Below are 57,671 nucleotides of genomic sequence, written 5' to 3' on the forward strand. Positions count from 1 at the left end.
ACCGACGATCATCCACGCCATGCCGAACGTGATGAAGAACGAACGCTGCTTCGTGGGGGTGAACTCCGTGAACAGCGTGGTGACGATAGGCGTGCACACACCCAGGAACAGGCCGGCGAGCACGCGGAAGACCGCGAAGACCTCGTAGTTCGGGGCGAAGATGCACGGGATGGTAAGCAGGCCGTACATGAACGTGCCGATGGTGAGGATCTTCTTGCGGCCGAACTTGTCGGACAGCGGGCCGGCTGCGAACGAGCCCACCACGATGCCGATCGTCGACCAGGACGACAGGGCGCCCTTGAGGGCGTCGTTGCCTGCAGGACCGAAGAACTCCTGCATGATCTGGGTGTTGGTATAGGAGATGATCATGTAGTCGTAACCATCGAACATCATCGCTATGCCAACGAGGAAGAAAATGGAAATGGTAAACTTGCTGACTCCGAGGGAGTCGATCGCCTGGGAAATAGTGAACTTCCCTGGCGACTTTGCAGCTGCACTCATAATCCGCTCCTTGGAACGTTCCCCGGCCCTTATGAGCTGTTTTAAGCCGGAGAATCTGATAGGCGGCCGTCGGACAGTGCGGATCCCGCGCAAAAGAAGGCGTTCCTGCTTTCATGCGCTAGCCTTGGATGGTGACTCGGATCGAGGCTTCGTCTTCTTTTGCTCTTTCAGCATTTCCCCATGAAAACGTTTCGACCCTGCCTGGCGGCCATGGAAAGAACGAGGGGACCCCAATCTCAAGAAAGAGATCCCCTCGCCGTTGGAACTAACTACTCCTCGCCGAGAATCTTCTCGACGGCCTTCTTGTCCTGGTTCAGGCGCTCGGAGTCATCGATAGGCTTGAACGTAGCGCTCTCGATGGACTTGTCGGCAACCTTCTCCTTCTCGGCGCCGCACTTCTTGCACGCCGTGGCATCGGCCGCGTTAAAGGTACCGCACTCGGTGCACTTCCACAGAATTTTCCCCAGCGGAGGCGGACGGAATCCGCCTTTCTCCTGACGAGCCATAGCTCTACCTCCTTCGTTCCAACATTACTTTGCGAAAAGCACCTGATTGGGCTTCTCAGCCAACTTAGCGGACAGCTCCTCGAGCGTGCCGTAGTACATGATGCCAGCCTGGCAGTGATGCACGCAGCTCGGAAGCCTGCCCTCGGCCACACGGTCGGCGCAGAGGTCGCACAGATCCGTGGGCAGGGGAAGATAGGTCCACTCCCACTTGCCGTTGATGTTCTTCACGGGGCCGTACTCGAGCGTCTTGATGCCGTACTGGCCGATCGGAAGATCATGCACTTTCTTGCAAGCAACTTCGCACGTATGGCAGTTGGTGCAGAATTCGTAGTCGATCAGCAGACCGTTAGTCGCCTTCGAACCGGGTGTAGTCATAGCCACCGAAGCCACCTCCCTTGGTCACAATCTCGCTAGGCGAGCAATCATTTTCAGGCGTCACCTTGTAGCACTTGCAGAGCGTGCTCTTGTACGGGGCGCCGTAGTGCGTCGGGCCGTACACGCCCATCGTGGTCAGGTTGTTGCCGTTGCAGTCGAACACGCCGTACAGGTTCGGCTCTGCAGCCTCCTGCTCGGGGAACCACCAGCCGTGGCGGGCACGGACGAGGTTCGGCATGAGGCCCGGAGCGATGTGCGCCTGCTGCTTGCACTTGCCGCGACGGTTCTCGAACCACACCCAGTCGCCTTCCTTGACGCCGATCTCCTCGGCGATCTCGGGCGAGATGTCGGCGATAGCCGTGGGGTGCACTTCGCGCATGGTCGGCAGCTGGCGATGCTCGGAGTGGAACAGGCCGATGTGACGGTGGCCGGACGTGTAGATGTACGGGTACTCCTTGTACAGCTCGGGCGTACGGTACGGGCTCTCGAACGGCTCCATGTGGTGCGGCAGAGGATCGAAGCCCCACACGTCGAACAGCGGAGAGGAGATCTCGTACATACCGGTAGCCGTAACGAAGCCGGGCTGACCGTCCTCGCGGAGCAGGCCCTTCTCGTACTTGTGGTACGTCTCGTTCCAATCCCAGTAGTCGTACACCGTGTGCGTGAGGTCCTCGAACGTGTAGGGAACGCCGTTGCCGTCGTCCTGGATCATCCACGTCAGGAAGTCGCGCACGGTCTCGAACTGGTTGAAGAAGTCCGGGTTGAAGCGCTTGCCCAGATAGAACACCAGCTCTTCGTCCATCATGCACTCGTAGTAACGGCCGGCTGCGGCGGTCATCGTGCGCAGCGGCTGCCACCAGGAGCGGAAGGAGTCGCGCTCGACGGACATGGCCACGGGGAGCACCAGGTCGGCGAAGGCGACGGCGGTCGGGGTCAGGTAGTAGTCGACGACGACCGTGTAGGGCACGTTCTGCCACGCGCGGTAGATGCGCGGGGCGTCGCCGCCCATGTTGGCGATCGGGTTCGTGCCATGGACCCACATCATCTGAGGCGGATACGGCACGCCCGTCTCCATGGCCTCGAGCAGGAGGTCAGGCGGGATGAACGGCGTGTAACCGGCCTTGTGGATCGGGGACTGGTCGGTGCCGATACGGCGGTCAAGCATCTCCTGGGAGATGAACTCGAGGCCGCAGCCGTACTTCTTGGAGCTGTTGTAGGCGTAGCGCACGAGCACGTTGCCGCCGGGGACGTCGAGGTTGCCGCACAGCGCCGTGATGTCGGAGATGGCGAACGAAGCCTCCATGGCAGCGATCTGCATGTCGATGGCGAGGCCCCACTGGATGGCGCCGGGCTTGGCAGCAGCGAACATGCGGGCAGCATCGTAGATCTGCTGCTCGGGGATCCAGCAGATCTCCGCGACCTTGTCGGTCGGGTAGTCCTGCAGGCGCTCGACGAGCTCGTCGAAGCCGTAGCACCAGTTGTCAACGAAGTCGTGATCGTACAGGTCCTCGTCGACGATGACGCGCAGCATGCCCATGGCGAGCGCGCAGTCGGTGCCGGGGCGAACCTGGATCCAGATGTCGGCCTTCGAGGCGAGCCACGTGAGGGCCGGATCCATGACGATGAACTTCGTGCCCATGCGCATGAGGTCGATCAGCCAGTGGCCGACGAAGCCGTCGGGGTTGGACGCGAGAGGCTCGTTGCCCCACACGATAACAACCTCGGGCTGCTTCCACTCCGGGTTGTCGTAGCGATCCGGGTGCAGCTGCGAGGCGTCCAGGATCCAGCAGTCGCCGTCCTTCATGAGGTTGGCGGTCATGCGGGGCTGGTAGCAGGAGTCGGCAGAGAGGAAGCCGAACGACATGTTCGGGCTGCCGAAGACTGCACGGAGGCACATAGCGCCATGCCACATGGCGTTACGGCCGGTACCGGACAGGGCGACGATGCCCTCGGGCCCGATTCCGTTGTAGTCGTCGTGAATGGTCTTGCAGATCTTCGCGTAGGTGTCCTCGAGCCAGTCGAAGGCCTCTTCCCACGTGATGCGCTTCCACTTGTTCTCGCCCTTTTCGCCGTCGCGGAGGAGAGGCCACTTGAGGCGGTCGTTGTTGTAGATGTTCTCGACCATGTTCAGGCAGCGCAGGCACAGACGTCCCTGGTTGTACCCGAAGTTGGGGTCGCCCTCGATCTTCTCGAGCTTGCCGTCTTTGACGTACGTGAGCACGCCGCAGCCGTTGTGACACCCAGGTCCGGTCCAGACCGAGGTGCGGGTCACTTCATAACCATCCTCGTACCAACGCCAGTCTGTTTTGTACAGATCATGGTTGTATTCGTTGATCATGAAAAGCCCCCCTTTCATAAAAGAGATACCGATAAGATGAACTCTTATTCTTCAGAAACCCCGAAGCACGCTTATCTCGGGTCGCGCGGCCTCCTCAAACCTCGCTTCCCGCCTTCCCCGTGTCCGTCGGTCTCCTCTTCCGAGCGGAGTATCGGGGTTTCTTAAAGACCTGCATGATCCTTGTCTCGGCGCGCATGCGGCCTCTCTCAAGCCGCGGCGCCGGAGGGATCGGTCCGCTCCTGCTTACGCAGTCGGCGGCTTCGGCGCGCCAGGAGCCTTGGGGGCGCTCGGCGCAGCGCCGGGAGCCTTGGGGGCGCCGGGAGCGCTCGGGGCAGGGGCGTTCGCGCCCGTGCCGGCAGCATCCGCAGCGGGAAGCTCGGTGCCGCACTTCTTGCACTTGTCGTTCTCGGGCGGGTTGAAAGAGCCGCAAGACGGGCACTTCTTCATCATTTCGTCGAACGACGGCGGTCTGAAGCACATATCGTGGTTCCTCCTCTTCCTCATTGAATCTCGGTGGACAAGGTCTGTTCGCAAATACATTGGGGTGCATTCACAGCGCATAAGCTACCATGCGGCAAATCGGCGAAAGTACCTTCGCGGGTATGAAAAAGGACGATCTAGTACTGGCAGTCATACTCACTACTACGCACGTATCGAGGCTTTTACCTGGGGAAACGTAAATCGGTCATGCAAAGGGGACGATACGGGGTATGAGCTCCCGAGCAAGCAAAAGGGCCCGCGATGCGGGCCCTTCCGAAGCGGCCGGTGCCGGGGGCACGAGCCGCAGCGCCGGATGGCGCATAGAAGCCGGGGCTAGGCGGCGGAGGCGTCGCCTTCCGTCTCGACGACGGCCGCGTCCACCACGCTGCGCATGACCTTGACGCGGGCGGCGGCACGCTGGGCGTCCGCCATGCGGCCGTTCGCCTCGATCTCCGCGAGGAACGCATCGGGATCGTCCGTGGACAGGTACTCGGTGAGCTCGGAGGGCGCGACTTCGGTTCCCGTGGCCTCGATCATCTTGTCGAGCGCCGCGTTGAGCTTCAGCTGGAACACCACGTCGTCGCGCAGCTTCTCCTCGAACTGCTCGGGCGTGAGGTGCTCCTCGCGCAGATAGCGCTCCTTCGTGGAGCCGAACGACTTGAGGCGCTGCTCGTACTGCGCGTGCGAAGCCTCGATGTTCGCGGCGACGACATCTGCGGGAAGCTCGCCCTCCAGGCGCGCCACGAGGGCGTCAGAGCACTTCTGAAACTTCGTGTTGTTCCAGGCCACCATGCCCTGGCGCTCGAGGTCCTGCTTTATGCCCGCGCGCAGCTCGGCCATGGTGCTGATGCCGTCGAACTGGCCCTTCACCCATTCGTCGGTCAAATCGCCGATGGAGCGGATGGGCGAATGGTTCGTGGCCGAGGCCACGTACACGAACAGCTGCGCGTCGATGTCGTCGTCGGTCGCGACGGGCTGCGGCGGCATGACGATATGCACGCTGTCGTGCGAAGAGAGCGCAAACGCGCTCAAGTCGAGCTGGGGTGCGGTTTCTTGCATAGGGTACTCCTTACGGTTGGCGGGGCGCATCGCCCCAGATGGACAGCAAAACGGCGCGCCGCGGCGCGCCGAGATGGGCTTGTCAGTCCTGCTCTTGCGATTTGATGTCTTCCTCTCGGAACGTCTCTATAAGGCTTAGCATCTCCTGCGACGAATGCACCCCGAGTTTGTGGTAGATGTTCGCTATGTGGGTCTTGGCCGTGTGCATGGAGATGACCAGCTTCTGCTGGACGTACTCGGCGTTACGGCCCTTGGCTATGAGGAAGAATATCTCCGTCTCGCGCGGGGAGAGCTTGTAGAGCTCGGCGATGCCGCGGCACGTGCGCCGCCAAGGCGTGTCGGCACGCTTGGGCTCGCCGGAGGGTTTCGACGACAGCGCGGGCTTGGACGGCGCGTCCTCGTCGCGCGAGGCGGAAGCCGGAGCGTCGGGCGCCGGCTCGGCTGCGGCTTTCTTGGAGGTGCCGGCCCCGGCGCCGGAGGGCGCGGGCGCGCCGACGGCCGAGGCGGATGCGACGTCGGCTTTCTTTGCGGCTGCAGCACCTTCGGGGGCAGCGGCGCCGGAGTCGGACGTCATGCGGGCAAGCTGCGCCTCGAAGGGCTCCTGCTCGCGGAACGGCGTGAGCACCGTTGCCACGAGCATGGTAATGGCAGCCCCGCACAGCGAGTAGAGCACGAGCGAGGGGTCGGCCACGCCGAGGCCCGTGACCACGGTCTTGCCCACCACGAGGCCCACGGCCAAGCTCATGTAGACGAGCACGCGGCCGCCGTCGACCAGCAGCAGCGATCCGGGCTTAAGCCGCCGCGCCAGCCCGACGCCGAGTATCAGGCCGCCGAAGTCGAACAGGTTGAATCCTGCCAGGATAACCGTTTCTGATGCGAGGAGCACCCCCCCCCCCGCCCAAGAAGGAAAGTCCCACGATGCCGAGGACGAAGAAGAGCAGCGAGAAGCGGTGTATCGTGTCGATATCGGCGTCCGTCTCGGGCGCCTCGGGTATGAAGAAGATGACGATGCCCGCCACCACGATGCCCACGAGCACCACGGCGTTGCCCGCCATGAGCAGCGCGACGCCGCTGTTGATGAACCCGCCCTGCAGCAGGCCGAACACGAACGCGTACACCGTGGTGGGCAGCAGCGTTTTCAGCGAATGGCGCAGGACGCTCTTGCGGGGCGGCACGACGGCCGGAGTCCGAGCGGCCACATCGACCGGCTCGATGGTGCGCCAGTTCGCGATGAGCGACACGGTGGCCACCGCCGGCATGCACAGCGTCACAAGGTAGCTGAGCGGCGGCACGAAGCTGCACGTGAGGAATGCGAGGATGCCGCCGGCCATCATATCGACCGCGAACGAGCGGAACAGATGCCCTGCCGCCGCCTCCATATAATAGTGGAGCCACAGGAACATGAGGAACGCCTCGGAAAAGCCCAGCAGCACCACCGAAGCGATGCGCCACGGCATGTCGGCCGAGAGCGTAACCAGCGAAAGCGCCGAGGCGACCGTGGCAAGCACGCCCGCCGCGCCCAGCAGCAGCGTGGACGGAGCCGTCTTGTTGCGGTTCAGGAAGAAGCGGCCTACGCCGACAAGCGCCCCAAAGGACAAGGCAAGCGTCAGATACAGCGTGAACTGGCGCTCGAGGAAGAAGGAAAAAGACGGGTTGTTGGTCGCACCGATAAATATGGGAGAGAACAGTACCAGATAATGCCAGCTCAAGAGAACCTTGAATCCGATCATAGTCAACGTCTTCACATGGGAAGTCTTATCCTCTGATCGTTCCGGCATTGATTGCGTCATCCGGCACGCCCCTTTCCCCCTGATGAAAAGAAACGAGCAGCGCTTCACTCGTCCTTCTCAAACCTTACTCGTTTTACTCGGAAGGGCCTATAGCCCACGGTACCAGAGCCGCTCATTTTCATACTGCGATAGGTACAAAGCCCACCAGGCCCCGTGCTAGGTTGATAGTTGCATATGCGCGATTCCAGGTAATTTCCGTGCGCGCCACCTGCACGATCTCTCCCCCGCTTCGGCGCGCTCGTCTTCGCCCGAACCGGTCATAACCCTAGTATAGAGCATAACGTAATCGATTGGATTATATTATAGCCCAACGACAGAAAGGAAGGCCACTATGCCGGGAGGCTGCTGGATATGCAACCCGCTGTGCGGGAAATGCCAGCCCGCGCCCAAGAAGTCGGGGAAGTGTCCCTCTTGCGGCACGTGCACCATCTTCGACCGCACGGAAGTGACGGCCGGGGCGGCGCTCTTGTGCAAGAAATGCGGCGAGGACCTGACAGCGCTCGTGCGCCCCGAGCCCCTGCGCTGCAACTACAGCGGCCTCGTGTGCGCCTACCCCTGCGGCAAGGGCACGAGCGCGCATCCCGAGCATGGGTACCAGGTATGCCGCCGAAACACCCCTCCGAGCGAAGAATGGCTAGCAGCGCATCCGGGAGTGTAGGAGGAAGCGGAGGGAGGCAGGGGGACGGGGGAAACGCCTCGCCCCCCCCCCGATAGCTCTCGTTTGCCGCAAGCGTGCGAGAACGAGACGCCATCCGCCCCCCCGTCCCACGTTAAAAAGGCGCCACCCACTCGGGGCGGCGCCTTTTGCATGCCAGATACCGGGCCGGAGAAGCTAGTTGCCGGCAGCTCGGGCGGCTTGGTAGGCCTCCACGAGCCTCTTCGTCACGTCGGCCGGAGCGGGGTCGTAGCCCTCGAGCTCCAAGGTGTACGAGCCGGAGCCGCGCGTGAGGGAGCGCAGGTCCTTCGTGTACGTGACCACCTCGGCGTAGGGCACGCGCATCATGATGACCGTCTCGCCCGCATCGTTGGAGTCGGTGCCCACGATGCGACCGCGCCGCGTGGAGATATCGCCCATGACGGCGCCGGCGTACTCCTCGCCCACCGTCACGTTCAGGTTGGCCATGGGTTCCAGCAGGATGGGGTCGGCCTTCTCGCACGCAGCGCGGAAACCGATGCGCGCAGCCGTCTTGAACGCCATCTCGTTGGAGTCGACCGAGTGGTACGAGCCGTCGTACACGGCGCACTTCACGTCCACCATGGGATAGCCCGCCAGGAAGCCCTCGGCCATGGCGTCCTGCACGCCCTTGTCCACAGCGGGGATGAAGCCGCGCGGGATCTTGCCGCCCACGATCTCGTCCAGGAACTCGTAGCCGCCGCCGGGGTTCGGCTCCAGGCGCAGCCAGCAGTCGCCGAACTGGCCCGAGCCGCCCGTCTGCTTCTTGTGGCGTCCCTGCGCCTCGGCCTTCTTGCGGATGGTCTCGCGGTACGGGATGCGCACGTCCACGAGCCTCGCCTCGACGCCGGTCTGCTCCTTCAGGCGTGCGAGCAGCGTGTCAACCTGGGCGTCGCCCATGGCGGTGACCACAGTCTGGTGCGTCTCCTCGCTGCGGCTGACGCGGATGGTGGGGTCGGTCTCCACCGCGCGGGCCAGGAACGTGCCCAGCTTGTCCTCGTCCTTCTTGTTCACGGCCTCGATGGCCACGGGGTACTGCGGCTCGGGCAAGGGCAGCGGGTCGATGGCCACGGTGCCCGACTTCGACAGCGTGTCGCCCGTGCGCGTCTCGGTGAGCTTGGGGACGACGATGATGTCGCCGGCCTTCGCGCTCTTCACGTCGTTGGTCTCCTTGCCCATCATGACGTACAGGTGGCCCAGGCGGTCTTTCTTGCCGGTGCGGGCATTCACCAGCTCCATGCCCGGCTCCAGCACGCCGGAGATGACCTTCATGAAGCTCAAGCGTCCCACGAACGGGTCGGACACGGTCTTGAACACGAAGCCCGCCGGCTCGCCCGTCTCGTCCACGAGCGTCTCTTCGCCGTTGGCCAGGCGGAAGCGGCCGTGGTGGCGCGGGTGCGGGAAATAGGTGGCGATGTCCTCCATGACGCCCTGGATGCCCTGCTCGATGATCGTGGAGCCCACGAACACGGGAATGAACAGCTCCTGCGCGATGGCCTTGTCCAGCAGCTGTTCCAACTCCTGCTGCGTGAGCTGCTCCTCGCCGTCCAGGTACTTCATCATGAGCTCGTCGTCGGCCTCGGCCACGAGGTCGCAGAGCTTGTCGCGCGCGGCCTGGGCCGTCTCCAGGTAGTCGGCCGGGATGTCCTCGATGCGCTCGGCGTCGCTGCCGGGATCGAAGTAGCGCGCCTTCATGCGGATGATGTCGATGACGCCCTTGAAGTCCGCGTCCACGCCGATGGGGATGGTTACGGGCCCCAGACGCGAGCCGAAGCGCGCGTGCAGGAGCGCCATGGCGGTGTCGAAGTCAGCGTTCTCGCGGTCGATGTGGTTGATGAACACGGCGCGCGACAGGCGCATGTCCTCGGCCTCGCGCCACAGCTTGGTGGTCATGACCTGCGGGCCCGCCACGGCGTCGACCACGAAAAGCGCCATCTCGGCCGCCTGCATGGTGGCCAGCGTGTCGCCGATGAAGTCGGGGTGGCCGGAGGTGTCCAGCAGGTTGATCTTGTAGTCCTTGTAGGGGATGGGGGCGATGGACGTGCCGATGGTGAACTTGCGCCGGATTTCCTCCTCGTCGTAGTCGAGGTAGGACTTCCCGTCGTGGGTCGTGCCCATGCGGGGCGTGCGGCCCGAGACGTGCAGCATCGCCTCGGCGAGCGATGTCTTGCCGGCGCCGTCTTGGCCCACCAGCACAATGTTCCGTACGTGTTCGGTAGCAGGAGCTGCCATGTTGACCACCAACTTTCCTGTTGAGTGGCCCACGCCGTTGCCGTCTTCGTCAAGGCGCGAACCACAGTCGAGCCTAACCTACGAACTTCAAACGCGAACATGAAACCTTGACCCATAGTGTATCGCAAATGGCCGCTTTCGGCGTCCACAACGCCGGAATTCGACCGCACCCCTGAAGTGCGCGGCCCGCCCGCTGCCGAGGCCGAGCCGCGCCCGGGGCGCGCCGGAGCGCAGCCGCGGGCAGGCCGCATCATCCCGTATAACAGTCACCGCCCGACCGAATGCTGCAAAATCGTCGATTTCGGCGCCCATAAAGCCGTCTTTCCGGAAGCAGCCCCGTATTGCCTTCAGAGCATTCCTCTGAACAGGCGTTTTCATCGCCAGTCGTCAATGGAGAAGCCGAGCCTCGACCCGCCATGCGCGACGGCCGCCGAAATCGGTGATTTTGCAGCAAGAAGCGTCGTGCCGCAGACGGCTTGCACGTGCTAGAATCATCCAACCAGAGTCGAGGCAGGCGCTCTTCCCACGTTGACGAGCCCGCTGCGGAAACGATGTGCTCGCTTCCCCACGTCTGCAAGATCCTTCGAGCCCGCGACGAGCTAGGAGGCTTGCATGGCCGCATGCGACCCCATCCCGAAAACCGGTCTCCGCCCCTATGACAGGCGGGAGCGCGCGAAACCGGCGCGCATCTGCTTCGGGCACCTCACCGCCCTGCAAATCCTGCGAGCCGCTCGACCGGGCATGCTGGCGCCCGAGAAGGGCGCGGCTCGCACGCTGCCCGATCACGCCCCGAGAGCTGGGGAGCTGCAGCGAAAGCTCGAACTGCTGGAAGCGATGCATGCCGATCTGCGGTTCGAGAAACCCGCCCATGTTCTCGTCGGCAACCCGAACTGCCGAGCATCGCCGACTTGCAAGCCGCATGTGCACGGCAATCCCCTGCCGAGCGGATCGCTCCTGCGCTTGGATCGCGAGACGACCCTCACCGCGCCCGCAACCAGTTTCGTTCACCTGGCGCGACAAGCGAGTGAAACGGCGCTGCTCGAGCTAGGATGGGAGATGTGCGGCTCTTACCAAACCAAACGGACCGGCGCTCGATCCGCCTACCAGGTCGAACCGCTGACAAGCACGCGGGCCCTACGCACCTACGTAACGAAGAACCCCTCGATGGGCGGAGCACGCAAAGTCCAGCGCATCCTACCCTACCTTGCCGACGGATCGGCCTCCGCGCGCGAATCGAAGCTCGCGCTCATCCTCGGGCTGCCCCTGTCACGCGGAGGATACGGACTCGGCATCCCCCTGATGAACTACGAGGTGAGCGCGAACAGCGCGGCGCGCGCGATCTCCGGAAGGAGAAGCTTCCGCTGTGACCTATGCTGGCCTGAAGCCAAACTCGACGTCGAGTACCAGAGCAGAGAGCACCACGAAGGAGAGGTTAGCCGCCTTCGGGATTCGAGAAGGGCTAACGCTCTGGTGGCGATGGGATGGATCGTCATAGGCGTCACCAACGACGAGCTCGACAGCATGCTGGCGACCGACACCATAGCCGCATCCATCCGCAAGCGCCTGGGCAAACGATTGCAGATGAGCTTCCCCGACCATCACGCGCGCAAGCTCAGGCTTAGGAGAGAGCTCGGGCTGCCCGTCGGATTCGACTGAGGGTGGCCGTATCCCCCGCAACGAGCCGCAAAACTTCGTTCGGCTGCTGCAAAATCGCCGATTTCGGCGGCCTCTTCGCCGTGCGGGCCCCCTTTGCAGCCAGAGCCTTGTGCAGGTAAAGCAAAACACCTGGTCGGACAACGGCCAGCGAGGGACGCTATGCCGCTCGTCGCGTCTTTCGCCCGTCAATCTGCCGAAATCGGCGACTTTGCAGCAGCGTCGCGAGCGTCGGCGCGAATTCGAAACGCGGCGCTTGTCTTTGGAGAACCCGCGAACAACACGTTACCGAACGGTGACGAACCTGTCGCCAGCACCCCGCCCCAGGCGCATGGCTCCGTGCTGCCCGTATAATCGCAAGCAACACGCAGCTTCGAGCCGCCACCCACCGTTAGCGAGGAGACCATGAGCGACCACAGCCCCATCATCGATGTCAGCCCCGTCGCCAGCGCAAGCGAAGCCGCGCGGAGCGGACGGCCTGCAGGCGGCGACGCGTTCCGCGCGCCGTCGTACGGGAAGAACGCCGCGCAGGCCGCCTCTGTCAACGCTACCATCATCGACGGAGGCCCTGCCTCCGGGAAGAAGAAGCCCAGCCGCATCGGCGGCGCCGTGCAGACGGCCGTCGGCGGCGCGATCATGCTCGTGGGCGTGCCGATGCTCATCCTGCCCGGCCCCGGCCTGCTGGCCATTGGCGGCGGTGCCGTCGTGGCCGCCAAGGGCATCAAGAAAGTGCTCGGCAAATAGCCGAAGCGAACGCGCGCAACCGCAGCGGGCCCCTCGCCGAGGGGCCCGCTCTTCATGCGTTGCTGCTAGAAGGAAAGCGGTGTGAGCGGGGCGAATGCCCACCGCTCCCGTTCGGCCGACGCTCCTTCTCGGGCAAGTACGCGTTGCGGATGTCATCCGAGCAGCATCGGCGCGTGGCAATAGAAGCCGCCGAGCAAAGGGTTTCCATAAACCAGCTGCTGGTGTCGCGTATATAGGCAACTGGCAAATCACCCGGGACTAGCCCCACAGGCAACCGTGCGCGAAACTTCGGCAACAATGGACTGACCGAGAGCAGGCCCGCCACCAGAGGCGAGGCCCAAGAAAGCCCGCACGTCAGGGTCGAGTTCTTCCGGCTCGAACAGGGAACACGCTTCCCGCACGGCGCGCAGGCGGCCGTCCAGCACCACGCCCACGCGGTCGGCCAGCGTGCGGGCCTCGTTGAAGTCGTGGGTGACGAACACGATGGTGCAGTCGAACCGCGCATGCACAGCGCGCAGCGTGGCGTACAGGCGCTCCTTCGTGGCCGGGTCCAGCGCCGAGGACGGCTCGTCGAGCAGGAGTATCTCCGGCTCCAGCACCAAGGCGCGCGCCAGCGCCGTACGCTGCGACTCGCCGCCGCTGATGATACCGGGATACCGTTCGGCCAGATGCCCGATTTCGAACAACGAGAGCATGGCCTGCACGCGCTCGTCGCGCTCGCGCGGCGGGCAGCCGTTCATCCGCAGGCCGTAGGCGATATTCTCCCGCACGGTCATATGCGGGAACAGCGCGTAGTCCTGATACAAGATGCCCAGGTGGCGCTGCTGGACAGGCAGCGACTCAACGTCTTTGCCGTCCAGAAGGATGCACCCTCCGTCAAGCGGGAACGCGCCCGCTATCGACTCCATGAGGACGGTCTTACCCGACCCGGTGGATCCCAAGATGGCAAACACCTCGCGCGGCCTAACGGAAAGGCGGGACACCTCGAGCACGAACGATCCTCGCTCCACGCGCAGATCCTGCACCTCAATGCTTCCGGCCATGCCAAGCCCCCTTCCCCGCCGCCTTGCAGCCGGGCCCGACACGGGTCGCTCCCACCGGGCGGTTCAGCAGGTTCGCCACCACGAGCGTCGCCGCCGACAGCAGCAGCATGATCATGGCCGTGGCCATGGCTGTCTCGTTATTGCCGGTGGAGATGCTCAAATAGATACTTCCCGGCAGCGTCTCGGTCTTCATGCGCGTCACACCCACCAGCATGAGCGTGGCGCCGAACTCCCCCATGCCGCGTGCCCAGGCGAGGACGAACGTGCTGATGAGCGCGTTACGGCACTGCGGCAAAATGACGGTGCGGAACGCGTCGCCCGGCGTAGCGCCCAACGTCCTCGCCACGAACTCCATGCGCGGGCTCACGTCGGCGAACGCCGTGCGCACCATGCGGATGGCGAACGGGAGGTTCACGATGAGCTGGGCGAACACGATACCTGTCGGCTCGAACACCACCGCGAGCCCGGCCTCTTTGAGGGCCTTGCCGAACGGCGACGAGAAGATGAGCAGGAGGGCGAATCCCAACAGGATGTAGGGCAGCGAGAGCGTGAGCTCCATGAGCACCTCGGCCACGCGTTTGAGCGGCATGTTCGTACGCGACAGCGCATAGGCCGTCGGCAAGGCCAGCACCAGGCAGAGTACGGTGGATATGCTGGACGTGACCACGCTCATCCTAAGCGAGAACAGCACCTCGGCAGAGGTGACGGCCTCGCCGAAATGGGCGATGCCGCCGGCCACGATGGCCACGATGGCACTGCCAACGAACAACAGCACCAACGTGGCCACGGCCAGGGAAACACCCGAGAATACATCGTGCTTCCGGCCACGATGCCGCCGCTCGCGGCCCGCCGCGGCAGGCCGAGCACCCACCGCGGCGGCCTCGCGTGCTTCCACGGGGCTACACTCGCTCGTAGCCGTAAGCGGCCCAGATGTCCCACGCCGCGTCGGTCTGAAGGAACTCGTTGAGCGCCTTCACGGCCTCGGCATCCTTGGCGCAGGTCAGCTGCGCGGAGGGCACGGTCTTAACGAAGGCGTCCAAATCGGGGGTATCCACGATCTTGACCCTGTCGCCCTTCACGTTCTCCTTCCACACGATGCCCGCGTCGCCCTCGCCATTGGCCAAGGCGGTGGAGATCTGCGGAGCAGTGGTCGTGGTGGTGAGGACGTTCGCCGCCATGAGCGAATCCCACAGTCCCGCCTTCGTCAGGGCGTTTTTGGCTATCTTACCGATGGGGGTGGACTCGGGGTCGCCCATCAGCACGCGCGAGGCTCCGGACAGATCGGCCAAGCCGGCGATGCTCCGAGGATTCTCGGCGGGCACGGCCAGCACCGGGATGTGCTTCACCAGGTCGGTGCTGGACTCGACGAAGGCCTCGACGGGCTTGAGCTCGTCGGCCGAGCCGGCTATGAAGAAATCGCCCTGCTCGGTGGTGGTGATCTGGGTTTGGATCTGCGCAGCGTTGGCAAATGTGACGTTCACGGTACAGCCCGTCTCGGCCTGGAACGCATCGGCGATCTCCTGGAACGGGTCGGTCATGCCGGCCCCGCAGTAGACGTCGAGCGTCTTGCCGTCGAGCGGCTTCCCAGCCGCCGGTTCGGGCTGGCCATCAGCCTCTTCCTGTGCAGGCGACGAGCACCCTGCGAGCATGCCGACCGCCAGCACGGCACACAGGCATACGGCGAGCGAGAGCGCTCCCGCAAACCTCGGGCGGCAATGACTCTTCGATCTTGAATTCATGAAACCCTCCTCGACTTTCCTTTGTCAATCCTCGACGGTCCAGGACCGAATTATTCCAATTTTATAATATTTCTAATTGGAAGTATATATATTTGAGGCTAATATATTTACTCAAGGATAAGAAGGGCCTTCGGAGAAACAAGTGGAAGAGAATTATGCGCCACCCGAAAAACGAGCGGTTCGCGCCAAGGATACAGCCCAAGGGGGAACGGGGCTGTATCGAATGCGATGCAGCCCCGTTCTCATGGTTCGCTGCTAGAAGGAAAGCGTCTGCGACGCGTCAGATTCCTCGCGATATCCGCCGAACGATGCTTGGTACTCGTACTCCGTCAATCCGCGCAGCTCCTCGTTGCTGGCCGCGTAGTAGGAGGTGATCAGCAGCAACTCGCCAGTCTGGTAATCGTGTTTCTGGTACCCGACCGCCGTGTGGTAGCCCCAGTACCTCTCCCCGGTCTCCTCGTCGTACCATTCTTCGTACAGCGGCGTCGGCTGCTGCGTGGGCCGCATGCCTGCCGCGCCGCCGAGCGATGCCTGCCATCCATAAGGCTTGAGAGAGATACTCACCGTGCCGTCCGCCACATCCCAGCCCGTCAGCTCGTAACCGCCGTATTCGCTCGTCTCCAGCTTGGTCCCGATCTGCGAGACGTCCACCGTACGCTCGTTCTGCTCGTTGATCGCCGCGCGCTGCTCGTCCGTCATCGACTCCCAATCGGCCGCGTGCATCATCGGCGTGAAGGTGACGCTGGTCGCATCGGGTGACAAGCCCGCCAGCTCCACCACGTACGCGCCGGCCGGATCGATCCCCGTTCCGTCGCCCGCGCCCACCGGGGTCAGCACGTTGCCTAGGTCGTCGGCGATCTTCAGCATGGACGGCGTGATGGAGCCTTCAGCCACGTTATAGATGGGACGGCCGCTTTCCTCGATTGTTTCGATCTCATCGTTGCGCACCACCATCACGCATCCCAGCTCGGAGGCCGTGAAGCGCTCGATACCCATGGTCTTCTCGCCCTCGCTCGTGGCGAACGTGAGATCCTGTGAGCCCAGCTCGCGCGGCTGGGCCACCGTGCCGAGGTCGAGGCCGAAGTCGAAGGTGAAGGGCGCGTCGCCCTCCTCGTAGGGCTTCCAAGTCGCCCATCCTTCCAGCTCGACGTCCACCTGGCCGGGTAGCGTCGCCTCCGGCACGATGCGCTGCATGACCTTCACCTTGCCGTCCTCCCGGTAGGCATCCAACAGGTAGACGGAATCGCTGCCGATCGACTCGCCATTACTCGAAAGCGCGCAGGTGAAGCGCGGCGACAGCCTTTGCAGGCGACCCCACTCGCTCTCCTGCGAGCCCTTGTAACTCGCCTGCTCGGTCAGGTCGAAGCCGCCCTCCTTCTCCAGCGTGAAGAACAGGTTGACGATGTTGCGGTCGGACGACACGGAATCGAGCGTCACCTTCACGCCGTCGACCTCCACCGTCTGCCCCACGTCGGCGCTCAAGCTGGACACGCCCTCTTGCAGGCTCCCGTAGATCGGCAGGTTCTTGCCGCTGTCGAAGAACGGCGCGTCGCCCGGCTGCATCTGCAAGAGCGTGGTCGCCGCGAAAGCGGCGCCGCCGAGCAGCGCCACGGTCACCGCCGCCGCGACCATCAGCACGCCGCGCCTCACGACGCGCCCGCCCGTCGGCTTGCCGTGCGCCGCAGCCTCCGCGTCGCTAAGGCGCGTCGGCCGGGGACGCTCCGGGGCGGCTGCGCTCTCCGCCGTCGGACGATCCTGGGGAATGGACCCGAGCGACGCATACACACCGTCGAGCTTGGCCTGCGCCTTCTGGGGAAGCGGGCCGGGATCCAGCTCGCATATCACCGCCTGGCGCAGCTCGCCTTCGTTGTCGAACTTCTCATGGCTCATCGTGCCACCTCCGCTTCCTTGAAAACGCCGCTCGGTCCTTCGCCGTAGACGACCTTGAATCGATCCCGCGCCCGCGACAGGCGGGTGCGCACGGCGCCTTCCGATACGTTCATGATCTGGGATATCTGTCGTATGGGGTAATCGTTCACATAGAACAGCACCAGCACGAGACGATCGTCGGGCGCAAGTCGACCGAGAGCGTCGTGCACGTCCATAGCCTCGTCGCGATCGGGGTCGCGCACCACGCCGCGCCCCGCCGACACGAGCCCCACCGCCGGCTCCCACGACACGTCCGTGCCGTCGGCGTCGATGTCGAAGACCCCCATCGCGCACGGGGTCTCGCGCTTGCGCTTCCGCCGAACGTCATAGCACGTCCGCAGCAGGATGCACATGAACCACGTGCCCACGGCGCTGCGGCCGCCGAAGCGCGGCATTGCGCGCCACGCTTTCACCGCCGTCTCCTGGAGTGCGTCGGAAGCGTCGTCCACGTTGTCGAGCACCGCCATCGCCGCTCGCCACAGCGGCTGCTTCTCGTGCTCGAACAGGGCGGCGAACGCCTCGCCGTCTCCGTCTCGCGCTCTCTGTATCAGATCGTCCATGCAAACGCCCCTTTCAAGGTCGGTTGCTTATTAGACGTGCCAGGAGGGCGAAGAGGTTACACCCTGTTTGGAAAAAACGCGCGGAAGCCGCACCGGAGCGGGACGGACGGAGGGAAGGGGGCCGGAGCGGAGCCTCGGAAGGGGCGCCCGTCCAGAGGGGCCGGAGCGGAGCCTCGGGACGGGCGCGAAAGCGGGAGCGTCGTCCCTATAGGCGGCGCATGCGAACGCTCATGTCCAGGGGCTTCGCGGCGAAGGGGGCCGTCGTGGCCAGGCCGTCCACGCCGGTGGAGGCATAGGCGGCGGCGTTGCCGGGGTTGATGCCGCCGGCGGCGACGAGCGTTACGTGCGGGTCGACGGCGCGCAGCTCGGCCACGAGGGGACCCAGCTCGTCCACGGGCACCTTGTCGAACTGGATGCCGTCCACGCCTGCGGCCGCGAGCACCCGGGCGCGCGCGGCGTCGGCTTCCACGAACAGCTTCTTCTCGATGCAGCGCGCCTTGATGGCCGGCAGCTGCTCCACGAACGCGTCGAAGCCGCCGAAGAACGTGAGGTGATGGTCGAACACGAGCGCCGTCTCGGAGAGCCCCAGCCGGTGCGGAAAGGCCCCGCCTGCCATAACGGCACTGGTGAGCAGGTCTTTCGCGCCGGGTTGGCTCTTTCGCGTGGTAAGCACCTCGCAGCGCGGGTTCGCACCGTGCGCCGCATCGACCATGGCACGCGTTTTCGTGGCCACGGCCGAGCAGTGGTCGAACACGTTCAGGCACACCTTCCACGCCGCATGCAGGTCGGCCGACGCGCCGCGCACGGTCATGAACGTGCCGCCGGCCGCCACGCGCGTGCCGCTCGGCTCGGCCGCAACCACCTCGCAGCCCAGCTTCCCCATGATGCGGCGCACCACCTCGGTGCCGGCCAGCACGCAGTCCTCGCGCGTGAAGTAGTCCATCTCGCCGGGCTCGTCGCCTATCCCCAGCACCGCGCACGTCAGGTCGACGTAGGGCACGTCCTCGGCGATGAAGCCGTCGATGCGCGCATCGGAAATTCGCAGCATGCTTCCCCTTCCCTCTTCATAATGATAGCCATACCAGAATAAACCAACACGCGCCCCGCGCCTAGCGGTACTTTGCGTACAGGCTGGCGCGGGGCGCGGTTGCGTGCGGCACGCGGCGTCGGGGGGGGGTGCCGGGCGGGCTTTGGCGGCAGGGGCTACACCTCGGAGATGATGCGCTTCGTGCGGGCCTCCACCTCGGCCTTCGCGCGCTCCACATCGATTCCGGGGTAGGCGCCGTCGCGGTAGACCACCGCGCCGTCGCTCATGGTGAGCACGACGTCGGATCCGTGGCCGGCATACACCATGTTCACCAGAGGGTTCGTGCGCGGCGCCCACGAGGGGCCCGTCACATCGAGCACGGCGAGATCGGCCTTCATGTCCTCGCGCACCAGCCCGCAGTCCTCGCGGCCCTGCGAGAGCGCGCCCACGCGCGTGGCGGCGGAAAGCGCCTGCTTCGGCGTGACCACCGACGGGTCGCCCGTGGAGCCCTTGTACAGCAGCGCCAGCAGGTACAGGTCCTGCATCATGTCGTGGTTGTTGTTCGAGGCCATGCCGTCGGTGCCCAGGCAAACGCTCACGCCGCGCTCGAGCATGGCCGGAATGGGCGCGTAGCCGCTGCCCAGCTTCATGTTCGACGCGGGGTTCGCGGCCGCGAACACGCCCTTCTCCACCATGATATCGAAGTCGGCCGGCTCGCACCACGTGCAGTGCGCGGCCGTGGTGGGCACGTCCAGCACGCCGATGCTCGCGAAGTACTGGATGGGCGTCAGGCCGTCGTGGCGCTGCTTGCACTCCTCGTGCTCGCTTCTCGTCTCCGAGGCGTGCAGGTGCATGCGCAGGCCCTTCTCCTTCACCACGGCAGCGATATCCTTGCACGTCTGAGGGTTCGACGTGTACTCGGCGTGGATGTTGTAGTCGATGAGGATGCGCCCGTCCGCGGCGCCGTGGTACTTCCTCACGTATTCCTCGACCGCCGCGCAGCTGGCATAGTCCGCGAACGGCTTGGGCTCGAAGTACAGCTCGCTCTCGCAGATGTTCGCCTTCAGGCCGCTCTCCACCACGGCGCGCACGCGCTCGTCGGTGGCGTAGTACATGTCGGAGAAGCTCACCACGCCGTAGCGGGCCATCTCGGCGCAGGCCAGAAGCGTGGCCCAGTAGTTGTCCTCGGGCGTCATCTTCGCCTCGAACGGCCACACCATGTCGTTGAGCCACGCCTGCAGGGGCAGGTTCTCGGCGTAACCGCGCAGAAGCGTCATGGGCGCGTGCGCATGGGCGTTGTAGAAGGCCGGCACGAGCAGCTTGCCGCGGCCGTCGTACGCCTCGCCGTAGGCCTCGGCCTCGGCGTCGGCGGGTGCCTGCCCGTCCAGGTACGCGATGCGCCCGTTCTTCACGCCCACCCAGCAGTGGGGACGCAGGTCCAGGTTCTCGTCCAAGATGTCGATGTCTGCGAACAGCATGCGCTCTCCTCGCTCTCCGGACGCCCCGCGGGGGCGCCGCCTTCGTATTCGGGCGCCCGCAGGGCGCGCCTCGTCTCCGGGTGCCTCGGGCGCCCTGCCGTTTCCGCCCATTATAGGACTACCTCTAGTAATAGCTAACGGCAATCTTTCTTGACACAACCTTATATATGCTATCATGCCGAGGGAGACGAGACGACGGGCCGCCGAGACCGAGGCGGCGGCCTCTCGAAGAAAGAAGGAGCCATGGCAGAAGAAGAATGCACCCACGAATGCGGCAGCTGCGGCGTTGCCGGCTGCGGCGACCGCGAGGACGCGGGCTCGTCCACGTTCCCGACGAACGCCCGCACGAACATCAAGCACGTCATCGGCGTGGTTTCCGGCAAGGGCGGCGTGGGCAAGTCGCTCGTGACCAGCCTCTTGGCCAGCCAGATGCAGAAGAAGGGCTTCAGCGTGGGCATCCTGGACGCCGACGTGACCGGCCCGTCCATCCCCAAGACGTTCGGCATCACGAACCCGCTCACGGCCGATGCCGACGGCATCGTGCCGGCGCAGACGGCCAGCGGCATCAAAGTGGTGTCCGTGAACCTCATGCTGCCGAAGGACGACATCCCGGTGGCGTGGCGCGGCCCCGTGGTATCCGGCATTATCAAGCAGTTCTGGGGCGAGGTGAGCTGGGGCGATATCGACTACCTGTTCGTGGACATGCCTCCGGGAACCTCCGACGTGTTCCTGACCGTGTTCCAGTCGCTGCCGGTCGACGGCATCGTGACCGTGTCGGCGCCGCAGGAGCTCGTGGCCATGATCGTGGGCAAGGCCGTGAACCTGGCACACGACCTGAAGGTGCCCGTGGTGGGCCTCGTGGAGAACATGGCCTACTTCAAGTGCGACGAGTGCGGCAAGGACCACCACATCTTCGGCGAGCCCCAGGGAGAGGCCGTGGCCAAGCGCTACGACATCCCCTCGTTCGCCACGCTGCCCATCGACCCGTCGTTCGCGCGCCTCGTGGACGAGGGCAAGGTGGAGGAGTACGACGTGGCCGGCGCGCTCGACCCCGTCATCGAACAGGTGGAGATCTGCGCGAAGGCGAAGGACGCCGAGTAGGCGAGAAGCCGAGCCGATCGCAAAGCCAGAAGGCCCTCGGGGCATCGTCCCGGGGGCCTTTTCCATGGACAACGGCCTTGGCGAGCATGTCGGCAAGAGGTGTCCCGACGCACGAGAATCGGAGGATCGTGGGGGCGAAGCACGGCGGGTACGCGAGCTTCCGGTATCGTCCGGAGGTCGGGACGGGACCCTCCGCAACGTCGGCGCGTACCGGAAGCCGGCAGGGCGCCGGAGCACAAGAGGGATCAGGGATGCTCGTCGAAGTAGCCCGTCTGGCCGCGCACCTGCCACGTGCACACGGCCAGCGCGATGATGAACAGCCCGCTCACGATGCCGGTAACGTCGACGATGCCCGACGAGAGGTTGCCGGCCATGGCCCAGGCCGTGAGCACCGCGTCGGCCAGCGTTATCCAGAAGAACAGCGTTATCTTGTAGGGGTTCTTGGCTCCACGAATACCCAGCAGGCCGATGGCCAGGTTGAATACCGCGCTCACAAGCGCCGTGGCCCCCACGGCTGCCGCAATGTCGCGCAACTCCACGCCGGCGAGCCGCACGTCTCCCGCCACCGAGCCGGCCGCCCAGAACACGGCGCCGAACACCAGCTCCAGCACGGCCCACACGATCATGACGATGCACAGCCGCCTGAGCCACACCTGCCAGGTCGACAGGGGCTTTCCGTCCGCACCGAGCGGCGCCGGCCGGGCGCTCGCCCGCGCTCCGCCCATTCGGCGCGCACTCCCCGGCACCGCCGTTCCCTGATCTGCCTCCATACCGCCTCCGCCTGCGCCTGCGCACGTCCCATGCCAGCGGGCCGCCTCGGCTTCTCCTCGGCGGCCCGCCTCGCTTCCTTTTCTCCCAACTATTATAGGGCAAGTCGCCGCCTTGCCGGGAAACCGAAACTTTGAGGCGTTCGGGCGCATCGTATACTGGGGCAAGTTGAATAAACGCCGTCGCGTATGGGATGGGGATGTTCCAAGCGCAAAGCCGGCTGCACGCTCTCTCAAGGAGGCTATTATGGAGCGCGCTCGTTACCGGCAAAGCGACTTGAGAAGGATGGTCCTCGGTGTACGCGCCATCCCCTCCCTGTTCATCGCTTTGACCTCTTACAAACTGCTTGCCGTGTTGCTGTTCATGGAAACGTTCCTGCTGCCGGGCACGTTCGACGTGGGCGGCTTGGCATTTCCCGCCTGCACGCTGCTGTTCCTTGCCTGCGCCCTGGTGTGCCTGGCCTTCGCCATACTGTTCCGCCGGCTGACGTTCCACGACCGCGGCTGGTACCTGGGGCTGCTCACAGCCTGCCTCTTGCTCGGGCTGTTCCTGCTGCTTCTGCGCGAGCTGGGAGGAATCGGCAACACGGCGCTGGCCGCAGCGTGCCGCGGACTGGGAATCGCGCTGGTGGCGATGGGGCTTATAGGCGCGCACATCGAGGAAGCGCGCATCATGGGCGCCCTCGGCATGACCCAAACGCTCACGTTCGGCGTATCCGCTGCGTTCGCTGCCTCCCTGCTCTACCTGGCGCTGACCCTTTTGCCGATGCCGCAAGGGCGCTGGGCGGCGGCGTTCGTGCTGCCGCTCGTGTTCGCCGCCTCGTTCTGGCGCGCACAGCAAGAGGTGTACCGCTCCCCTAGGACGCGTTACGAGGAGCCCGAAGCCAAAGTGCTCGTTCCCTACCGGTTCATCGCCACCTCCGTGGCGCAGGGCATCGCCGCCGGCCTGCTCGTAGCCCTCGCGTGCGCCGGCGGGCAGCTCTCGCCCGCGTGGAACGTGGCAGGGTACCTGCTGGCCGCGGTGCTCACCCTGGCCACGATGCTGGTGTGCAAGCTCGACTTCAACCGCTCGGTGTACCAGATTGGATTCCCGCTCGTGGGATTGGGGCTGCTGTGCGCCGGCATCGCGGGCGCTCCGCTGGGCGCACCGGGCGCGGTGATGCAGGTAACGGGGTTCCTGTACCTCGACCTGGTGCTGTGGGGGCTGGGATCGTACCTCATAAAGAACTGCCGTCAACCGGCCACCTGGGTGGCGGCCTGCCCCACCACCTCGCTCATGGCCGGCCGGACGCTGGGGGCGGTGCTGGGAGCCGCCCTGCTGCAGCTGCTGCCGGCCGGCTTTGGCTGGAACACCCTGCTGTGCGCCGCCGCGTTCTGCTTCGTGATGGCCGCCCTTCTGCTGTCCAACGCCGCCAACCTGCGTACCGGCTGGGGCTTCGTGCGGCCGGGCGGCCCCGACGACGGCGCGAACGCCCACCGCGCCTGCCAGATCGTCGCCGAGGATTTCAGCCTCACGCAGCGCGAGTTCGAGGTGCTGCGGCGCATCGTGGAGGGCGAATCGCGCGCCGATGTGGCCGAGGCGCTGTTCATCGCGCCCAACACGGTGAAGACGCACCTGCACAGCATCTACGCGAAACTCGACGTGCACAACGTGCGCGATCTGCGCGCGTACGTGGACAACCGAAGGCGCTCGTTCTCGCCGTCTTCCGAAAACGAGGAAATTCTTGAAAATGATGCTTGACCCTGTGCGCGCTTCCGTTATACTAGGTTTCGCACTTTTTCGGGGCTTTAGCTCAGCTGGGAGAGCGCATGGCTGGCAGCCATGAGGTCAGGGGTTCGATCCCCCTAAGCTCCACCATCAACTTGATGGCCGGTTCGGAGACGAACCGGCCATTTTCTTTGCTCTCTGCGCAAAGGAGCGCAAGGGACTGCGATTCAGGCACGGACCATGCGCCGCCCTCTTCGCCTTGGCTCCACACCCGCGTAAATATGGTATCGTACGAGCGAGACGCAGGAGGGCGTCGAAGCGGATCGGAGCAAGCCATAGCACACGGAGGAGAAGACGCGCGGAACCGGCACCTGGTCGGGGTGTCCTTGCCGCTTTTGCTGCTTGCACTCGTTGCGGCGCTGCTTGCACTGCCCGGGGCCTACGCTCCTCCCGCCTTCGCCGACGAGGACGCGCCGGAAGGCAAGCGTATCGTGCGCGTGGGCTACTACGAAGACGGCGACTACATGTCCTACGACGAGGCCGGCCAGCTCGTGGGCTACAACATCGACTACCTGGAAGAGCTGCGGCGCTACGCCGACTGGACGTACGAGTACGTGGATTTCGCCGGATGGGCCGAAGCCTACGAGGCGCTGGAGAACGGAGAGATCGACCTGCTCCCCGCCGTATACTACACCCAGGAGCGCACGGACCGCATGCTGTTCTCGGCCGAGCCCATGTGCAGCATCTACACCACGCTCAACGTGCGCCTGGACGATAGGCGCTACGCCTACGAGGACTTCACCGCGTTCTCGGGCATGAGCGTGGGAGTGATCGAGAACAGCCAGGACGCCCGGGCGTTCGCACAGTATGCAAACGACAACGGCTTCGACGTGGACATGGTGGAGTACCTGGAGACCGACGACCTCCTGAATGCGCTGGACGAGGGCGCGCTGGACGCCATCGCCATCACCTACCTGGGCAGCAACTCGCGTTTCCGCACCATCGCGCAGTTCTCTCCCGAGCCCATCCACTTCGCGTTCCCGCTCGACCGCGCCGAGCTCCAACAGGACCTGACCGCCGCCATGAACCGGCTCCAGCTGCGCGACCCCGGCTTCTCCACGCTGCTGTACAACCGCTACTTCGGCATCAACACCGACCAGGACCCCGTGTTCACCGAGGACGAGTACGCCTACCTCGCGTCCGCCCCCACGCTGAGGGTGGCCTACGACGCGTTCCGCACGCCGCTGTCGTACACCGACCCGGAGACGGGCGCGTTCGCCGGCGCCGCCGCGCGGCTGTTCGAGGACATCTCCCGCGTGACGGGCCTCTCGTTCGAATTCGTGCCCGTCGACCGCCACAGCGACGCCTTCGAGATGGTGGAGAGCGGCGCGGTGGACCTGGTGGCCGGCGTGGACCGCGACGCCGACGAGGCCACGGCGGGCATCGTGTCCACCACTGGGCCGTACCTGCGCGACCCCATGGCCCTCATCGTGGGGCCGGGCTCCTCGGGCTCGCGCGTGGCGCTGCCGCGCGGCTTCGCGCTGGCGGCCGAGATGGAGCGCCAGCACGTGGGGGACGAGATCGCGTACTTCGACACGCCGAAGCAGTGCGTGGACGCCGTGCTGACAGGCGCCGCCGACTTCGCCTACGCTGACACGCACGTGGCGAACTACCTGCTGTCGGAGTCGCAGTACGAATCGCTCACCGTCACCACCATGACCGACTACACGAACGACATGAGCATAGGCGTGGCGGGGACCGCCGACACGCGCCTGCTGAGCGTGCTGGACCGCTGCGTGCAGTACACGGCGGAGAGCAAGATCACCACCTGGGTGTCGCAAAGCTCGCTGGCCGTGCATCCCACCACGCCCCTCGACTTCCTGCGCCAGTACCCGCTGCAGATCATCTCGGGGCTCGCGGCGCTGTTCGGGGTGCTTTTGGCCGGGGCGCTCTACCTGGGGCGCACGAAGCTGCGCACGGCACGCCACATCGAGGAGCTGTCCTTCACCGACCCGCTCACGGGCGGGTGGACGCTCGCCCGCTTCCGCACGGGGGCCGAGGACGTGCTCGAGCGCGCGGGAAGCGGGGAGCACGCCATCGTTTACCTGGACATCGCCCGCTTCAAGAGCTTCAACGCCGCGTTCGGCTACGCGGCGGGCGACCAGCTGCTCAAGGCGCTCGACCGCCTCATCGGCGAGCTGGAGCACGATGGCGAGCACCACGCGCACATCACCGCCGACGAGTTCGTGGTGCTGGTGCGGTGGGACGGCTGGGACGCGTTCCTCGAGCGGTTCGCTGAGCTGGACCGCCGCTTCAACAGCCTGGACGTGCTGCGATCGCACTCGCACCGCCTGTTCCTGCATGCCGGCGCCTGCATCGTGGAGCGCCCCGGCGGGTCGCGCCGCCTGGACGCGCAGGCCCTGGCCGAGCTCATGGACTGCGCCCGCTACGCGCGCGACAGCGTGGGCGAGACGTCGTCGAGCAAGGCGGCGCTCTACACGGCCGACATGAAAGACCGCGACGTGGCCGAGCGCGCGGTGGTGGCGCTGGCGCGCGCCGCGCTGGATCAGGGCGAGTTCGTGGCCTATTACCAGCCGAAGGTCGAGCTGGCCACGAACCGCATCGTCGGCCTTGAGGCGCTCGTGCGCTGGGAGTCGCCCGAGCGCGGCGTCGTGCAGCCGAACGACTTCATCCCGCTGTTCGAGAAGAACGGCTTCGTGACCGAGATCGACCTGCACGTGCTGCGCCAAGCCTGCACGCGCCTGGAGGAGCGGTTGGCCCAGGGGCTGCCCGTCGTGCCCATCGCATGCAACTTCTCGCGCCTGCACCTGCAGCGGGACGGGTTCCCGGAGAGGGTGAAAGCCATCGTCGACGAGTACGCGGTACCGGTCGACCTCATAGAGCTGGAGCTGACGGAGAACATCGTCATGGAGGACCTGGAGCGCGCGAAGGGCATCTGCCGCCAGCTTAAGGACCTGGGCTTCCGCATATCCATCGACGACTTCGGCAGCGGCTACTCGTCGCTGGGCACCTTGCAGGACCTGACGATAGACGTGCTGAAGCTGGACCGCACGTTCCTCATGAGCAGCGAGAGCGGCGAGCGCAGCCGGGCCATCCTCGAGGGCGTGGTGGGCATCGCCGAGAAGCTGCGCGTGACCATCGTCGTGGAGGGCGTGGAGACGTGCGAGCAGGCCCGGATGCTCCAGCAGCTGGACGACGCCATCATCGCGCAGGGCTACCTGTACTCGCGCCCCGTGCCGCGGGCCGAGTCCGACCGCCAGCTGGACGGCGCCGTTCTGGAGCCGAGCGAGGGGTAGCCGCAGGCAGCGCGGACGGGCGCCCGTAAACCGCGAAGCACCGCGCCTTACGCTGCCTCGCGGGCGGCGCGCAGAAGCGCTATCTCCTCGGCGAAGCCGGAGAGCTCGGGGTTGGGGGTTTCCAGGTAGAACGGCAGGTCCCGCAGCTTCGGATGGTTCGTGACGGCGGCGAGCGCCTCGAGGCCGATCTGCCCCTCGCCGATGCGCGCGTGACGGTCCTTGCGCGAGCCGCGCGCGTTCTGGGAGTCGTTGAGGTGGATGGCGCGCAACCGGTCGAGCCCGATGACGCGGTCGAACTCCTCCACCACGCCGTCGAGGTCGCCTGCGATGTCGTAGCCCGCATCCCACACATGGCACGTGTCGAGGCATACGCCCACGTGGTCGGCCAGGTCAACCTGCGCGATGATGGCCGCCAGCTCCTCGAACGTGCCGCCCACCTCGCTGCCCTTCCCCGCCATCGTCTCGAGCAGCAGCGTGGTGGTCTGGTGCGGCAGAAGCGACTGGTTGAGCGCGTCGGCGATCTTCGCGATGGCCGCTTCGTGCGTCTGGCCGGTGGCGCTGCCCGGATGCATGTTGTACAGCTGGTGCGGCGTCTCCTCCATGCGCCCCAGGTCCTCGGCCAGCACCATGAGCGCGAAGTCGCGCGTCTGTTGCTTGTCGGAGGCGGGGTTCAGCGTGTAGGGCGCGTGCGCCAGGATGCGCTCGATGCCGTGCTCGGGCGCGTAGGCCGCATACGCCGCCACGTCCTTCGGGTCGATGGCCTTCGCCCGCCCGCCGCGCGGGTTGCGCGTGAAGAACTGGAATGTGTTGGCATCGATGGATACGGCGTCCTTCGCCATGTGGAGGTAGCCTTTGGCGCTCGAGAGGTGGCATCCGATGGTGAACATTGGCCGCATCCTTTCCGGTGGTTTAATCGTGACGCTTATAGTAGCATATGGAGCGGCGAGCTCAGGCCGAGGCGCGGGCCTTCTGGAACTTCTCTATGGCCTCGCCGTACTCCTTGAGCGTCGCGTCGGGCGCCTCCAGGTAGAACGGCACGTCGCGCAGTTTCGGATGGTTCGCGAGCGCCGCCAGGGCGTCGAAGCCGATCTCGCCCTCGCCGATAGGCGCATGGCGGTCCTTGTGAGAGCCGAGAGCGTCCTTCGAGTCGTTGAGGTGGATGGCGCGCAACCGGTCGAGGCCGATGACGCGGTCGAACTCCTCCACCACGCCGTCGAGGTCGCCGGCGAGGTCGTAGCCGGCGCCCCACGCGCGGCAGGCGTCGAAGAGCACGCCCGCGTGGTCGTCGAACTTAACCTGGTCGAGGATACGCGCCAGCTGCTCGAACGTGCTGCCCACCTGCGTGCCCTCGCCCGCCATGGTCTGCACGAGCACGGGCGTCTCCTGCGACGGCGTAATCACGTCGTTGAGCGCTGCGGCAACCCTTGCCAGTGCTTCGTCCACCGGCTTGCCGAGCGCGCTGCCAGGTTGCAGCGTGTACATCGCTTGCGGCGTCTCGGCCATGCGCGCGAGGTCTTCGGCCAGCACCATCATCGTGAAATCGTGCTCGCGCTGGTCGGCGCTGGCCGGGTTCGCCGTGTAGGGCGCATATCCCAGGATGACCTCGATGCCGTGTTCGAGCGCATAGTCCTCGAACGCGGCGATATCCTGCGGGTCGAGCGCCTTCTGCGCACCGCCGCGCGGGTTGCGCGTGAAGAACTGGAACGTGTTGGCCCCGATGGACACGGCGGCCTTGGCCATGCCAAGGTATCCGTCCTTGTCCGAGAGATGGCATCCGATGGTGAGCATGGCAGCGTCCTTTCCAATGGGGAGCATTGCCGTCCATGCTAGCCGTGCGCCCGCAGCCTGGACGACGCGGAAGGCGCGCCGCCGCGTATCTGTCAGCAGCCCGTTGCGCCCCCGTGCAACCAGCCGGGCGAGCGTGGCAGGCTATATGAGGAGAGGGGATTTCGGAGGCAGGCAGCGGCCAGGGCGGGCGGGCGCCTACGCCTCCGCGGCGTCGTAGGCGTCGAGCGCGGCTCCAAGCGCCTCGATGGCAGTCATGCCGACGGCGGGCAGACCCACGAGCACCGCGCTGCGCACCTCCTCGCGCGTGGCGCCCAGCTTCTTGAGCGAGGTCACGTGGAACCCGAGACCGCCCGTCATGCCGACTGCGGAGAGCACGGCCAGGTAGGCCAGCTCCTGCGTCTTCTGGTCGAGCGCGCTCGACTTCGCCACCTGCATGACCATGCCGCCGTACGCCTTCGCCAGCTCCGGCTCCTCGTCCATGAACAGCTCGAATCCTTTTGCCATTGCGCAGCCTCCTTCGTCGGAGCGCCCGAAGGCGCCGTTTGCCTCCGCCGTGACCAGTATAGGGCCCTGGACGCTGCGGCGACGCGGCGCGCGGTGAACCGTCATCCCCCCGAAGGCTCTGCATCAGCCTAGGGCACGGCAACGAGCCGGCACGACGCCCCGTGCCCGTCGGGCTCGCCGTCTTGTCGGCCGACCCGGGTCCGCCGATCTCCGCAGTTTGCCCCTTTTCATCCAACGGTTCGCCGTTGCGTCGGGCGGCTATAAGGACAGGCCGAAAAGTCCGTGTGCTTGGCAGGATGGCGGAGGCTCTTTCCGCCGCTTCCCTCTCTGGAGCCCCTTTCTCGCATGGCGCATCGTTCGCCGTCGCGCTTGCCCTACCGCTGCCCTAGGGCCCCCGGCGCGAGGGAGCACGCGGCCGACGCGATCGCAGCCGTTACAGCACGATCCCCAGCGTTACGGCGCAAGCCACCAGCGCGACCGCGACCGCCATCACAGCCACGTCGTAACCCACAAACGGGTACTCCTTGTAGCCGCTCGCCACGCCGCGCAGGTTGAAGCCGCGCACCTCCGCGGCGATGGCGGCGCTGTTGGTCTTGCGGACCGACGACACGAGCAGCGGCACGCACAGCGGCACCATCAGGCGCACCTTCCGCACGATGCCGCCCGCGTCGAACTCCACGCCGCGCGCGGTCTGCGCCTCCATGATGCCCTTCATGTCGTTCATGAACAGGGGGATGAAATGGATCGTGGACGTGAACGTGAACGCGTACTTGTAAGGCACGTGCAGCACCTTCACCACGGCGTTTGTGATGTCGTTCATCTTCGTGACGTAGAACACGAGGAACAGCGGGATGGCGGCGGCCATGAGGCGCACCACCGTGGTGAGAGCCGCCAACAGGCTTCCCGTGCCGATGTAGCCCCACGGAAGCTCTGCCAGCACCGCTCCGCTCGGCGTCGTGAGGATCTGGACGACGGCGAGGATCAGCGAGAACGCGAACACCGCCTTCGCGAGGCCGATGGCGGGCCTCATCATGCCGCACGTCGCGGCCAGCGCGAACCCGACCGCCAGCAGCACGGCCAAGAACACGAGGTTGCTCGAGCAGAAGCACGCGACGGCGAACAGCGCGGCCGCCGCCAGCTTGGCCACGGGGTTCATGCGATGCAGCAGGCTGGTGCCGGGCACGTATTCGAGAAACGAGCTCATGCGCACACGCTCCTTTCGACGTCTTGGGTTGTTCGAGCCTCTTCGACGACGGCGGCCAGCATCTCATCCACCGTGTTGGCGCGGGCGACGGCCGTCTCGGCGAGCCGCGGCATGTCGCGCGCCAGTTCAAGCGACAGGTCCACGATCTGCGGCGGAACAAGCGAGGCGCACTCGAGCGTGTCGCGGTTGCGCAGCACGTCGAACGTGGGGGCGTCGTCCACCACCGTGCCGCCGCTCATCACGATACAGCGCGTGGCGTAGTCGGCCACCACCTCCATGTCGTGGCACACCATGATCACCGTGGCGCCCTGCTCGTGGATGCGGCGGATGATGGCCATGACCTTCTCGCACTCGCAGAAGTCCAGTCCTGTCGTGGGCTCGTCGAGCACCACCACCGGCGGCGCGAGCATCACGATGGAAGCCAGCGCCAAAAGCTGGCGTGCGCCGCGGTTCAGCAGGAACGGGTCGTCGTCGGCATCGAAGCCGAACTCCTCGATGATGGCGTCCACGCGCGCGTCGGCCTCGGGACCCGCCTGCCCGAGCGCCTTGAACCCGAACAGCAGCTCCTCGCGCACCGTGTTGCAGCAGATCTGGCGGTCGGGATTCTGGAACAGGAAGCCCACGCGCCGGGCCAGCTCGCTCGTGCGCAGCTCGGTCGTGGGCACGCCGTCGACGAGCACCTGGCCGGCGTCGGGCTTCAGCAAGCCGTTCACCAGGCGCATCGTGGTGGACTTCCCCGCTCCGTTCGTGCCCACGAACGCGACGAACTCGCCGTCGCGGATGGTGAAGCTGACGCCCTTGAGGATGGGCAGCGTTGCCTCGTAGGACGCGTGCACGTCGTCGAACTCGATCATGCGAGCACCTCCCTCAACGCCTCGCGCGCTTCGCGCACGTTGCGGACGGACGCGCCGCCGTACAGGCCCTCGGCGCGCAGGCGGTTCATGAGCTTGGTCGAACGCGGGCAGTTGACGCCGATCCGCTTGAGCTCGTCCGAATGCTCCAGCACCTTCGCGGGCTCGTCGGCGAAGCGGACGCGCCCCTCGTTTACGATAACCAGCATATCGGCGTACTGCGACAACAGAGCTATCTTCTGCTCCACCACCACGACGGTGGTGCCGTGCTCGCGCGCATAGCGCGCCAGCAGGTCGAACACCGCTTGCGAGCTGGCCGGATCGAGCTCGGCGGTGGGCTCGTCCAGCACGAGCACCCGCGGGTTCAGCGCCAGGACGGACGCGATGGCCACCTTCTGCTTCTGCCCGCCCGAGAGCGTTGCGATCATGCGGTCGCGCAAATCGGCGATGCCCATGTCGTCCAAGGCCTGTGCGACGCGCCCTTCGATCTCGCCCTTCGGCACGCCGAAGTTCTCCAGCCCGTAGAGCACCTCGTCCTCCACGACCGACGTGACGAACTGGCTGTCGACGTCCTGGCAGACGCTGCCCACCAGCCGCGACACATCGGTGAGCGCGACGTCGCAGGTGTCGAGCCCGTCCACGGTCACCGAGCCGTAGAAGTCGCCCGGATAGCAGTGCGGGATGATGCCGTTGAGCGCATAGGTGAGCGTCGACTTGCCCGAACCGGCCGCGCCGGTGATCCCGACGAACGCACCGTCCGGAATGGCAAGGCTGATGCCGCTCACCGCGGGCCGCTCGCTTTCGCGGTACTGAAACGTGAAATCGCGTATCTCTATCATGTCGAGTCTTTCTTCCGAATCGCAGGTTGGCGTAGCAAGTCAGCGAGGGCGGCCGCAGGCCCGCGGAATCCCTAGCGCTTGAGCACCTTCTTCAGCGGCATGGCCAGAACCTGCACCAAGATGCAGTTGAAGGTGGCCGTGCCGAACACGATGGCCGCGTACGTGGCCAGCGCCACCATGACGTCGCCGCCCGTGGACACGACGTTGATGTAGACGGACAGCAGCGCGAAGGTTCCTCCGGACACCACCGTGGACACGAACGTGTTGACGAGCGGGTTGAGGTCGAGCCTGCCGCCGATGCTCATGGGCACCTTGACGAGCAAGCCGCAGGCCAGCGCGCCGAGTACCTCGGAGGGGATGTTAAGAAGCGGCGTGGCGTTGAGCAGGGGGATCTGGCAGATGAGCCCCGCCAGAAGGCCGATGACGAGCGACTGGCCCAGCTTCGGGCGCGTCAGGATGATGGCCAGGCAGTACATGGCGATGATGAAGTTCGGCTTCATGCCCATCGACGAGAGCAGCGAGCCCACCGTCAGCTTGAGCACCGCGCCGGCTGCCAGCAGCACGGCGATGAGGATGAGGTCCTGCGTGGAGAGCCCCGCCTTCTTGGGAGCCGCCGCCACGTCGCGCTTGCGCGGCGCTGCCGCTTTGCCCGCTGCGGCCGTCTGCGTAGCAACCTCGCGCTTGATCTGCTGTTCCATGTTCCTCAATCCTTTCTTGGCGGAGTTCCCGCCGGTTCGTTGCCCCTCCCGGGGCGTTTCGTTTGCCGGCACGAGCTTCGCGGTTGAGGAACGCATCGCCTCGCCTCCAAAGGTGCGCACGGCTGCCGCCGCGCTGCGCCGCATAAAAAAACACCTGTCCTTTGAGATAAAGGACAGGTGTTGTAACCTGCGGTGCCACCTTTATTGGCTCTGCGATGCAGAACCCTCTCACGAACATGCCAACACATGTTCTGCCCTTAACGCAGGCTCACGGTCCAGATACTCGGTCGGCTCGGCCCCGTGCGCGCCATGCCTTCCTTTCCCCTTTCCCTCGGCGAACCATTTACCATCCAGCTTACTGCGGGAATCCCAGCTGCGCCCGCTCTCTGTGAGTGCTCATGATGGCTTGACTTTCGCCTCATCGGTTTCAGCTATTAAGTTGTGGCGCATACTTTAGCACAACGCTTCGGGATGCTGTCAAGAGAAAATGCACGTTTTTCAACGCAGGCCGCAGTATCGCGGACCGTTGAGCCGTTGGCTGCGAGCCGGGAGCGCGCCCTAGCCCGCCGTGTCGTCCCCCGCAGAAAGGTACGTCGCTATCAGCCGGCGCGTCTCGGAGGATGTGGGCGCCGCCTCGCCGCAGACATGCAGCATCGAGCGCGTGCGCGCCAGGCCGATGGCCGTGGAGGACGCCACGAGCGCCTCCTCCTCCACCGACCCGCCCGCCAACATGCGGCGCTCGGGACGCTCGCACAGATAGGAGCGCAAGGCGGCGGCGATGGAGCGCTGCACGGCCAAAAGATCGCGCTGGCCGTGGAAGAACAGCTGGGGCATGGAACGCAGCGCCTCGCGTCGCAGGCTCTCTATCTCGTCGTCCACGCCCGCGGACACGGTGGTGCTCACCACCCCCACGAGCACATCGAGGTAGCACGCCTCGTCATGCTCCGCCAGTATCTCGAGCAGGCGCTCGTCGTCGGGGAACGCGTCCATGCGTCCCATGATGACCGAGGCCTTCGAGGGGAAGTAGTTGAAGAACGTCTTCTTGGATATCTCGGCCCGCGCGCAGATGTCCTCCACCGTCACGCCGTCGTAGCCGCGCTCGATGACCAGCTCCAGCGCCGCGCGCTCCACCGCAAGCCGCGCCTTGAGCTTCTTACGGTACCGCAGCCCCTCCGGCGATGCGTTCTCCCGACCGTGCTCCACGATGCGCGCAACCTCCCGTTGACGATGATGTGCCGTTTTCATGCAGGGTACCACAAGTTTCGACCGCGCCGCTTTTCATCTACCGAATGAATATTTATACTGGGTGTAAATTACCTCAGCCGCACATGAAGGCGTTCTCGAGGACGGGCGAAAGCCCGCTCGAGGGCGCCTTTGTTCGCGGCAGCACGTCTCTTAGCGGAAGGAATCAGGCATATGGGTTTGTCGCGCAAGCAGATCATCATGTTGGCCGTGCTCGTGTTCGGCACGTTCGTCACCGTCTTGAACCAAACGGTGGTGGCGCCCGCGCTGCCGTCGGTCATGGCCGAGATGAGCGTCGACGCTTCCACGGCGCAGTGGCTGACCACGGGATTCACCCTGGTCAACGCCATCATGATTCCCATCACGGCGTTCTTGACGGACCGCTTCACCACCAAGCGGCTCTTCCTCGTGTCCATGGCCATCTTCACTGCGGGCAGCGCGCTGGCCGGCTGGGGGCCGAGCTTCGCCGTGCTGCTGCTCGGCCGCCTCGTGCAGGCCGCAGGCGCCGGCATCCTCATGCCGCTCGTGATGACCGTGCTCATGTGGACGTTCCCCGTGGACAAGCGCGGCACGGCCATGGGCCTGTTCGGCATCGTCATCGCGTTCGGCCCGGCCATCGGCCCCACGGTCGCCGGCGTGATCATCGACCGCTACACCTGGCATGACATGTTCTATATCATCACCGTGCTGTCGGCCGTCGTCGTGCTCATCGGCGCGTTCGTGCTGGAGAAGGGCGGCGAGACGAACAAAGACGTCAGCCTCGACGTGCCGTCCGTCGTCCTGTCGTCGTTCGGCTTCGGCGGCCTCCTGTACGGCCTGTCCACCATCGGCTCGTACGGCCTGCGCGCCGACGCCATCGCGGGCACGCTCGTGGGCGTGGTGGCGCTCGTGTTCTTCTTCCGCCGCCAGCTGAAGATGGAGCATCCCATGCTGCAGGTGCGCGTGCTGGCCAACCGCAAGTTCCTCATCGCCACCATCATCGGCATGCTCGTGCAGGGCGCCCTGCTTGCCGCCGGCATCCTCGTGCCCATCTACCTGCAGTCGCTCATGGGCTACTCGGCCACCGTGTCGGGCCTCGTGCTGCTGCCCGGCGCCATCATCATGGGCGCCATGGGCCCCATCGCCGGCCGCCTGTTCGACAAGCACGGCCCGCGCGTGCTGGCGCTCGTGGGCATGGGCGTGCTGACGCTCACCACGTTCTGCTTCGCGTTCCTGGGAACCGAAACGGGCCTGATCACGCTGACCGTGCTGTACACGGTGCGCCTGTTCTCGCTGTCGCTGGTGAACATGCCCATCACCACCTGGGGCATGAACGCGCTCGACAACGAGCTGGTGAACCACGGCACCTCGGTGAACAACACGTTCCGCCAGGTGGCGGGCTCGCTGGGCACGGCCATCATCGTTTCGGCGTCCACCATCGCCACGAACGCGAGCGCGCGGGTGATGACTCCCACGCAGGCCAGCATCTTCGGCATCGACGTGGCGTTCGCCCTGGCAGGCGTGCTGTGCCTCATCGGCTTCGTCATGGTGGTGGCGCTCGTGAAGAACAAGCCGGGCGAGACTGCCGAGCTCGACAAGGACAATGCACGGCGCACGGTGCTCGAGTCCATCATGAAGCGCGACGTGTTCACCCTGCCGTCGAACGCCACCGTGGCCGAGGCCATGAAGCTGCTGGTGGACAAGCACATCTCCGCGGCGCCGCTCGTGAACGCCGAGGGCAAGGCCGTGGGCTTCGTGTCCGACGGCGACATCATGCGCTACCTGTCGAAGCGCTCCACCATGATGATGGACCCCGTGGTCATGATCATGCAGACCGTGGACGCCGACGGCGGCAACAAGGACTTCGCCCGCAAGCTCGACGAGCTCATGGGCATGCAGGCGCTGAGCATCGGCGCGAAGGGCATCATAGGCGTGGACGTGCACACCGACCTTCCCGAGGTGTGCCGCGTGCTGGGCGAGAACCATCTGAAGAAGGTGCCGGTTCTCGACGACGGCCAGGTGGTGGGCGTGATCAACCGATCCGACATCACCCACTACTCCATGGAGCAGTACCTGGCCGAGCGCGGCGACGAGGCGCTGGTCGCCGGTAGCGGGGAGGGCCAGGGGCCGACCAAGCTCGAGCGCGCCGAAGAAGCCGCAGCCCTGCCGGACGACGAGGCTGTGGCGTCGTCCATCTAGCGGGCGGCGCACGGCGAACCCGGCCGATTTCGCAGCGAAAGCGGCCGGGTTCGATCCGGAAATCGATAGCCCCCTTCCCCATGCTAGCATTCGAGGGTCAATGCTCTCGAAGGGGGTCCCCATGAGGAAACGCCTGCTCGCCCTAGCCCTGCTGACGACGCTCGCCTGCGCGCTCGCTCCGAGCGTCACGTTCGCCGACGAAAGAGGCGCAACGCCCACTCCCGTCACGATCGAGGTCGGCGACGACGGCGCGCCGGTGAGCACGTCAGGCGATGGCTGGACGTACGACGACGGCGAGCTCGTGCTCGAAGCGGGATACGCATTCGCGTTCACGGGCCACGCGTTCGACGTTTCCGGCGAGAACCGCATCTGGAACAGCGGCATCATTGTAGACGGCATCTTCGTCAACGGATCCAAGGGAAACGGTTCCACCGTGCACAACGAAGCGGGCGGCGTCATCCAGAGCGGCACGTTCAATATGCCCGTCAACAACTACGGCACCATCGAAGGCGGCACGTTCCACGAATCCGCGCACAACCACGGGAAGATTGCCGGCGGCACGTTCGACGACTACGTGACCAACAGCGAAGGCGCAGTGGTTTCGGGCGGCGTGTTCGAAGACGGCGGCAACAACAACAGCGTGGACAACTCCGGGACGATCGGCGGCGGCGAGTTCAACATCGGCGTCAACAACTCCGGAGCCATCGAAGGCCGCGGCGTGTTCAACGCCTACGTGCAGAACGGCAACGCACGATTCGGCACCGACAAGAACAAGTCCTGCACCATCTCGGGCGGCACGTTCAACTCGGAGGAGATGGACAACTTCGGAACCATCGAGGGAGGAACGTTTAACGGCGAAATCCTCAGCAGGGGCATCATCGCGGGCGGCACGTTCTCCTCCACCAGCACCGTTGCGAGCAACGACGAGGACACCACCGACGGCGGCGGCACCATATCTGGCGGCACGTTCGCCGGCCCCGTGACCAACGGCGACCCCGATCCCGACTGGAATGCGGCCGCCATCACCGGCGGCACGTTCGCAGGAGCGGTGACGAACTACGACGCCATCGGAGGCGGAACGTTCTCATCCATCGTGAGCAACAAAGAAGGCGGCACTGTCTCGGGCGGCATGTTCCTTGGCGACGTGACCAATCGGGGCGTCATCGAGGGCGGCTTCTTCGCACGTCCCATCATCATCGGCGAAGGGGGGACGGTGAGCTCGTGCACCTTCCCGGTGAACGCGAGCCTGGCCGGGCTCTCCCTTGCGGGAACCGGTGCCGAGCAGCCGGTCGCAACGTACGAGAAGGACGGCGAGGAGAGCAACTGTCTCACGCTCACGGCCGACACCGGCTATACGCTGCCCGGCTCGGTGAGCGTGCGCCTGGGAAGCGCAGACGGCCGAGAGCTGGTCAACGGCACGGACTACACCTACAACGATGCCACCGGCGTCGTTGCCGTCAAGAAGGGCGCAGTCGCCGGTCCGCTGTTCCTCGCTGCGAGCGGCGTTCCCGCAATCGCACCTGCACCCGAACCGACGCCCCCGACGCCCGGCTCCCAGCCTTCTTCATCGAGCGCCAAGCTTCTCGCCGCAACAGGCGACAGCGTGCAGCCGACCGTCGTCGCCGGCATCGTGCTCTTGGCTGCCGGGACGCTCGCAGCAAGCGCAATAGCCTGTCGAAAGCGCCGCGCATCTCGACGGTGAACGCTGCGCGGCGGCTCTTCGGCCACCGCGCAGACTCCTTCTGCATGAAAGCGCTCGAGTACCACGCACAGTAGGGTGCATATCGCCGCTTACGACGCCAGCGACCACCCGGCGGTTTCGGTTTGCAGCTCCACCATACGGCGGTACAAACCGCCTTCGCGTGCCATGAGCTCTTCCGGCGAGCCTTCCTCCGCCACACGGCCCTCCTTCAGCACCACGACCTTGTCGGCGTTCGCCACGGTACGCATGCGGTGTGCGATCACGAGCACGGTCTTGCCCGCCAGAAGCCGCGAGAGCGCCGTCTGCACCTGCGTCTCGTTCTCAACGTCCAACGAGGCCGTGGCCTCATCCAGCAGCACGATGGGCGCGTCCTTCAAGATGGCGCGGGCGATGGAGATGCGCTGGCGCTCGCCGCCCGAAAGACGGCTTCCGTTCTCGCCGATGGGCGTGTCGTAGCCCTGCGGCATGCACAGCACGAACTCATCGCAGTTCGCGGCGCGGGCGGCGGCGAGAACCTCCTCGTCGGAAGCGCCGGCCCGGCCGAGCCGGATGTTGCCCATCACCGTATCGTCGAACAACACCACATCCTGGAACACCTCGGCGTAGTCTGCCAAGAGCGCCTCCGGCTCCACGCCCGCCACGTCCACTCCTCCCACGCGCACCTGTCCCGCATCGGCATCCCAGAAGCGAGCAGCCAGCTTGGCCACGGTGGACTTGCCTCCGCCGCTGGGGCCCACCAATGCCGTCACTTCGCCTTCGCGGGCAGTGAACGTCACGTCGCTCAGCACGCGCTCGCCCTCGCCGTAGGAGAACGACACGCCTTCGAAGGCCAGGTCGTGACCCGCCGGCTTGAACTCGATCGCACCTGCCTGCACAGGCTCGTCCTCAATAGCCTGCAGCCGAGCGATGTTCAGGCGCAAGTCCAGCAACTCGATGATGGTCTGCAGGATGACGTTCACCGGATCGTACACGCGCGTAACCGCCAGCAGGAAGCAGAAGAACACCATGAAGTCCACCTGCCCGTCCGCAATGAGCAGCGCACCTGCCAGCACCGTGGTGCCAATGCCGAGCCGCAAAAGCGCCTGGGCCGACGACGCGCTCACGCCAGCAGTCAGCTCCGCCCTGATCTTCGCATGCTCGAAGGCGTCTACCCTCTCTCCCACGCGCCCGAGAAACGCCGGGACCTGGTTCGTGGCGCGGATCTCGCGAGCGCATTCCAGGTACTCCTGGATGCCATCGGCAAGCTCGAGGTTCGCCTCGTTGCGGGCGCGTCCTGCCGCTTGCTGAAGACGCGTGGTGGACAGCAGCACCGCCACTGCCACCGGGATAGGCCACAGCGCCGCCAGCGCCAGACGCCAGTCGAATGCGAGCAGGCAAACGGCCACCACCGCCGTCGAAATGGCTGCACCGAACAGCTGCGGCATGACATGGGAGAACATGCGCTCGTGGTCGGCGCAGTCCTTCATGACCGCGCTCGTGAGATCCGACAGATCGCGCTGCCCGAAGAACGACAGCGGTAGCTGCCGCAGTTTCTCGGCCAGCCCGATGCGCTTGCGAGCGCTTTCGTTGTACACCACGTTGTAGGTGCTGTCGTACTCGAGATTCTGCGTGAGCAGCATGATGGCGAGCACCGCAACGATGGCCAGGAGATACGCTCCGAGCTCCGGCAACGGTTGCGACGGGTCGATCAAGTGGGACACGAACGCGCCCGTAACCGTGAACAGCACGCCGATGGGCGCCATGAGCACGACGTTGGCCAACGCTGCGGCCCCCACGCCGCGCTTGAAATCGCGCGCGCCCTGTTCGGTCAGTGCGAACTTATCACGCAGCATGGGTGCCGCTCCCTTCAATCCTCCACGTTACCGACGTGCGGTAATCGTTCCACATCTTCGCATACAGGCCGCCGGCCGCAACCAGCTCGTCGTGCCGGCCGCGCTCGACCACCCGGCCCCCGTCCAACACGCATATGACGTCGGCGCCCGTGACGGTGGATAGCCGGTGCGCGATCATGAGCACCGTCTTGCCCTCGCAGAGCCTCGCCAAGGCGCGCTGGATGAGCGCCTCGTTCTCCGGGTCGGCGAACGCCGTGGCCTCGTCGAGCACCACGATGGGCGCGTCCTTCAGGATGGCGCGGGCGAGCGCGATACGCTGGCACTCGCCGCCCGAGAGGTACACGCCCTTCGCGCCTACCTGCGTGTCCAAACCGTCGGGGAACTTCGCCATGATGTCGTCGCACTGCGCGGCGTGGGCCGCGGCCTCCACCTGTGCGCGCGTGGCGCCCGGACGCGCGGCGCGGATGTTCTCCAAAAGCGACGTCTTGAACAGGCGGTCGTTTTGGAACACGAAGGCCACCTGCGCCATGAGCTCGGAGGCGGGGATGTCGCGCACGTCCACCCCGCCCACGCTCACGCTGCCCGAATCCACATCCCAGAAGCGGGGCACGAGGCTGGCGGCCGTCGTCTTGCCTCCACCCGAGGGTCCCACGAGCGCTACCGTGGAGCCGGCGGGCACTTCCAAGCTCATGTCCACCAGCGCGTCTTCCAAAGCGCCAGGGTACGCGAAACCCACATGCTCGAAGGAGATCGAGCCATCGCGCGGATGCCCGGCCTGCGCCGCCGATGGCTCCGCTAGCGGCTTTGTCGCGAGTATCTCGTCGATGCGGCGCACGGAGTCCTGCGCCATCATGACGGCCTCGCTCGCGTACATCACCTTCGTCATCATGGTGGTAGTGATGGCCGAGAACACCGCATAGAACAGGAAGTCCGTCAGAAACGCTGCGAAATCGCCCGCGGTATGCGCCAGGAGGATGCCAGCGGGCACGAGCACGGCGAACGTGCCGTTGATGGCAACGAGCTGAACGACCTGAGGGCGCTGGCACGACTTCGAGTACTGGCAGGCCATGTCGCGGTAGCTCATGATAGCCTCGGAGAACGCACGGAACGAATGCACCGTCTGCTGGAACACCTTCACCACGGGGATGCCGCGCACGTATTCCACGGCCGCCTTGTTCATGCGGTTGAGCGCGTCTTGGTAGAGCATCATGAACGGCATGCCACCTTTTTTCGTCCGACGCCCCATCATCCACCACATCATGAGCGCCGAGATGGCAATGGGAACGAGGCACACAAGCCCCATGATCCAGTCGAACGCGAACATGACCGCCACGAATGCCACCGGGGTGACGAGCGACCCCACGAAGTCGGGCAGCTTGTGCGCAAGCATGTCCTCGGTCTGACCGGCGCAGCCGTCCACCACGCGCCGCAGATGTCCCGAGGCGTGGGAGTCGAAGTAGCCGAGCGGCACGCGGCCCAAGTGGCCGAGCGCCTGCTTGCGCATGTTCGCCGCCGTGCGGAACGCCGCCAGGTGGGTGCACATGAGCGCCGCGAAGTACACCAACAGGCCCGTTGCCGAGAACGTGAACGCAAGCCAGCCCCAGAAGGCAAGCCCCTCCGCAGCGCTCCAGTTGGGAGCCACGGCCACGAGGTCGCGCAGCACGAACCACACGCACACCAGGGGCATGACCGCGAAGACGCCATTTACGCCCGCAAGGACACACCCCAGGACCGCGAGCTTCTTGCGCGAGCCCGCGAACCCGAGCAGTCGTCCGACGGCCTCTTTGGGGCCAGGCGGCGCCACGGGCATCGCCCTGTCAGCCGCCGGCGCGCGCCCGCTCCCCGCCCCCGCGGCGGGGGCGCCCGCCGGCGGAGTCGTCCCACCGGAGCTGGCGGTTCCATGCAGCACGCCAGCTGCCGTTGCTGCTTCTGCCATGATGCTTCCTTCCTTTCCTCGAACGCAGCCTGCCGAGGCCGCGTCGGCTCACCTCGATGCGACTAGGCGCCCATCCGCGCGAAATGCTTCTTGAACACGCGCTCCCCCAAAAGACCGCCGACGATGGGACCCGCCACGGCTGCTGCAAGCGCCACCAGGGCGAGCGGGCCGTACATGAAGTCCACGAGCTGCTGGCCGTACTCGGCCGTCATTCCCGATGCCACAACCATGTCCACGTACGCCTGGCCCGTGAGGTAGATAAGCGAGACATGCCCGGCCCAGAAGCACACGACGAAGGAGACGAACGCCGCCACACGGCGAAAGGCGGTGCGCTTGCCCGGCGCGCCCAACACGAGCTCGGCCACCACACCGCCGAGGGCGATGCCCAGAGGGCCTGTCCAGAACATGCCCATAACCAAGCCGAGAAGCGCCACCAGCAGGCACATGAGCGCCACCGCGCCGCGTTTTGGAACACGGGCCAACACATACGTCCACACGATGCCGGCCGGAACAGCGCCCACCCCATGGGTGAACCACGACGTGGTGGCACTGAGGGAGCACACTATCGAGAAGGCCATGAACACCGCGAACAGAAGCACGCCGAATACGGCGAGCACCACATAGTCGCGACCGGTAAGCCGGGTGCCGCGGGCGAGCGTGCGCTTTTTCGTTGCTGTCGATTCCATACAAGAACTCCTTTCATCGGAAGTAATGCCGAAGCACGCGAGCTCATCACCCGTCGAAACCGAGCATGCGGCGCACGGCGGGCAGGTTCGCTCGCTCAAGCGGCTCTTGGACGCTCACACGGCCATCCGCCACCACGGCCACCTCGTCACATGCGGCGACGATGAACTCGTAGTCGTGCGTGATCACCGTCACGCACGTGCCGCCGTCGCGCACGCGCTCAAGCTCTCTGGCGACGGCCTGCATGTTGGCGAAATCGAGCCCGCTCGTGGGCTCGTCTAGCACCAGAACGCGAGCCCCTTGCAGCACGCCGGCCGCAATGGCCAGTCGCTGGCGCTCGCCGCCCGAGAGCGACAGCGGATGCCGCTCGGCCAGATGCGCCAGGCCGAAACGGTCGAGCGCCTCGCTGGCCGCCATCCGCGCCGCCTTGCCGCGGCCGAGGCGGCGGGCCGCGGCCGCTTCCAGCTCGCATGCGGTCGTATGGGCGAACAACTGGTAGCCCGGTTCCTGCATCACCAGGAACGCCCGGCCGGCTCGTCTGCGATACGGAACCGATCGGCCCCCGAACGCCACCTGTCCCGCGCGCTCGCGATGCAACCCGGCCAAGCAGCGCGCAAGCGTCGACTTCCCCGCGCCGTTGCCTCCCACCAAAGCCGCGATACGCCGGGGCGCGAACACGCCGGCGGCCCCGCGTAGCACATCACCGCCGCGACGATAGCCCGCACGAAGGTCGCTGAACGAGAGCGCTGCAGCGGAGGCGGCGCCCGGGGCGAGCATGGGAGCGGAGGGATCCTGCCTGGCCGTCGGCATGTCTTCGGCGCGGGCATCCTCGATGCGCCAGGCCCGCAGGCCCATCTGGTGAAGCTCGCACACGGACAGGCGCTCGAATTCCGCAGCCACCCAGTCGTGGGCGATGCGCCCGTTCTCCATATGCACCACCCGGTCGGCTATCCCCCGCAGCCACCACAGCCGGTGCTCCGAGACGATCACCGTACGCCCTAGCTCTTTCAGACGCCGAACGAGGTGCGCAAGGGTGCGCATGGACGCCACATCGAGTGCGGCCGTGGGCTCGTCAAGGGCGAACACCTCCGGACCCAGCGCATGCACCGACGCAAGGGCCACCATCTGGCGCTGTCCTCCCGAAAGCTTCCGGATGTCACGGTCGAGCAGATGAGAGATGCCCAGGTCGGCTGCGGCGTCGTGAACGCGGAGGTGAATCTCATCGTGCGGCAGGCCCGCGTTCTCGCACCCGAAGGCGATCTCGGAGGTGGTGTCCAGGTTGAAGAACTGGCTGCGCGGATTCTGGAACACGGAGCCCACGCACAGCGAGAGCCCCTCGATGCCCAAGTCGGCCGCATCCTGCCCCAGCACGCGCACCGCACCGGAAAGCTCCCCGTCGTAGGCTTGGGGCGCCAGCCCGTTCACGAGGCGCATGAGCGTGGTCTTCCCGCAGCCGGAACAACCCGTCACCGCCACGCACTGCCCTCGCGCAACAGACAGGTTCACACCCTTCAACACCGGCTCGAACAGGTTTCCTTCCGCATCGGCATAGGAGAACGCCACTCCATGGAATTCCACGGCCATGCCATCGCGCAGCCTCTGCGACGCCGTCATGCCAGCACCCCCGCGCCCAGCGCCGCAGACACGCCCGCAATCGCGGCGAAGTACGCAAGCAGCAGCGCATCAGCCGCACCGATATGCAGCTCGTAGTAGCTCGTGCGCCGATTCGGCGCGTCGATGCCGCGCACGGCCGCCGCATTCGCCAGCTCATCGGCCACGATACCCACTCGTCCCACCACTGGCACCAGCAGGTTCTCGACCACCTGCACGGGATGCCGCAAAACACGTGCCGGCGAGAGCGCGATACCGCGCACCTTCATGGCGTCAAGTACCGCACCGAACTCCTGACCGAGCGTGGGAGCGAAGCGCAACATCACGCACAGCGCCGCCGACACCCGCTTCGGCAGGCCAAGGCGCTGCAGGCTGTAGGCGAGCTCCCCGGTACGCGTGGTGCCCACCATGTTCGCAGCCATCATGAAGGCGCACAGCATGCGGCGCAGCATCGCCAACGAGGCGCCCACGGCCATGAGCACCACGCCCGAGTGCGCGCACAGCCAGCAGAGGACGAACAGCGCCGCCCAGGCCGCAGCCCAACGCAGGGCCGAGGAGGGCCGCCCGCACCAGATGCCGACGAGCACGCACCCGCCCATCGCCGCCAACTCAACTGCCACCGATGCGGAGGCGAACGTGGACAGGCCGATCAACAGGATGCAGACCAACGAGACACGGGGATCGACGCGGTGCGCGGGCGGCACTGCCGCAGCCCTGCCGCAGGCCCTCTCCGACGCTTTCGCGGCGCAGGCATCCCCGCCACCCGCATGCAACGACCTCGTCGCGCCCGCAGCTTTCAAAGTAGCGGCGCAGGCGAATGACGGTGCTGCGTTTGCGCCATGGGCAGACTGTTCCCCCAAGGCCCTGTTTGTAGTAGTATTGTTATCCATGGTTAACTATACTAGCGTCCTTCGGGGGAACGGAGAGGAGGAATGCGCCAATGCGCAATCCCGCCGAAAACTTCAAGAATCGCGCCGAAACGGACCGCGGGGCCGGCAGGGCCATCGACACGCTGTTCGAGCCGCAGGTACGGCAGCTTGGCGGCGTGCCGGCCGACGCGGCCGAACACGGGCGTCAAGGGCTCCTGTGGCTGATCGATCCCGCGATCGGCATGGGCTCCTTCTGGTACTTCCCCATCGGCGATCGCCTAGCGGTGGGCGCGTTCGACTTTACGCTTCGCGAGGAGGGCGGATTCTTCTGCGACGCGGCCGATTGCTTCTACTTCGGCTCCTACAACCAGGGGATGCTCCCCTACTTGGGTATCGACGCGACACTGCCCGACCGCACCGTGGTGGGGCACGCCTGGAAGCATGCCCCCTATCATCAGCGGGTGCAGGGCGGGGCGAGGTTGGGAGAGACGTTCGTCATGCTCTTGCCCGAGGCGCTGCGCGACGTCAGCCTGCGGCTGCACTGCGACCCCGTGGTGCTGAGCTCGGCTATCACCGCGCTCGACGGCACGTCCTGCCCCGCCAGGCTGCCCTCCCTGCTCGACGACATGCGACAAGCCCGACCGAGCGCCGTCGTGGCGGAGGCGTTCTACGAGAGCAAAGTAGTGGAAGCGTGCGCGCTCATCGTGGATTGGCGGCTTGCATGCGGCCGTGCGCCCATCGCGCTCTCGGCAGACGACGTCGCCGCAGTGGCGGTTGCCCAGCACCTCATCCAGCAAGATCTCGCGCGCCCCGCTACCACCGAGGAGCTCTGCCGCGCGACTTGCATGGGAACGAGCAAGCTCATCGAGTTGTTCAGGCTATCCTGCGGCATGACGCCGCAGGAGTACGCGCGCGATGTGCGCATGCATCACGCTTGCGAGCTGCTCGAGACCACCGACCTGTCTCTGGCCGAAATAGCCGCACGCGTGGGTTATTCCCGTCAGGGCAGCTTCTCCGAAGCGTTTCGTGCCCGGTGCGGCCTCCCGCCCCGAGAGTGGCGTGCGAGCGCTCGCGCCCTCCATCGGTGAGATTTCTGCAGTCTCCCCTTGCGCTTTATACTATCAGTGATAGTATATTCCTTGCCAACGAAAACCGAAGGGAACCAGAAAAATGGCCAGCCATTCGATCGAGATCATGATCCTGGGAGCGCTCATCGAGCGGCCGATGAGCGCGTACGAGATGGACAAGACGCTGGAAGAGCGCAACGTCCGCCGCTGGATACGCATCAGCTCGCCGTCGGTGTACCGCAACGTCATCCGCCTGTGCGACGAAGGCTACGCCGACGGCACCGTCGTCAAGGAGGGCGAGATGCCCGAGAAGACGGTGTACACCATCACGGACAAAGGACGCGAGCGCTTCGCCGAGCTCATGGACGAGGCCGCCGCGCTGCCCGCGCGCGTGGACTTCGGCTTCCTGCCCGTCTTGGCAAACATCAGCCTCGTGGACCAGAAGACCGGCCGTGCCCTCATCGACGAGCTCATCGAGACGCACCGAAGCACGGCCGAGCGCGTGGATGGGCTCATACCCGCATACGAGCGCCTCGAGGCGCGAGCGACGATGGAGCTGTGCGCCGACACGTACCGCCTGGTGGCGAAACACCTCGAGCAGTTCGAGAAGGGTCTGTACGGCGATGCTTGACGCGCAAAACACGAACGGATGTTTCACGTGAAACATCGCACCGCCGAATGCTCCCTCCCTTGCGTTGAAATCTGAGCAGTGATCTTGCTTTTGTACCTGCGAAGAGACTTATGGACCGGCAAGGCTTTCCACAGGCGCAACAGGGAGGGCTTAGAGGGCAATGGATTCGACTGGCCGTTGGCGACAGGCCAATGCGCCAAAAAAACGGCATTCTGATGCACTAACTAATTGAGGAACCGGGTTGACCGGTTTCTTTTTCGGCACTAACTATCATTGATAGTAATATTGTAGATAGGAGATATCATGGACGTGCAAAACTTGAGAGAACAGGCGCTCGACGCGGGAACGCGCACTTCGGCCGCAGCCGCGCGCAACAGGGCGCTCGAGGGCGCGGCGGCCGGTGCAGCGCGGCGCAACGGGCAGGCGCAGGCGGAGAGCAAGCCTTTCCCTACCTCCGCCGTGCTGGGAGGACTGGCATTGAGCCTGTTCATGGCCGCGCTCGACGCTACCATCGTGAGCACCGCCATGCCGAAGATCGCCGCGGGCCTGGGCAGCTTCGACCACTACACCTGGCCGTTCACCTCGTACCTGCTCACCTGCACGCTGGCGACGCTCTTGTGCGGCGCATGCGCGACGCGCTTCGGCCACAAGCGGGTGTTCGCCTGCGGCATCAGCGTGTTCGCCGTCGCATCGGCCGGTTGCGCGCTGTCGAACAGCCTCGACGCGCTCACGGCATGGCGCGCCGTGCAGGGCGTGGGAGGCGGGCTCGTGGAGGCCGGCGTGTTCATCGCCATGGCCGAGCTGTTCGAGCCGCGCGTGCGCGGAAAGTACATGGGCATCCTCTCGTCCATGTACGGCTTGGCCTCCATCACGGGGCCGCTGGCCGGCGGGCTGATCGCCGACACGGTTGGCTGGCACTGGATATTCCTCGCCAACCTGCCATTGAGCATCGTGGCGCTCGTGCTGGCAGTGCGGTTCCTTCCCGGGAAGCAAGCCCATGCAGAGCGGTCGTTCGACCTGCCCGGCGCCGTGTGCTCAGCCACTGCCATCGTGCCGCTCACGCTTGCGTTCAGCCTGACCGGCAGCGCCTTCTCGTGGTTCTCCGGGCCGTTCTTCGGGCTTCTCGCGACGGCCGTCGTCATGATCGCGGTGCTCGTGCTGGTCGAACGACGCCGCGATCACGCCATCGTGCCGGTTCGGCTCTTCCGCCGCGCGCAAGTGAACGGGGCGGTGGCGATGGGGTTCTGCTCGCAGTTCGCCCTGCTAATCGGCGTGATGTTCGTGCCGCGGTTCGTGCAGGAAGGGTTGGGGCTCTCGTCGTCCGCCTCGGCGCTGGCTACCATCCCCATGACGCTGGCGCTCGTGGTGGGCAGCACGTTGGCGGGGCGGGTGTTCGGCAGGAACGGGAGAATGCGCGCTATCAGCCGTATCGGGTTCCTCGTGCTGGGCATCGGAGCGCTGCTGCTGTGCCTCGTGGGCCCTGCAACCGGCATGGTGCAGCTCGCGTGCTCGTCGGCGATGCTGGGATTCGGCATCGGCGTGAACATGCCCATGACCAACATCGCCGCTCAGACCGCCGTGGAGCCGCGCGACATGGGCAAGGTCACCTCCCTCGCGCTGTTCTTCCGCGGGCTGGGCGGCACCGTGGGATCGGCGGCATGCGGCACGGTTGCCGGCGCGTCGTTCGCAAGCGCGGCACTGCCCGTGTTCGCGCTTTGCATCGGCGCGGGCATCGCCGGGCTCGTGCTGTCGGGCACGCTTCCGCGGCTCATCGAGCGTCGCTGGTAGAGGGCGAGGCGACGAGCACGCGTCAGTCGGCGGCCCGCTCGAGCAGCTCGCGCGCGTGGGCGAGCGACGTCTCGGTGGCGTCGCCCGACAGCATGCGCGCGATCTCGGCGGGTCGCTCGGCGCTGTCCAGCTGGCGCAGATCGGTCTCGGGCATGGCGCCCTCGTCCCCCGCCGCCTTCTGCACCACGTAGTGAGCCTGGCCGCGGACGGCCACCTGCGCGAGGTGCGTGACGACGATCACCTGGTGCGTGCGCGCAAGGTCGGCGAGCACGTCGGCCAAGGCCACGGCGGTCGAGCCGCCCACGCCCGCGTCCACCTCGTCGAACACGAGCGTGTCCACCTCGTCCGCCTCGCCGAGCACCACCTTCACCGCCAGCATGACGCGGCTGACCTCGCCGCCCGACGCGATGCGCGCGAGCGGGCGCGCCTGCATCCCGGCACCCGGGCGGAACAGGAACTCCACCGCCTGCGGCCCCACCTTCGTCCACTGGCCGCGCTCGAGCGGCGCAAGGTCGCACACGAGCCCGGCACCGCCCATTTCCAGGCGGTCCATCTGCGCGCACACGGCCGCAGCGAACCGCGGCGCGGCCTCGGCGCGCGCTTCGGTCAGCACGGCCGCCGCCTGCGCGAGCGCCTCTTCGGCCCGATCGAGCTCCTGCTGCGCCGCGCGTTCGCGCTCGGCGGCGTCGTCCACGAGCGACACAAGGTCGGCCGCCTCGGCGCGACGCTCGAGCACGTCCTCCATGCGCGGACCGTACATGCGCAGAAGCCCTTGCAGCGAAGCCATGCGCTCCTGCTGCTGGGCGAGCGCCTCCGGATCGAACTCCACGCCCTCGCGGTAGTCGCGCGTCTCGCGCGCCATGTCCTCCAGCACGTAGCCCGCCTCGCGCAGCGCGTCGGCGAACTCGCCGAGCTTCGCGTCGTAGCGAGCCGCACCGTCGAGCGCCGAGATGGCGCTGCCCAGCGCGTCGATGGCCCCTTGCTCGCCCGCAAGCGCCTCGTGCGCCGTATTCGCGGACACGACCAGCGTCTCGGCGTGCTCGACGCGCGCGAGCTCCTCGAGCAGCTCGTCGTACTCGCCTTCGCGCGGATCCACCGCGTCGATGCGCTGCAGCACGAAGCGCGCCTCGTCGAGCTTGGCCGAGGAGGCCTCGCCCGCCTCGCGCACGCGCGCCAGCTCGGCCGCAGCCTCGTTCGCCGTCGCGAACGCTTCCTCATACGCAGCGTGCGCCTGCGCCACCGCTTCGCCTGCCCACGCGTCGAGCATGCGCACATGCTGGGAGGTCTTCATGAGCTGCTGGTGCTCGTGCTGGCCGCACAGGTCGATGGTGGACGCCACGGCGCGCGCGAGCTCGCCGACGCTGGCCATGCGGCCGTCGATGGACACGCGCGAGCGGCCGTCCGACGTCACGCGACGGGTGGCCACGAGCTCCCGGAGTTCGTCGAAGTCGCCCGCAGCCAGGGCAGCGTCGGATTCGGAGCCGTCGGCGGAGGCGATGCCGTAGAATCTTCCCGAAACGGTGAGGGAATCTTCGCCGTCGCGGACGGCGTCCTTGTCGGCGCGCGCGCCCATGAGCAGCTTCAACGCCGAGAGCAGCGCCGTCTTGCCGGCGCCCGTCTCGCCCGTGAGCACGGTCAGCCCGCGCGCCGGCACGAGCGTCGCCTCGCGGATCAACGCGAGGTTCTCAACCTGGATCTCATCGATCATCGCGCACCCCTCACACCTCGATCGTTCCTAGAACTATCAAGTATAGCAGCGGTTGCACGCCATCTCGAAACAACCACGCTTCCCTGCACCGCGCATCCGCCGCAAGGAAGCGTGCCGGGAGACTTACTGCACGGAGGCTTCCGCGAACGCGCCGTCCTTCACCTCGGTTTTGACAACCACCGTCTTGTCGGCGTCGGAGGCTTCCCAGGAGCGCGCGTACTTCAACGTGATGGTCGCTTCGCCCGAGCCCTCGGCCTGGTAGGTGAACGTGTGCACGCCGCCGGCGCCCGCCTTGCCGTCCGAGCTCGTTTCGGCCTTGTACTCGTCGCCGACGGCCTTGACGGCTTCGCCCTCGATCGAGCTGGCCCACTCGTAGCCGGTGGTGGCATTCGCATCGAGCGCCACGGTCATCGTGTCGCCCGTACATGAGAGCATGCCGCCCTCGAACGAGACGTCGATCTCCTTGCCGCCCGCCTGCGAATCCGCGGCAGGCGCCGTACAACCCGCGACGGCCGCAGCCAAGGCAACCATGCACACTCCGACCAGGACAACCTTGAAGAACCTCTTCATCTTCATCGCATCTCCCCGCTTTCCGCCGACCGAATGTGGCACGTGCCGCACTTCCAACGCCCTGCTACCGCATCCGGGCCGCTTTGCCAATCGAGCTGTCAACACATAGTAGACCATCGTGGATAAAGTTGCTAAGCCGGCGCTTACGCCATCGCGGCGCTTTTGCCGAATCCAAAGGCATGCCTTCCATACCGCACCAATTTCACAACGCGAACCGCTCCCTCACGCTCGTCGGCTTGGACTGGGCGCGGTGCTGCTCCATGAGGTAGAGCACGCAGTCGGTTCGGTTGCAGGCGCGCAGCAGCTCGATCTGCCGGTCGAACGTGCGCTCGTCGACGAAGCCGTCCCGCACGAGCGCCTCTACCATCGCCCGGTCGCCCTCCTGCGCCACACGCTTCTGAGCCTCACGCTCGTGATCGCGCAGATACGCCACGAGCGCCGTGCGCGTCGCGTCCTCCAAGCGGTACGGCACGGTCAGCCGATGCAGCACCGCGCCCAGCTTGTCCGGCAGGTTCTTCCCCGAGCGCAGCAGCTCGTCGTAGCGCCCGTAGTCGAACGGCACGCCGTCCTCCGCGTCCGTCAGAAAGCACGTGAGCAGCTGATCGGCCGATACGTGCACGATCGTTCCCGTGCGCTCGAGACGGCACACCGCGTACTCGAAGCTGCCTTCTCCGATGGAGCGCACGCTGGCCGGGATAGACACGGGCCCTTCGAGGATGCGCGAGCAGAAGCAGTGGGGCCCGATAGCCTCGAGCCCCTCGGGAAGCACGAGCCGCTTCGCGTTGCGGCATGCGTTGTCGCGCTCGACGACGCGCACGGTATCGGCCACCACGAGCGATGCGGGAGCGTAGGGCAGCGCGCGCACGCCCACGCGGACGAGCGGGCGGCCTTCCACCGAGCGCGGCAGCACGAGCGCGTCCTCCGGTGCGGCGGAATGCGCGGCCACGTGCGCCACCTGCCCCGGCGACGGCGCCTGTTCCACCGCGCTCTGCCCGCGCAGCGTCGCCGCGCGAACGGCGGCGGCCGCCGCGAACCGCTTGGACACCGAGGTGGGCGCGGGCGGCCCGGCCACCAGCACCGCGCCAGCGTCGTCGAAGTCGTACCAGCATCCGTCAAGCTCCACCGCTCGCGGACCCGCCAGCCGCACGCCGCGAGCGGCGAGCGGGCGATGCGCCAGCGCTTCGGGCGGGCACAGCCACACGGCATCGTCCCAGCCCTTCGCATCCACGCGCGCAAGCGTCGGCGGGCACGACACCACCGAAGGAGGTTCGCACCCGGCGGCGAACGCGGCCGCGCCGATGCGTTCGACGCCAGCGGGAAGCTCGATGCGCTCGTCGTACGGCGAGGCTAAAAACAACAGCGTCGACCCGCCATCGGCGAACAGGTTGCCATCCCGCGCGCAGAACCGCCCGTTGCGCGCATCGACGGAATACTCGCGACGTTTGAGGCGCGGCGAGACGCCGGCGAGGTCGCACGGCTGCTCACCCAGAATGCGCACGCCCGCCCCCACGTGGATATGCTGCACCGACAGCGCCAGAAACGCGTTCGCGCCGACGATCTGCACCGTGTCGGGCATCGCGAGCAAACGCACGCCCACGCCCTGCACGAGTCGGCGCGTGAACGCCTCGGCCGTTACGCGCACCACCGGCACGCCGTCCACGAACGCGGGCAAGCTGACCACCAGGCCGTCGTCGCTTCCCGCCGCCGCGGCGAGCCGGCGCAGGTCGAATCCCACGAGCGCGTACCCGTCGGCATCCTGGCGCACGCGCAGCGCCCCGCGCAGGTCGTCGCCCATGCGCTCGCGCGCAGGGGCCGTCGGGCCCGCGCTCGGAAAGGGCGCTGCGCCGTCCTTTCCGATGCGCTCCTCTGCGCCTCCCCGCTCCGCCGCATGTGCGAGCAGCTTTTCGCGCTCCTCGTCCGACAACCCCATGCCCAGCGCGCCCACCACCAGCAGGTCGCCGTCCGCGCCCTGCCGGCCCTGGCCCCCGGCACCCGCCTCGTCCCGCGACGCCCACGCCCGGTACGGCGGCAGCTGCGGGGACCACACCTCGCCCTCTGCAGCCTGCGCGGCGCGGACCACGTCGACATCCTGTGCGCAAAGGTTGGGCGGATTTTTGCGCACATGCTCAATGAGCTCGTTCAATTCGGTTGACGTATCGTGAAATACCAGCATATTCCCTGTCATAGAATTGTGCGACCTCCCAAATGTACCTTTTTAGTAGCAGTTTACCACCCGCTTCCCCCATGCTACACTGCCCGTGGTGGCGATGGCAAGCGTCAAGCCGACGCGCGCCGCGCGCACAGGCAACGAGCATGCCGCCCGCCGCCGCACGAAACGCCCGTCGAAGGAGGCCCCATGGCGTCCGATGCTGCCGAGCCGCTTGCCCGCCAAGCCCTCGACCTCGCGAAAAACGCACTGCTCGTGAACCTGCGCTTCATGAACGCCGCGTTCGCGCGCCTGCATCCCTTCCCCGTCGCGGGCTCCACGCTCGCCACCGACGGCGCGCGCCTCCGCTACGATCCCGCCGCGCTCGCGCGCCTCTACGCCGCCGAGCCGGCCGAGCTCACCCGCGCCTACCTTCACATCGTGCTGCACAACGTGTTCCTCCACCTCTATCCCGGGCCGCATGTCGACGCAGCGCGCTGGGACGCGGCCTGCGACATCGTCGCGGAGCGCACCATCGCCGAGCTCGACCTGCCCGCCACCCGCACCGCGCGCGCCGCGCGGCAGCAGGCCGCGCGCGCCCGCATCGACGCGGCATTGCCGCTGGCCACCGCCGAGACGGTGTACCGCTACTTGCAGGACGAGGGCCTGGACGCCTCCGAGCTGGCCGAGCTGCGCGCTCCCTTCTACGTGGACGACCACGATCCCTGGTACCGCCTGATGGCCGCCGAGGGCGAGGGCGACGTCACCGAGGAGGGTCGGCGCGCCGAGGAGCAGGAGGACGGCTCGTCCACGGCGCCCGCATCCGGGCCCGCCGAGAGCGGCACCGACGCCGAGCTGCCGCCGGACGCCGCCAGCGCCAAGCGCAGCCACGCCTCGCACCGCGGCATGGACCCGGACGACATAACGCAGAAGGAAGCGCCCGAGAACGCCAAGCCCTCCGTGGGCGAGCGGTTCGCCGACACCGTGAACCTCGACCGCTCGCGCGAGCAATGGAAGAACGCCGCGCTCGAGATGGGCGTGCAGCTGGACGCCTACGCCAAGCTCTGGGGCGTCAAAGGCGCGAACCTCGCCATGAACCTGCGCGCGGTCACGCGCGAGAAGCAGGACTACCGCGAATTCCTGCGCAAGTTCGCCCGCTGCGCTGAGCAGATCCGCGTGAACGACGACGAGTTCGACTACGTCTACTACTGCTACGGCTTGGAGCGCTACGGAAACCTGCCGCTCATCGAGCCGCTCGAGTACGTGGAGGAGAAGCGCATCCGCGACTTCGTCATCGCCATCGACACCTCGGCATCGACGAAGGACGGGCTCGTGCGCCGCTTCATCGAGAAGACGTACGCCATCCTCGAGCAGGAAACGAGCTTCTTCGCCGACATGAACGTGCTCATCGTGCAGTGCGACGCCGCCGTCACGGACGTCGCCCGCATCGCGAACCTGCGCGATCTGGACGACTACCTGGACGATCTCGAGATCAAGGGGCTGGGTGGCACCGACTTCCGCCCCGTGTTCGCCTACGTCGACGACGCCGTGGAGCGCGGCGACCTCACGAACCTGGGCGGCCTCATCTACTTCACCGACGGCCAGGGCACCTACCCGGCCCGCAAACCCGACTACGATACCGCGTTCGTCTTCGTCGACGACGCATCCGCCGCCGCCAGCCCGCACGTTCCCGCGTGGGCCATGAAGGTGGAGCTCGACGAAACCGTCATGATGGAAGAAGCGTCCCCGGGAGCCCCGTAGGGCAAGGGCTCTGCCCTTGCCGCCCAGCCGGAACGATCAATGCAGGTCCAGCGGCAAGGGCAGAGCCCTTGCCCTACGAAAGCCCCCGAACCGCGAACGAGAAGAGGAACCATGGACATCCAGCAAGCCAAGCAGCAGATCAAAAACGCGATGGTCGCCTACTTCTCGAAGGACGAGTTCGGCAACTACCGCCTCCCCACCGAGCGACAGCGCCCCGTGTTCCTGCTGGGCGCGCCCGGCATCGGCAAGACGGCCATCATGGAGCAGATCGCGCAGGATCTCGACGTGGGGTTCGTGTCGTACTCGATGACGCACCACACGCGCCAAAGCGCGCTCGGCCTGCCCTTCATCGCGAAGAAGACCTACGACGGCGTGGAGTACGACGTGTCCGAGTACACGATGAGCGAGATCATCGCCGCCGTGTACGATTCCATGGAGGCCATCGGCAAGCGCGAGGGCATCCTGTTCCTCGACGAGATCAACTGCGTGTCGGAAACGCTGACGCCCGCGATGCTGCAGTTCTTGCAATACAAGATCTTCGGACGCCATCGCGTGCCGGACGGCTGGATCGTGGTGACGGCCGGCAACCCGCCCGAGTACAACCGCACGGCGCACGATTTCGACATCGCCACATGGGACCGCCTCAAGCGCATCGACGTGGAGCCCGACTTCGCCGCCTGGCGCGACTTCGCCGTGGAGACGGGCGTGCATCCCGCCGTGCTCACCTACCTCGACATCGAGCGCGACCACTTCTACCGCGTGGAGACCACCGTGGACGGCAAGTCGTTCGTCACCGCGCGCGGCTGGGACGACCTGTCGGCCATGATGAAGCTGTACGAGGAACAGGGCATCCCCGTTGACGAGCTGCTGATCGGCCAATACGTGCAGAACGCCGAAATCGCGAAGCGCTTCAGCGTGTACTACGACCTATTCACGAAGTACCGAGCGGACTACCAGATCGACCGCATCCTGGCCGGCGAGGCCGAGCGGGGCGTGCTCGACCGCGCCCGCGAGGCCGCCTTCGACGAGCGCGTCTCGCTCATGGGCCTCATCACCGACGCCCTCGGCAGCCGCCTGCGCGACGCCGTGCTGGAGGAGCGCGCCGTGGAGTTCATGCACGGCAGGCTTGCCGCGCTGCGCGATGACCTCGAAGGCGACGACGCGAACGCGCTGCCCCTGCTGCGCGAGGAAGCCGCCTCGCTGCAAGCGCGGCTGACCACCGAGCGCAAGGCGGGGCTGCTGTCGGACGAGAAGTACGTGGCGTACGAGCGCACGCTCGCGCTGGTCGACCGCGCGCTGCGCTGCGACGCGGCGGGCGGCGGCGTGCCGTTCTCGCGCGTCAAGGAGCTGTTCGCCGAGCAGGTCAACGCGCTCGACGCGCGCATCGCAGACACCTCGAGCGCGCTCGACAGCGCTTTCCGGTTCGTCGAGGACGCGTTCGGCGGCGGCCAGGAGATGCTGTTGCTCGTCACCGACCTGTCCGTCAACCGCTACGGCATGTCCTTCATCAACGACCACGGCTGCGAGCGCTACTTCGCCCACAACGAGGACCTGCTGTTCTACGAGCGCGGCTCCGATCTGATCGACCGCATCAACCGTTTGGATTTGACGGAAGACGAGTAGCACCCGGCGGCCGGCCGCCATCGCGCGACGAGGCGCCTTCCTCACCCATCGAAAAGGGACGTCCTTGCGGGCGTCCCTTCGTTTTCGAGCGTTTCGACGGCCGGGAGGCCGCATGAAAAGGCGCTAGTGCCGGAAGTGGCGATGCCCGGTGAACACGAGGGCGATGCCGTGCTCGTCGGCGGCGGCGATCACTTCCTCGTCGCGGATGGAGCCGCCCGGCTCGATGACGGCCGTGACGCCGGCTTCAGCCAGCGCGTCGAGGCCGTCGCGGAACGGGAAGAACGCGTCGGACGCCGCCACGGCGCCCTGCGCGGCGTCGCCCGCCTGCTCCACGGCGATGCGCGCGGAGTTCACGCGGTTCGGCTGGCCGCCGCCCACGCCGATGGTGGCGTGATCCTTCGTGATGGCGATGGCGTTGGACTTGACGGACTTGCACACCTTCCACGCGAACAAGAGCTCGGCGAGCTCGTCCTCGGTGGGCTGGCGCTTCGTGGGCACCGTGAACGTCGCGGGATCCTCCGCCACGGCATCGGAGTCCTGGCAGAGTAGGCCGCCCTCCACGGCACGGTACTCCACTTCCCCGCCGGCCGGGTTCACGCCGCCCGTGGACAGCAGGCGCGCGTTCTTCTTGGCGCTGTACATGTCCAGCGCGTCGCCCGCGAACTCGGGCGCGATGATGGCCTCCACGAACTGCTTGTTGTCGAAGATGGCCACCACGATGTCGCTCGTCACGGGGCGGTTGAACGCCATGACGCCGCCGTAGGCGCTCACCGGGTCGCACGCGTGCGCGCGCTGGTAGGCGGCCACGAGGTCGTCGTCCTGGCACACGCCGCAGGGCGTGAGGTGCTTCACGATGACGCAGGCCGGCTCGTCGAACTCGCGCACGGCCGTCCAGGCGGCGTCGAGGTCGAGGTAGTTGTTGTACGACAGCTCCTTGCCCTGGTGCTGCTTGGCATGCGCGAGCGAGTGCTCGGCGTTCGCGTAGCCGTCGCGGCGGTAGAACGCGGCGCCCTGATGCGGGTTCTCGCCGTAGCGCAGGTCCTGCACCTTCTGCAGGCGCAGGCAGCGTTCGGCCGGGAACTTCGCGTCGCCCTCGCCCTCCAGCTGGGCGCCCATCCACGCGGCGATGGCGCCGTCGTAGGCCGCCGTGGTCTGGAACACGTCGAGCGCGAGCTTGGCGCGCGTGTCGCGCGTCGTGGCGCCGCCGTTGGCACGCATCTCGGCCAGGATGGCGTCGTAGCTCTCGGGGCGCGTGACCACGGCCACGCTCTCGAAGTTCTTCGCGGCGGAGCGCAGCATGGACGGGCCGCCGATGTCGATGTTCTCGATGCAGGTGCCGAAGTCGGCCCCGCCGGCCACCGTCTTCTCGAAGGCGTAGAGGTTCACCACCACCATGTCGATCATCTCGATGCCGTGCTC

The 57,671-nt window shown here is 66.2% G+C and carries 49 protein-coding genes and 1 tRNA gene (2 of these 50 running past the window's edge); 16 read left to right on the plus strand and 34 right to left on the minus strand.

The genetic code is table 11. The annotated features are described in order from the left end of the window. The 8 genes from K9U15_RS06385 to K9U15_RS06420 form a co-directional block, all read right to left on the minus strand. On the minus strand, window positions 1–501 hold the start of the coding sequence (locus K9U15_RS06385) for an MFS transporter (protein ID WP_301155778.1). Its footprint begins 909 nt before the window's first position; only the first 501 of its 1,410 coding nucleotides appear in the window; the start codon lies at window positions 499–501; the stop codon falls past the left edge of the window. 269 nt (window positions 502–770) lie between these two features. Beyond that, complete coding sequence (locus tag K9U15_RS06390; RefSeq protein WP_015539702.1) at window positions 771–1,007, minus strand: RanBP2-type Zn finger domain-containing protein; 237 nt, start codon at window positions 1,005–1,007, stop codon at window positions 771–773. 24 nt (window positions 1,008–1,031) lie between these two features. Beyond that, on the minus strand, window positions 1,032–1,289 hold the full coding sequence (locus K9U15_RS06395) for a 4Fe-4S dicluster domain-containing protein (RefSeq protein WP_334099493.1): 258 nt from the start codon (window positions 1,287–1,289) through the stop codon (window positions 1,032–1,034). Window positions 1,290–1,353: 64 nt separating this feature from the next. Then, window positions 1,354–3,720 carry a molybdopterin-dependent oxidoreductase gene (locus tag K9U15_RS06400; protein ID WP_087191889.1) on the minus strand — a complete coding sequence of 789 codons (2,367 nt, stop codon included), beginning with the start codon at window positions 3,718–3,720 and terminating at the stop codon, window positions 1,354–1,356. Window positions 3,721–3,963: 243 nt separating this feature from the next. Next, entirely contained in the window at window positions 3,964–4,200 is a 237-nt protein-coding gene (locus tag K9U15_RS06405) for a hypothetical protein (protein ID WP_087191888.1), read from the minus strand. A gap of 333 nt (window positions 4,201–4,533) precedes the next feature. Continuing rightward, entirely contained in the window at window positions 4,534–5,259 is a 726-nt protein-coding gene (locus tag K9U15_RS06410) for a hypothetical protein (RefSeq protein WP_162611550.1), read from the minus strand. An 82-nt stretch (window positions 5,260–5,341) separates the two neighbouring features. Then, a complete protein-coding gene (locus K9U15_RS06415; RefSeq protein ID WP_301155779.1) occupies window positions 5,342–6,145 on the minus strand; it encodes a response regulator transcription factor in 804 nt (267 codons plus the stop codon). Further along, window positions 6,051–6,989: a hypothetical protein gene (locus K9U15_RS06420; RefSeq protein WP_301155780.1), complete on the minus strand. Its 939-nt coding sequence runs from the start codon at window positions 6,987–6,989 to the stop codon at window positions 6,051–6,053. The genes K9U15_RS06415 and K9U15_RS06420 overlap by 95 nt, the downstream gene beginning before the upstream one ends. 391 nt (window positions 6,990–7,380) lie before the next feature. On the opposite strand from K9U15_RS06420, the gene K9U15_RS06425 reads away from it, so the two are divergent. Next, window positions 7,381–7,707, plus strand: coding sequence for a hypothetical protein (locus K9U15_RS06425; protein WP_123674272.1), 327 nt, complete (start codon window positions 7,381–7,383; stop codon window positions 7,705–7,707). A gap of 174 nt (window positions 7,708–7,881) precedes the next feature. Here the strand turns inward: K9U15_RS06425 and K9U15_RS06430 are convergent, their stop codons facing one another. Then, window positions 7,882–9,954 carry a translation factor GTPase family protein gene (locus K9U15_RS06430; RefSeq protein WP_301155781.1) on the minus strand — a complete coding sequence of 691 codons (2,073 nt, stop codon included), beginning with the start codon at window positions 9,952–9,954 and terminating at the stop codon, window positions 7,882–7,884. 117 nt (window positions 9,955–10,071) lie between these two features. Here K9U15_RS06430 and K9U15_RS06435 point away from each other — a divergent pair, with 117 nt between their 5' ends. From K9U15_RS06435 to K9U15_RS14520, 4 genes are all read left to right on the plus strand, one after another. Beyond that, window positions 10,072–10,443, plus strand: a complete 372-nt coding sequence (locus K9U15_RS06435; protein WP_123649902.1) for a hypothetical protein — start codon at window positions 10,072–10,074, stop codon at window positions 10,441–10,443. Between the two features lie 123 nt (window positions 10,444–10,566). Next, complete coding sequence (locus K9U15_RS06440) at window positions 10,567–11,610, plus strand: DUF559 domain-containing protein (protein ID WP_096227973.1); 1,044 nt, start codon at window positions 10,567–10,569, stop codon at window positions 11,608–11,610. A 402-nt stretch (window positions 11,611–12,012) separates the two neighbouring features. Beyond that, a complete protein-coding gene (locus K9U15_RS06445; RefSeq protein WP_087191135.1) occupies window positions 12,013–12,351 on the plus strand; it encodes a hypothetical protein in 339 nt (112 codons plus the stop codon). A 59-nt stretch (window positions 12,352–12,410) separates the two neighbouring features. Next, entirely contained in the window at window positions 12,411–12,587 is a 177-nt protein-coding gene (locus K9U15_RS14520; protein ID WP_367316875.1) for a toxin-antitoxin system HicB family antitoxin, read from the plus strand. Window positions 12,588–12,599: 12 nt separating this feature from the next. Here K9U15_RS14520 and K9U15_RS06450 read toward each other — a convergent pair whose 3' ends face one another. The 7 genes from K9U15_RS06450 to K9U15_RS06480 all read right to left on the minus strand — a co-directional run bounded on the left by K9U15_RS06450 (window position 12,600) and on the right by K9U15_RS06480 (window position 20,127). Further along, window positions 12,600–13,394, minus strand: a complete 795-nt coding sequence (locus K9U15_RS06450) for an ABC transporter ATP-binding protein (protein WP_301155782.1) — start codon at window positions 13,392–13,394, stop codon at window positions 12,600–12,602. Further along, entirely contained in the window at window positions 13,378–14,289 is a 912-nt protein-coding gene (locus K9U15_RS06455; RefSeq protein WP_301155783.1) for an ABC transporter permease, read from the minus strand. Before K9U15_RS06455 ends, K9U15_RS06450 begins: the two co-directional genes overlap by 17 nt. 4 nt (window positions 14,290–14,293) lie before the next feature. Beyond that, window positions 14,294–15,133, minus strand: coding sequence for a molybdate ABC transporter substrate-binding protein (gene modA / locus K9U15_RS06460; RefSeq protein WP_301155784.1), 840 nt, complete (start codon window positions 15,131–15,133; stop codon window positions 14,294–14,296). Window positions 15,134–15,388: 255 nt separating this feature from the next. Further along, window positions 15,389–17,023: a DUF4179 domain-containing protein gene (locus K9U15_RS06465; protein WP_123674269.1), complete on the minus strand. Its 1,635-nt coding sequence runs from the start codon at window positions 17,021–17,023 to the stop codon at window positions 15,389–15,391. After that, window positions 17,020–17,622 (minus strand): RNA polymerase sigma factor, encoded by a 603-nt coding sequence (locus tag K9U15_RS06470; RefSeq protein WP_123674268.1) that lies wholly within the window; start codon window positions 17,620–17,622, stop codon window positions 17,020–17,022. Before K9U15_RS06470 ends, K9U15_RS06465 begins: the two co-directional genes overlap by 4 nt. Window positions 17,623–17,827: 205 nt before the next feature. After that, a complete protein-coding gene (gene modD, locus K9U15_RS06475) occupies window positions 17,828–18,670 on the minus strand; it encodes a ModD protein (RefSeq protein ID WP_301155785.1) in 843 nt (280 codons plus the stop codon). 155 nt (window positions 18,671–18,825) lie between these two features. Further along, window positions 18,826–20,127: an amidohydrolase gene (locus K9U15_RS06480; RefSeq protein ID WP_096227969.1), complete on the minus strand. Its 1,302-nt coding sequence runs from the start codon at window positions 20,125–20,127 to the stop codon at window positions 18,826–18,828. A gap of 243 nt (window positions 20,128–20,370) precedes the next feature. On the opposite strand from K9U15_RS06480, the gene K9U15_RS06485 reads away from it, so the two are divergent. Then, the gene (locus K9U15_RS06485; RefSeq protein WP_096227968.1) at window positions 20,371–21,228 is read left to right on the plus strand and encodes an Mrp/NBP35 family ATP-binding protein; all 858 of its coding nucleotides are present in this window, start codon (window positions 20,371–20,373) and stop codon (window positions 21,226–21,228) included. A gap of 245 nt (window positions 21,229–21,473) precedes the next feature. On the opposite strand, the gene K9U15_RS06490 is transcribed toward K9U15_RS06485, so the two are convergent. Next, window positions 21,474–21,998, minus strand: coding sequence for a hypothetical protein (locus tag K9U15_RS06490; RefSeq protein ID WP_238386131.1), 525 nt, complete (start codon window positions 21,996–21,998; stop codon window positions 21,474–21,476). Window positions 21,999–22,242: 244 nt separating this feature from the next. On the opposite strand from K9U15_RS06490, the gene K9U15_RS06495 reads away from it, so the two are divergent. From K9U15_RS06495 to K9U15_RS06505, 3 genes are all read left to right on the plus strand, one after another. Further along, window positions 22,243–23,736 carry a helix-turn-helix transcriptional regulator gene (locus K9U15_RS06495; protein WP_301155786.1) on the plus strand — a complete coding sequence of 498 codons (1,494 nt, stop codon included), beginning with the start codon at window positions 22,243–22,245 and terminating at the stop codon, window positions 23,734–23,736. Between the two features lie 41 nt (window positions 23,737–23,777). Next, window positions 23,778–23,853, plus strand: a tRNA-Ala gene (locus K9U15_RS06500). Between the two features lie 236 nt (window positions 23,854–24,089). Next, on the plus strand, window positions 24,090–27,020 hold the full coding sequence (locus tag K9U15_RS06505; RefSeq protein WP_227115168.1) for an EAL domain-containing protein: 2,931 nt from the start codon (window positions 24,090–24,092) through the stop codon (window positions 27,018–27,020). Window positions 27,021–27,067: 47 nt separating this feature from the next. Here the strand turns inward: K9U15_RS06505 and K9U15_RS06510 are convergent, their stop codons facing one another. The 8 genes from K9U15_RS06510 to K9U15_RS06545 form a co-directional block, all read right to left on the minus strand. Continuing rightward, a complete protein-coding gene (locus K9U15_RS06510) occupies window positions 27,068–27,907 on the minus strand; it encodes a deoxyribonuclease IV (RefSeq protein WP_123674264.1) in 840 nt (279 codons plus the stop codon). Window positions 27,908–27,968: 61 nt separating this feature from the next. Then, a complete protein-coding gene (locus tag K9U15_RS06515; RefSeq protein ID WP_301155787.1) occupies window positions 27,969–28,808 on the minus strand; it encodes a deoxyribonuclease IV in 840 nt (279 codons plus the stop codon). 195 nt (window positions 28,809–29,003) lie between these two features. After that, on the minus strand, window positions 29,004–29,312 hold the full coding sequence (locus K9U15_RS06520) for a carboxymuconolactone decarboxylase family protein (RefSeq protein WP_096227963.1): 309 nt from the start codon (window positions 29,310–29,312) through the stop codon (window positions 29,004–29,006). 433 nt (window positions 29,313–29,745) lie between these two features. Beyond that, window positions 29,746–30,516, minus strand: a complete 771-nt coding sequence (locus K9U15_RS06525) for an energy-coupling factor transporter transmembrane protein EcfT (protein WP_096227962.1) — start codon at window positions 30,514–30,516, stop codon at window positions 29,746–29,748. After that, a complete protein-coding gene (locus K9U15_RS06530; RefSeq protein WP_301155788.1) occupies window positions 30,513–31,370 on the minus strand; it encodes an energy-coupling factor ABC transporter ATP-binding protein in 858 nt (285 codons plus the stop codon). The genes K9U15_RS06525 and K9U15_RS06530 overlap by 4 nt, the downstream gene beginning before the upstream one ends. Beyond that, window positions 31,367–32,206: an energy-coupling factor ABC transporter ATP-binding protein gene (locus tag K9U15_RS06535; protein WP_096227960.1), complete on the minus strand. Its 840-nt coding sequence runs from the start codon at window positions 32,204–32,206 to the stop codon at window positions 31,367–31,369. Before K9U15_RS06535 ends, K9U15_RS06530 begins: the two co-directional genes overlap by 4 nt. A 71-nt stretch (window positions 32,207–32,277) precedes the next feature. After that, window positions 32,278–32,904, minus strand: a complete 627-nt coding sequence (locus K9U15_RS06540) for a tryptophan transporter (RefSeq protein ID WP_087191108.1) — start codon at window positions 32,902–32,904, stop codon at window positions 32,278–32,280. Between the two features lie 558 nt (window positions 32,905–33,462). Continuing rightward, window positions 33,463–34,149 carry a TetR family transcriptional regulator gene (locus K9U15_RS06545; protein ID WP_173011755.1) on the minus strand — a complete coding sequence of 229 codons (687 nt, stop codon included), beginning with the start codon at window positions 34,147–34,149 and terminating at the stop codon, window positions 33,463–33,465. A gap of 171 nt (window positions 34,150–34,320) precedes the next feature. Here K9U15_RS06545 and K9U15_RS06550 point away from each other — a divergent pair, with 171 nt between their 5' ends. Together K9U15_RS06550 and K9U15_RS06555 are read left to right on the plus strand one after the other, a co-directional pair. Further along, window positions 34,321–36,324: an MDR family MFS transporter gene (locus K9U15_RS06550; RefSeq protein ID WP_096227959.1), complete on the plus strand. Its 2,004-nt coding sequence runs from the start codon at window positions 34,321–34,323 to the stop codon at window positions 36,322–36,324. A 121-nt stretch (window positions 36,325–36,445) separates the two neighbouring features. Next, the gene (locus tag K9U15_RS06555) at window positions 36,446–38,026 is read left to right on the plus strand and encodes a hypothetical protein (RefSeq protein ID WP_301155789.1); all 1,581 of its coding nucleotides are present in this window, start codon (window positions 36,446–36,448) and stop codon (window positions 38,024–38,026) included. A gap of 89 nt (window positions 38,027–38,115) precedes the next feature. Here the strand turns inward: K9U15_RS06555 and K9U15_RS06560 are convergent, their stop codons facing one another. The 5 genes from K9U15_RS06560 to K9U15_RS06580 form a co-directional block, all read right to left on the minus strand. Next, on the minus strand, window positions 38,116–39,858 hold the full coding sequence (locus K9U15_RS06560) for an ABC transporter ATP-binding protein (RefSeq protein WP_096227957.1): 1,743 nt from the start codon (window positions 39,856–39,858) through the stop codon (window positions 38,116–38,118). Then, window positions 39,848–41,668: an ABC transporter ATP-binding protein gene (locus tag K9U15_RS06565; protein ID WP_087191103.1), complete on the minus strand. Its 1,821-nt coding sequence runs from the start codon at window positions 41,666–41,668 to the stop codon at window positions 39,848–39,850. The genes K9U15_RS06560 and K9U15_RS06565 overlap by 11 nt, the downstream gene beginning before the upstream one ends. Window positions 41,669–41,856: 188 nt before the next feature. Then, window positions 41,857–42,480 carry an MptD family putative ECF transporter S component gene (locus tag K9U15_RS06570; protein WP_096227956.1) on the minus strand — a complete coding sequence of 208 codons (624 nt, stop codon included), beginning with the start codon at window positions 42,478–42,480 and terminating at the stop codon, window positions 41,857–41,859. A 46-nt stretch (window positions 42,481–42,526) separates the two neighbouring features. Beyond that, window positions 42,527–44,062, minus strand: coding sequence for an ABC transporter ATP-binding protein (locus K9U15_RS06575; RefSeq protein WP_227115167.1), 1,536 nt, complete (start codon window positions 44,060–44,062; stop codon window positions 42,527–42,529). A 26-nt stretch (window positions 44,063–44,088) separates the two neighbouring features. Further along, complete coding sequence (locus tag K9U15_RS06580; RefSeq protein WP_227115166.1) at window positions 44,089–44,793, minus strand: energy-coupling factor transporter transmembrane protein EcfT; 705 nt, start codon at window positions 44,791–44,793, stop codon at window positions 44,089–44,091. Between the two features lie 236 nt (window positions 44,794–45,029). Here K9U15_RS06580 and K9U15_RS06585 point away from each other — a divergent pair, with 236 nt between their 5' ends. The 3 genes from K9U15_RS06585 to K9U15_RS06595 all read left to right on the plus strand — a co-directional run bounded on the left by K9U15_RS06585 (window position 45,030) and on the right by K9U15_RS06595 (window position 48,444). Continuing rightward, window positions 45,030–46,046 (plus strand): helix-turn-helix domain-containing protein, encoded by a 1,017-nt coding sequence (locus K9U15_RS06585; protein WP_096227953.1) that lies wholly within the window; start codon window positions 45,030–45,032, stop codon window positions 46,044–46,046. Window positions 46,047–46,128: 82 nt separating this feature from the next. After that, on the plus strand, window positions 46,129–46,656 hold the full coding sequence (locus K9U15_RS06590) for a PadR family transcriptional regulator (RefSeq protein ID WP_096227952.1): 528 nt from the start codon (window positions 46,129–46,131) through the stop codon (window positions 46,654–46,656). Between the two features lie 303 nt (window positions 46,657–46,959). Next, window positions 46,960–48,444, plus strand: a complete 1,485-nt coding sequence (locus tag K9U15_RS06595; RefSeq protein ID WP_301155790.1) for an MFS transporter — start codon at window positions 46,960–46,962, stop codon at window positions 48,442–48,444. A 22-nt stretch (window positions 48,445–48,466) separates the two neighbouring features. Here the strand turns inward: K9U15_RS06595 and recN are convergent, their stop codons facing one another. The 3 genes from recN to K9U15_RS06610 all read right to left on the minus strand — a co-directional run bounded on the left by recN (window position 48,467) and on the right by K9U15_RS06610 (window position 52,802). Beyond that, a complete protein-coding gene (gene recN / locus K9U15_RS06600) occupies window positions 48,467–50,152 on the minus strand; it encodes a DNA repair protein RecN (RefSeq protein WP_096227950.1) in 1,686 nt (561 codons plus the stop codon). 123 nt (window positions 50,153–50,275) lie between these two features. Further along, window positions 50,276–50,728, minus strand: coding sequence for a protease inhibitor I42 family protein (locus K9U15_RS06605; protein ID WP_227115165.1), 453 nt, complete (start codon window positions 50,726–50,728; stop codon window positions 50,276–50,278). A 196-nt stretch (window positions 50,729–50,924) separates the two neighbouring features. Then, on the minus strand, window positions 50,925–52,802 hold the full coding sequence (locus K9U15_RS06610) for a leucine-rich repeat domain-containing protein (protein WP_227153958.1): 1,878 nt from the start codon (window positions 52,800–52,802) through the stop codon (window positions 50,925–50,927). 276 nt (window positions 52,803–53,078) lie between these two features. Here K9U15_RS06610 and K9U15_RS06615 point away from each other — a divergent pair, with 276 nt between their 5' ends. Together K9U15_RS06615 and K9U15_RS06620 are read left to right on the plus strand one after the other, a co-directional pair. Then, window positions 53,079–54,629, plus strand: coding sequence for a VWA-like domain-containing protein (locus K9U15_RS06615; protein WP_096227948.1), 1,551 nt, complete (start codon window positions 53,079–53,081; stop codon window positions 54,627–54,629). A gap of 111 nt (window positions 54,630–54,740) precedes the next feature. Continuing rightward, the gene (locus K9U15_RS06620) at window positions 54,741–56,252 is read left to right on the plus strand and encodes a MoxR family ATPase (protein ID WP_301155791.1); all 1,512 of its coding nucleotides are present in this window, start codon (window positions 54,741–54,743) and stop codon (window positions 56,250–56,252) included. Between the two features lie 123 nt (window positions 56,253–56,375). On the opposite strand, the gene purH is transcribed toward K9U15_RS06620, so the two are convergent. Continuing rightward, on the minus strand, window positions 56,376–57,671 hold the 3' portion of the coding sequence (gene purH / locus K9U15_RS06625; RefSeq protein ID WP_301155792.1) for a bifunctional phosphoribosylaminoimidazolecarboxamide formyltransferase/IMP cyclohydrolase. It continues 279 nt past the right edge of the window; 1,296 of the gene's 1,575 nt are visible here — the last part of the coding sequence; the start codon falls outside the window, past its right edge; its stop codon occupies window positions 56,376–56,378.

The sequence above is a fragment of the Gordonibacter sp. RACS_AR68 genome, from assembly GCF_030418485.1.
Lineage (GTDB): Bacteria > Actinomycetota > Coriobacteriia > Coriobacteriales > Eggerthellaceae > Gordonibacter > Gordonibacter urolithinfaciens.

Bases quoted from the DNA above. Each gene is read 5' to 3' on its own strand.
- K9U15_RS06390 (WP_015539702.1), bottom strand. From the start codon at position 1,007: ATGGCTCGTCAGGAGAAAGGCGGATTCCGTCCGCCTCCGCTGGGGAAA.
- K9U15_RS06400 (WP_087191889.1), bottom strand. From the start codon at position 3,720: ATGATCAACGAATACAACCATGATCTGTACAAAACAGACTGGCGTTGG.
- K9U15_RS06405 (WP_087191888.1), bottom strand. From the start codon at position 4,200: ATGTGCTTCAGACCGCCGTCGTTCGACGAAATGATGAAGAAGTGCCCG.
- K9U15_RS06410 (WP_162611550.1), bottom strand. From the start codon at position 5,259: ATGCAAGAAACCGCACCCCAGCTCGACTTGAGCGCGTTTGCGCTCTCT.
- K9U15_RS06420 (WP_301155780.1), bottom strand. From the start codon at position 6,989: ATGATCGGATTCAAGGTTCTCTTGAGCTGGCATTATCTGGTACTGTTC.
- K9U15_RS06425 (WP_123674272.1), top strand. From the start codon at position 7,381: ATGCCGGGAGGCTGCTGGATATGCAACCCGCTGTGCGGGAAATGCCAG.
- K9U15_RS06430 (WP_301155781.1), bottom strand. From the start codon at position 9,954: ATGGCAGCTCCTGCTACCGAACACGTACGGAACATTGTGCTGGTGGGC.
- K9U15_RS06440 (WP_096227973.1), top strand. From the start codon at position 10,567: ATGGCCGCATGCGACCCCATCCCGAAAACCGGTCTCCGCCCCTATGAC.
- K9U15_RS06445 (WP_087191135.1), top strand. From the start codon at position 12,013: ATGAGCGACCACAGCCCCATCATCGATGTCAGCCCCGTCGCCAGCGCA.
- K9U15_RS06450 (WP_301155782.1), bottom strand. From the start codon at position 13,394: ATGGCCGGAAGCATTGAGGTGCAGGATCTGCGCGTGGAGCGAGGATCG.
- modA (WP_301155784.1), bottom strand. From the start codon at position 15,133: ATGAATTCAAGATCGAAGAGTCATTGCCGCCCGAGGTTTGCGGGAGCG.
- K9U15_RS06465 (WP_123674269.1), bottom strand. From the start codon at position 17,023: ATGAGCCATGAGAAGTTCGACAACGAAGGCGAGCTGCGCCAGGCGGTG.
- K9U15_RS06470 (WP_123674268.1), bottom strand. From the start codon at position 17,622: ATGGACGATCTGATACAGAGAGCGCGAGACGGAGACGGCGAGGCGTTC.
- modD (WP_301155785.1), bottom strand. From the start codon at position 18,670: ATGCTGCGAATTTCCGATGCGCGCATCGACGGCTTCATCGCCGAGGAC.
- K9U15_RS06480 (WP_096227969.1), bottom strand. From the start codon at position 20,127: ATGCTGTTCGCAGACATCGACATCTTGGACGAGAACCTGGACCTGCGT.
- K9U15_RS06485 (WP_096227968.1), top strand. From the start codon at position 20,371: ATGGCAGAAGAAGAATGCACCCACGAATGCGGCAGCTGCGGCGTTGCC.
- K9U15_RS06490 (WP_238386131.1), bottom strand. From the start codon at position 21,998: ATGGAGGCAGATCAGGGAACGGCGGTGCCGGGGAGTGCGCGCCGAATG.
- K9U15_RS06495 (WP_301155786.1), top strand. From the start codon at position 22,243: ATGGAGCGCGCTCGTTACCGGCAAAGCGACTTGAGAAGGATGGTCCTC.
- K9U15_RS06510 (WP_123674264.1), bottom strand. From the start codon at position 27,907: ATGTTCACCATCGGATGCCACCTCTCGAGCGCCAAAGGCTACCTCCAC.
- K9U15_RS06515 (WP_301155787.1), bottom strand. From the start codon at position 28,808: ATGCTCACCATCGGATGCCATCTCTCGGACAAGGACGGATACCTTGGC.
- K9U15_RS06520 (WP_096227963.1), bottom strand. From the start codon at position 29,312: ATGGCAAAAGGATTCGAGCTGTTCATGGACGAGGAGCCGGAGCTGGCG.
- K9U15_RS06525 (WP_096227962.1), bottom strand. From the start codon at position 30,516: ATGAGCTCGTTTCTCGAATACGTGCCCGGCACCAGCCTGCTGCATCGC.
- K9U15_RS06530 (WP_301155788.1), bottom strand. From the start codon at position 31,370: ATGATCGAGTTCGACGACGTGCACGCGTCCTACGAGGCAACGCTGCCC.
- K9U15_RS06535 (WP_096227960.1), bottom strand. From the start codon at position 32,206: ATGATAGAGATACGCGATTTCACGTTTCAGTACCGCGAAAGCGAGCGG.
- K9U15_RS06540 (WP_087191108.1), bottom strand. From the start codon at position 32,904: ATGGAACAGCAGATCAAGCGCGAGGTTGCTACGCAGACGGCCGCAGCG.
- K9U15_RS06545 (WP_173011755.1), bottom strand. From the start codon at position 34,149: ATGAAAACGGCACATCATCGTCAACGGGAGGTTGCGCGCATCGTGGAG.
- K9U15_RS06550 (WP_096227959.1), top strand. From the start codon at position 34,321: ATGGGTTTGTCGCGCAAGCAGATCATCATGTTGGCCGTGCTCGTGTTC.
- K9U15_RS06555 (WP_301155789.1), top strand. From the start codon at position 36,446: ATGAGGAAACGCCTGCTCGCCCTAGCCCTGCTGACGACGCTCGCCTGC.
- K9U15_RS06560 (WP_096227957.1), bottom strand. From the start codon at position 39,858: ATGCTGCGTGATAAGTTCGCACTGACCGAACAGGGCGCGCGCGATTTC.
- K9U15_RS06565 (WP_087191103.1), bottom strand. From the start codon at position 41,668: ATGCCCGTGGCGCCGCCTGGCCCCAAAGAGGCCGTCGGACGACTGCTC.
- K9U15_RS06570 (WP_096227956.1), bottom strand. From the start codon at position 42,480: ATGGAATCGACAGCAACGAAAAAGCGCACGCTCGCCCGCGGCACCCGG.
- K9U15_RS06575 (WP_227115167.1), bottom strand. From the start codon at position 44,062: ATGGCCGTGGAATTCCATGGAGTGGCGTTCTCCTATGCCGATGCGGAA.
- K9U15_RS06585 (WP_096227953.1), top strand. From the start codon at position 45,030: ATGCGCAATCCCGCCGAAAACTTCAAGAATCGCGCCGAAACGGACCGC.
- K9U15_RS06590 (WP_096227952.1), top strand. From the start codon at position 46,129: ATGGCCAGCCATTCGATCGAGATCATGATCCTGGGAGCGCTCATCGAG.
- K9U15_RS06595 (WP_301155790.1), top strand. From the start codon at position 46,960: ATGGACGTGCAAAACTTGAGAGAACAGGCGCTCGACGCGGGAACGCGC.
- recN (WP_096227950.1), bottom strand. From the start codon at position 50,152: ATGATCGATGAGATCCAGGTTGAGAACCTCGCGTTGATCCGCGAGGCG.
- K9U15_RS06605 (WP_227115165.1), bottom strand. From the start codon at position 50,728: ATGAAGATGAAGAGGTTCTTCAAGGTTGTCCTGGTCGGAGTGTGCATG.
- K9U15_RS06615 (WP_096227948.1), top strand. From the start codon at position 53,079: ATGGCGTCCGATGCTGCCGAGCCGCTTGCCCGCCAAGCCCTCGACCTC.
- K9U15_RS06620 (WP_301155791.1), top strand. From the start codon at position 54,741: ATGGACATCCAGCAAGCCAAGCAGCAGATCAAAAACGCGATGGTCGCC.